At 42.8% G+C, this 56,879-nt stretch carries 64 protein-coding genes and 3 pseudogenes (2 of these 67 cut by a window edge); 15 read left to right on the forward strand and 52 right to left on the reverse strand.

What is annotated here, in order from left to right:
* Positions 1-186, forward strand: the 3' portion of a protein-coding gene (locus KIT90_RS25685) for a leucine-rich repeat protein (protein ID WP_017449650.1). It extends 210 nt beyond the left edge of the window; only the last 186 of its 396 coding nucleotides appear in the window; its start codon lies beyond the left edge, outside the window; it ends in the stop codon at positions 184-186.
* Positions 187-311: 125 nt separating this feature from the next.
* On the opposite strand, the gene KIT90_RS25695 is transcribed toward KIT90_RS25685, so the two are convergent.
* From KIT90_RS25695 to KIT90_RS25720, 4 genes are all read right to left on the reverse strand, one after another.
* A complete protein-coding gene (locus KIT90_RS25695) occupies positions 312-596 on the reverse strand; it encodes a hypothetical protein (RefSeq protein WP_011998809.1) in 285 nt (94 codons plus the stop codon).
* Between the two features lie 188 nt (positions 597-784).
* Positions 785-1,255, reverse strand: coding sequence for a GNAT family N-acetyltransferase (locus KIT90_RS25705; RefSeq protein WP_102778361.1), 471 nt, complete (start codon positions 1,253-1,255; stop codon positions 785-787).
* A 231-nt stretch (positions 1,256-1,486) separates the two neighbouring features.
* Positions 1,487-1,897: a hypothetical protein gene (locus tag KIT90_RS25715; RefSeq protein WP_285379401.1), complete on the reverse strand. Its 411-nt coding sequence runs from the start codon at positions 1,895-1,897 to the stop codon at positions 1,487-1,489.
* A 569-nt stretch (positions 1,898-2,466) separates the two neighbouring features.
* The gene (locus KIT90_RS25720) at positions 2,467-3,189 is read right to left on the reverse strand and encodes a hypothetical protein (protein ID WP_140324647.1); all 723 of its coding nucleotides are present in this window, start codon (positions 3,187-3,189) and stop codon (positions 2,467-2,469) included.
* Positions 3,190-3,520: 331 nt separating this feature from the next.
* Between KIT90_RS25720 and KIT90_RS25730 the strand changes: the two genes are divergently transcribed.
* Complete coding sequence (locus KIT90_RS25730) at positions 3,521-3,823, forward strand: hypothetical protein (RefSeq protein ID WP_285379485.1); 303 nt, start codon at positions 3,521-3,523, stop codon at positions 3,821-3,823.
* A gap of 206 nt (positions 3,824-4,029) precedes the next feature.
* Here the strand turns inward: KIT90_RS25730 and KIT90_RS25740 are convergent, their stop codons facing one another.
* From KIT90_RS25740 to KIT90_RS25945, 24 genes and pseudogenes are all read right to left on the reverse strand, one after another.
* Positions 4,030-4,434, reverse strand: coding sequence for a hypothetical protein (locus tag KIT90_RS25740; protein WP_005494818.1), 405 nt, complete (start codon positions 4,432-4,434; stop codon positions 4,030-4,032).
* Positions 4,435-4,594: 160 nt separating this feature from the next.
* Positions 4,595-4,897 (reverse strand): type II toxin-antitoxin system RelE/ParE family toxin, encoded by a 303-nt coding sequence (locus tag KIT90_RS25750; RefSeq protein ID WP_025796191.1) that lies wholly within the window; start codon positions 4,895-4,897, stop codon positions 4,595-4,597.
* The gene (locus KIT90_RS25755; protein ID WP_005448240.1) at positions 4,885-5,142 is read right to left on the reverse strand and encodes a type II toxin-antitoxin system Phd/YefM family antitoxin; all 258 of its coding nucleotides are present in this window, start codon (positions 5,140-5,142) and stop codon (positions 4,885-4,887) included. The genes KIT90_RS25750 and KIT90_RS25755 overlap by 13 nt, the downstream gene beginning before the upstream one ends.
* A gap of 198 nt (positions 5,143-5,340) precedes the next feature.
* Positions 5,341-6,201 carry a hypothetical protein gene (locus KIT90_RS25765; protein ID WP_187992883.1) on the reverse strand — a complete coding sequence of 287 codons (861 nt, stop codon included), beginning with the start codon at positions 6,199-6,201 and terminating at the stop codon, positions 5,341-5,343.
* Positions 6,202-6,347: 146 nt separating this feature from the next.
* Entirely contained in the window at positions 6,348-6,761 is a 414-nt protein-coding gene (locus KIT90_RS25775) for a hypothetical protein (RefSeq protein ID WP_008081713.1), read from the reverse strand.
* Between the two features lie 134 nt (positions 6,762-6,895).
* On the reverse strand, positions 6,896-7,390 hold the full coding sequence (locus KIT90_RS25785) for a DUF695 domain-containing protein (RefSeq protein WP_285379410.1): 495 nt from the start codon (positions 7,388-7,390) through the stop codon (positions 6,896-6,898).
* A 147-nt stretch (positions 7,391-7,537) separates the two neighbouring features.
* Positions 7,538-7,879, reverse strand: coding sequence for a hypothetical protein (locus tag KIT90_RS25795; protein ID WP_074534684.1), 342 nt, complete (start codon positions 7,877-7,879; stop codon positions 7,538-7,540).
* A gap of 683 nt (positions 7,880-8,562) precedes the next feature.
* The gene (locus KIT90_RS25810; RefSeq protein WP_285379412.1) at positions 8,563-9,042 is read right to left on the reverse strand and encodes a hypothetical protein; all 480 of its coding nucleotides are present in this window, start codon (positions 9,040-9,042) and stop codon (positions 8,563-8,565) included.
* Positions 9,043-9,142: 100 nt separating this feature from the next.
* Positions 9,143-9,421, reverse strand: a complete 279-nt coding sequence (locus KIT90_RS25815; RefSeq protein WP_140366015.1) for a hypothetical protein — start codon at positions 9,419-9,421, stop codon at positions 9,143-9,145.
* A 194-nt stretch (positions 9,422-9,615) separates the two neighbouring features.
* Positions 9,616-9,918: a hypothetical protein gene (locus KIT90_RS25820; RefSeq protein WP_081235098.1), complete on the reverse strand. Its 303-nt coding sequence runs from the start codon at positions 9,916-9,918 to the stop codon at positions 9,616-9,618.
* Between the two features lie 673 nt (positions 9,919-10,591).
* The gene (locus KIT90_RS25835) at positions 10,592-11,002 is read right to left on the reverse strand and encodes a hydrolase (protein WP_031847708.1); all 411 of its coding nucleotides are present in this window, start codon (positions 11,000-11,002) and stop codon (positions 10,592-10,594) included.
* A 145-nt stretch (positions 11,003-11,147) separates the two neighbouring features.
* A complete protein-coding gene (locus tag KIT90_RS25840) occupies positions 11,148-11,582 on the reverse strand; it encodes a GNAT family N-acetyltransferase (protein WP_074050619.1) in 435 nt (144 codons plus the stop codon).
* A 147-nt stretch (positions 11,583-11,729) separates the two neighbouring features.
* Complete coding sequence (locus KIT90_RS25845) at positions 11,730-12,146, reverse strand: GNAT family N-acetyltransferase (RefSeq protein ID WP_029790017.1); 417 nt, start codon at positions 12,144-12,146, stop codon at positions 11,730-11,732.
* A 143-nt stretch (positions 12,147-12,289) separates the two neighbouring features.
* A complete protein-coding gene (locus tag KIT90_RS25855; protein WP_065274605.1) occupies positions 12,290-12,694 on the reverse strand; it encodes a hypothetical protein in 405 nt (134 codons plus the stop codon).
* Between the two features lie 153 nt (positions 12,695-12,847).
* Positions 12,848-13,357 (reverse strand): DUF4303 domain-containing protein, encoded by a 510-nt coding sequence (locus KIT90_RS25865; protein WP_017634602.1) that lies wholly within the window; start codon positions 13,355-13,357, stop codon positions 12,848-12,850.
* A 685-nt stretch (positions 13,358-14,042) separates the two neighbouring features.
* The gene (locus tag KIT90_RS25875) at positions 14,043-14,576 is read right to left on the reverse strand and encodes a cysteine hydrolase family protein (protein ID WP_005535745.1); all 534 of its coding nucleotides are present in this window, start codon (positions 14,574-14,576) and stop codon (positions 14,043-14,045) included.
* A gap of 143 nt (positions 14,577-14,719) precedes the next feature.
* Complete coding sequence (locus KIT90_RS25885; RefSeq protein WP_010648852.1) at positions 14,720-15,055, reverse strand: energy transducer TonB; 336 nt, start codon at positions 15,053-15,055, stop codon at positions 14,720-14,722.
* Positions 15,056-15,198: 143 nt separating this feature from the next.
* Positions 15,199-16,509, reverse strand: coding sequence for a hypothetical protein (locus KIT90_RS25895; protein WP_285379418.1), 1,311 nt, complete (start codon positions 16,507-16,509; stop codon positions 15,199-15,201).
* Positions 16,510-16,692: 183 nt separating this feature from the next.
* Positions 16,693-17,136: pseudogene (locus KIT90_RS25905) on the reverse strand (N-acetyltransferase family protein); the annotation flags it as partial.
* Positions 17,137-17,289: 153 nt separating this feature from the next.
* Positions 17,290-18,180 carry a hypothetical protein gene (locus KIT90_RS25915; protein ID WP_285379421.1) on the reverse strand — a complete coding sequence of 297 codons (891 nt, stop codon included), beginning with the start codon at positions 18,178-18,180 and terminating at the stop codon, positions 17,290-17,292.
* Between the two features lie 98 nt (positions 18,181-18,278).
* A complete protein-coding gene (locus KIT90_RS25920) occupies positions 18,279-18,971 on the reverse strand; it encodes a hypothetical protein (protein WP_285379422.1) in 693 nt (230 codons plus the stop codon).
* Between the two features lie 172 nt (positions 18,972-19,143).
* On the reverse strand, positions 19,144-19,491 hold the full coding sequence (locus KIT90_RS25930; RefSeq protein WP_285379424.1) for a DUF3024 domain-containing protein: 348 nt from the start codon (positions 19,489-19,491) through the stop codon (positions 19,144-19,146).
* 186 nt (positions 19,492-19,677) lie between these two features.
* Positions 19,678-20,105 (reverse strand): annotated as a pseudogene (locus tag KIT90_RS25935) (GNAT family N-acetyltransferase).
* A gap of 142 nt (positions 20,106-20,247) precedes the next feature.
* Positions 20,248-20,775: a hypothetical protein gene (locus tag KIT90_RS25945; protein WP_285379426.1), complete on the reverse strand. Its 528-nt coding sequence runs from the start codon at positions 20,773-20,775 to the stop codon at positions 20,248-20,250.
* 793 nt (positions 20,776-21,568) lie between these two features.
* Here KIT90_RS25945 and KIT90_RS27865 point away from each other — a divergent pair.
* Positions 21,569-21,891: pseudogene (locus KIT90_RS27865) on the forward strand (hypothetical protein).
* Positions 21,892-22,084: 193 nt separating this feature from the next.
* Here the strand turns inward: KIT90_RS27865 and KIT90_RS25965 are convergent.
* The 9 genes from KIT90_RS25965 to KIT90_RS26035 all read right to left on the reverse strand — a co-directional run bounded on the left by KIT90_RS25965 (position 22,085) and on the right by KIT90_RS26035 (position 28,503).
* Positions 22,085-22,666, reverse strand: coding sequence for a DJ-1/PfpI family protein (locus tag KIT90_RS25965; protein ID WP_065765292.1), 582 nt, complete (start codon positions 22,664-22,666; stop codon positions 22,085-22,087).
* A gap of 128 nt (positions 22,667-22,794) precedes the next feature.
* The gene (locus KIT90_RS25970; RefSeq protein WP_285379429.1) at positions 22,795-23,544 is read right to left on the reverse strand and encodes an RES family NAD+ phosphorylase; all 750 of its coding nucleotides are present in this window, start codon (positions 23,542-23,544) and stop codon (positions 22,795-22,797) included.
* Between the two features lie 132 nt (positions 23,545-23,676).
* A complete protein-coding gene (locus tag KIT90_RS25980; protein WP_285379433.1) occupies positions 23,677-24,069 on the reverse strand; it encodes a hypothetical protein in 393 nt (130 codons plus the stop codon).
* A gap of 143 nt (positions 24,070-24,212) precedes the next feature.
* On the reverse strand, positions 24,213-24,692 hold the full coding sequence (locus KIT90_RS25990) for a hypothetical protein (protein WP_228176352.1): 480 nt from the start codon (positions 24,690-24,692) through the stop codon (positions 24,213-24,215).
* 148 nt (positions 24,693-24,840) lie between these two features.
* A complete protein-coding gene (locus KIT90_RS26000) occupies positions 24,841-25,140 on the reverse strand; it encodes a hypothetical protein (protein ID WP_285379436.1) in 300 nt (99 codons plus the stop codon).
* 144 nt (positions 25,141-25,284) lie between these two features.
* Entirely contained in the window at positions 25,285-25,653 is a 369-nt protein-coding gene (locus KIT90_RS26005) for a hypothetical protein (protein WP_285379438.1), read from the reverse strand.
* Positions 25,654-26,216: 563 nt separating this feature from the next.
* Entirely contained in the window at positions 26,217-27,047 is an 831-nt protein-coding gene (locus KIT90_RS26015; RefSeq protein ID WP_285379440.1) for a hypothetical protein, read from the reverse strand.
* 150 nt (positions 27,048-27,197) lie between these two features.
* Positions 27,198-27,815: a LysE family translocator gene (locus tag KIT90_RS26025; RefSeq protein ID WP_285379442.1), complete on the reverse strand. Its 618-nt coding sequence runs from the start codon at positions 27,813-27,815 to the stop codon at positions 27,198-27,200.
* Positions 27,816-27,951: 136 nt separating this feature from the next.
* On the reverse strand, positions 27,952-28,503 hold the full coding sequence (locus tag KIT90_RS26035; RefSeq protein ID WP_285379444.1) for a hypothetical protein: 552 nt from the start codon (positions 28,501-28,503) through the stop codon (positions 27,952-27,954).
* Positions 28,504-29,308: 805 nt separating this feature from the next.
* On the opposite strand from KIT90_RS26035, the gene KIT90_RS26045 reads away from it, so the two are divergent.
* Positions 29,309-30,271 carry an integron integrase gene (locus tag KIT90_RS26045; protein WP_285379447.1) on the forward strand — a complete coding sequence of 321 codons (963 nt, stop codon included), beginning with the start codon at positions 29,309-29,311 and terminating at the stop codon, positions 30,269-30,271.
* Positions 30,272-30,329: 58 nt separating this feature from the next.
* On the opposite strand, the gene KIT90_RS26050 is transcribed toward KIT90_RS26045, so the two are convergent.
* From KIT90_RS26050 to KIT90_RS26085, 8 genes are all read right to left on the reverse strand, one after another.
* Complete coding sequence (locus KIT90_RS26050) at positions 30,330-30,803, reverse strand: DUF2947 domain-containing protein (protein ID WP_038896805.1); 474 nt, start codon at positions 30,801-30,803, stop codon at positions 30,330-30,332.
* A gap of 13 nt (positions 30,804-30,816) precedes the next feature.
* A complete protein-coding gene (locus KIT90_RS26055) occupies positions 30,817-31,404 on the reverse strand; it encodes an HD domain-containing protein (RefSeq protein WP_285379449.1) in 588 nt (195 codons plus the stop codon).
* Positions 31,405-31,989: a ribosomal protein S5-alanine N-acetyltransferase gene (gene rimJ / locus KIT90_RS26060; protein WP_285379451.1), complete on the reverse strand. Its 585-nt coding sequence runs from the start codon at positions 31,987-31,989 to the stop codon at positions 31,405-31,407.
* 65 nt (positions 31,990-32,054) lie between these two features.
* On the reverse strand, positions 32,055-33,599 hold the full coding sequence (gene tyrR / locus KIT90_RS26065) for a transcriptional regulator TyrR (RefSeq protein ID WP_009706853.1): 1,545 nt from the start codon (positions 33,597-33,599) through the stop codon (positions 32,055-32,057).
* A 100-nt stretch (positions 33,600-33,699) separates the two neighbouring features.
* Entirely contained in the window at positions 33,700-34,740 is a 1,041-nt protein-coding gene (locus KIT90_RS26070) for a YcjF family protein (RefSeq protein WP_285379453.1), read from the reverse strand.
* Positions 34,737-36,113, reverse strand: coding sequence for a YcjX family protein (locus KIT90_RS26075; RefSeq protein ID WP_285379455.1), 1,377 nt, complete (start codon positions 36,111-36,113; stop codon positions 34,737-34,739). The genes KIT90_RS26070 and KIT90_RS26075 overlap by 4 nt, the downstream gene beginning before the upstream one ends.
* Positions 36,114-36,269: 156 nt before the next feature.
* A complete protein-coding gene (locus KIT90_RS26080; protein WP_009706856.1) occupies positions 36,270-36,455 on the reverse strand; it encodes a hypothetical protein in 186 nt (61 codons plus the stop codon).
* 174 nt (positions 36,456-36,629) lie between these two features.
* Positions 36,630-38,147: a fumarate hydratase gene (locus KIT90_RS26085; protein WP_285379457.1), complete on the reverse strand. Its 1,518-nt coding sequence runs from the start codon at positions 38,145-38,147 to the stop codon at positions 36,630-36,632.
* Between the two features lie 273 nt (positions 38,148-38,420).
* Here KIT90_RS26085 and pabB point away from each other — a divergent pair, with 273 nt between their 5' ends.
* Complete coding sequence (gene pabB, locus KIT90_RS26090) at positions 38,421-39,791, forward strand: aminodeoxychorismate synthase component I (RefSeq protein ID WP_285379492.1); 1,371 nt, start codon at positions 38,421-38,423, stop codon at positions 39,789-39,791.
* Between the two features lie 115 nt (positions 39,792-39,906).
* Here pabB and KIT90_RS26095 read toward each other — a convergent pair whose 3' ends face one another.
* Positions 39,907-41,607, reverse strand: a complete 1,701-nt coding sequence (locus tag KIT90_RS26095) for an ATP-binding protein (RefSeq protein ID WP_285379458.1) — start codon at positions 41,605-41,607, stop codon at positions 39,907-39,909.
* Positions 41,608-41,613: 6 nt separating this feature from the next.
* Positions 41,614-42,153, reverse strand: a complete 540-nt coding sequence (locus tag KIT90_RS26100; protein WP_009706860.1) for a heme NO-binding domain-containing protein — start codon at positions 42,151-42,153, stop codon at positions 41,614-41,616.
* A gap of 124 nt (positions 42,154-42,277) precedes the next feature.
* Between KIT90_RS26100 and KIT90_RS26105 the strand changes: the two genes are divergently transcribed.
* The 5 genes from KIT90_RS26105 to KIT90_RS26125 all read left to right on the forward strand — a co-directional run bounded on the left by KIT90_RS26105 (position 42,278) and on the right by KIT90_RS26125 (position 48,457).
* Positions 42,278-42,877, forward strand: a complete 600-nt coding sequence (locus KIT90_RS26105; RefSeq protein ID WP_020196933.1) for a CoA pyrophosphatase — start codon at positions 42,278-42,280, stop codon at positions 42,875-42,877.
* Positions 42,878-43,223: 346 nt separating this feature from the next.
* A complete protein-coding gene (locus KIT90_RS26110; protein WP_009706862.1) occupies positions 43,224-44,477 on the forward strand; it encodes an aromatic amino acid transport family protein in 1,254 nt (417 codons plus the stop codon).
* A 97-nt stretch (positions 44,478-44,574) separates the two neighbouring features.
* Positions 44,575-45,936 carry an L-serine ammonia-lyase gene (locus KIT90_RS26115; RefSeq protein ID WP_005438813.1) on the forward strand — a complete coding sequence of 454 codons (1,362 nt, stop codon included), beginning with the start codon at positions 44,575-44,577 and terminating at the stop codon, positions 45,934-45,936.
* Positions 45,937-46,166: 230 nt separating this feature from the next.
* Positions 46,167-47,882: an EAL domain-containing protein gene (locus KIT90_RS26120; RefSeq protein ID WP_285379462.1), complete on the forward strand. Its 1,716-nt coding sequence runs from the start codon at positions 46,167-46,169 to the stop codon at positions 47,880-47,882.
* Between the two features lie 107 nt (positions 47,883-47,989).
* Positions 47,990-48,457 (forward strand): GNAT family N-acetyltransferase, encoded by a 468-nt coding sequence (locus KIT90_RS26125; RefSeq protein WP_009706864.1) that lies wholly within the window; start codon positions 47,990-47,992, stop codon positions 48,455-48,457.
* 55 nt (positions 48,458-48,512) lie between these two features.
* Here the strand turns inward: KIT90_RS26125 and KIT90_RS26130 are convergent, their stop codons facing one another.
* Positions 48,513-48,650: a hypothetical protein gene (locus KIT90_RS26130; protein WP_009706865.1), complete on the reverse strand. Its 138-nt coding sequence runs from the start codon at positions 48,648-48,650 to the stop codon at positions 48,513-48,515.
* A gap of 265 nt (positions 48,651-48,915) precedes the next feature.
* Here KIT90_RS26130 and KIT90_RS26135 point away from each other — a divergent pair, with 265 nt between their 5' ends.
* Entirely contained in the window at positions 48,916-49,701 is a 786-nt protein-coding gene (locus tag KIT90_RS26135; protein WP_009706866.1) for a response regulator transcription factor, read from the forward strand.
* A 131-nt stretch (positions 49,702-49,832) separates the two neighbouring features.
* Here KIT90_RS26135 and queD read toward each other — a convergent pair whose 3' ends face one another.
* Positions 49,833-50,195 (reverse strand): 6-carboxytetrahydropterin synthase QueD, encoded by a 363-nt coding sequence (queD, locus tag KIT90_RS26140; RefSeq protein WP_005376896.1) that lies wholly within the window; start codon positions 50,193-50,195, stop codon positions 49,833-49,835.
* 531 nt (positions 50,196-50,726) lie between these two features.
* On the opposite strand from queD, the gene KIT90_RS26145 reads away from it, so the two are divergent.
* Both KIT90_RS26145 and asnS read left to right on the forward strand, forming a co-directional pair.
* Entirely contained in the window at positions 50,727-52,352 is a 1,626-nt protein-coding gene (locus KIT90_RS26145; protein ID WP_285379464.1) for a methyl-accepting chemotaxis protein, read from the forward strand.
* Between the two features lie 186 nt (positions 52,353-52,538).
* Entirely contained in the window at positions 52,539-53,939 is a 1,401-nt protein-coding gene (asnS, locus tag KIT90_RS26150; RefSeq protein WP_009706868.1) for an asparagine--tRNA ligase, read from the forward strand.
* 117 nt (positions 53,940-54,056) lie between these two features.
* On the opposite strand, the gene KIT90_RS26155 is transcribed toward asnS, so the two are convergent.
* The 3 genes from KIT90_RS26155 to KIT90_RS26165 form a co-directional block, all read right to left on the reverse strand.
* The gene (locus KIT90_RS26155; protein WP_033005870.1) at positions 54,057-54,416 is read right to left on the reverse strand and encodes a hypothetical protein; all 360 of its coding nucleotides are present in this window, start codon (positions 54,414-54,416) and stop codon (positions 54,057-54,059) included.
* A gap of 31 nt (positions 54,417-54,447) precedes the next feature.
* Positions 54,448-54,669: a hypothetical protein gene (locus KIT90_RS26160; protein WP_009706870.1), complete on the reverse strand. Its 222-nt coding sequence runs from the start codon at positions 54,667-54,669 to the stop codon at positions 54,448-54,450.
* 84 nt (positions 54,670-54,753) lie between these two features.
* Complete coding sequence (locus KIT90_RS26165; protein WP_285379465.1) at positions 54,754-56,157, reverse strand: PLP-dependent aminotransferase family protein; 1,404 nt, start codon at positions 56,155-56,157, stop codon at positions 54,754-54,756.
* A gap of 176 nt (positions 56,158-56,333) precedes the next feature.
* On the opposite strand from KIT90_RS26165, the gene KIT90_RS26170 reads away from it, so the two are divergent.
* Together KIT90_RS26170 and KIT90_RS26175 are read left to right on the forward strand one after the other, a co-directional pair.
* The gene (locus tag KIT90_RS26170) at positions 56,334-56,564 is read left to right on the forward strand and encodes a hypothetical protein (protein ID WP_020196940.1); all 231 of its coding nucleotides are present in this window, start codon (positions 56,334-56,336) and stop codon (positions 56,562-56,564) included.
* 200 nt (positions 56,565-56,764) lie between these two features.
* Positions 56,765-56,879, forward strand: the start of a protein-coding gene (locus KIT90_RS26175) for a hypothetical protein (protein WP_005438842.1). Its footprint extends 185 nt past the window's final position; the window shows 115 of its 300 coding nt (coding positions 1-115); its start codon is at positions 56,765-56,767; its stop codon lies off the right edge, out of view.

The following is a 56,879-nucleotide window of genomic DNA, read 5'->3' on the forward strand; positions in this document are numbered from 1 at the left end:
CTTAGTATGAATTTTATAACTCATATCGTTGTTCCTGAATCTGTTGAATTTATTGGCGAATACGCTCTTTACATGGAAGATGCGGAGATAAAAGTCGACATACTAAATGAAAATGCCGATGTTGATTATTGTGCAATTCACTCACCAGAGTATTTAGACGAATTAGAAGAAGAAGACGAATTCTGATGTACAACTAACGCCTTGTTAAGGGGTGAGCAACGCAATACTGAAGCTCCCGCACACCACCTTAATCACTAAAACCAACGCATAGTAAAAATGCTACGCGTTGCGAATCCCTCTTGAACAATTTGTTATGTGTCTGACCAGAGTTCTTCGATGACTTTTTGAGCATCAACTAAAGAAGCGCCAGTTTCCTCTCGATAAAGTCGCAGCGCTTTTAGCTTGTTACCTGATTTGACAGCATCTAACACCTGGGCTGGTACACCGAAGTGTTTATCTAAAGACAAACCCGAACGTTCAAGTAAGAAGTCTATCTTACGTTCCAACAGTTTATGCTTGTATTTCATCGCAGATATTTCTCTGTGACCGATGAATATCAACAACACAACAAATACTATTAAAACTGACCACTCCACAATATCTCTCCTTAGATATTAATCATCCTAATCGGTGAATTTTTCACGTTGACACATAACGCCTTGTTAAGGTGTGAGGCACGCAATAACGAAGCTTCCGCATAACACCTTAACCACTAAAACCAACGCATAGTAAAAATGCCACGCGTGCCGAATCACTCTTGAACAATTTGTTATGTAGCCGACTTTCAGCTTAGTGCTTTCTGCCCAATTAGGATTTTGGGGGCAATACCAGCTTTGCGATACAAACCTAAAGCAGCTTCATTGAAGGAATATACTTCTAAAAACAGCTCTTCTCCGCCGTTAGAAATAGCCCTTTCCTCAAATGCCTCTATTAGCGCCAGCCCAACGCCTTGGCTTCTAACGCATGAATCCACAACTATTTGTTCGATGCTCGCGATTTTTCGCTGCTTGAGCGTCCAAGACTTGCGAACCCATAACTCACCAAAAACAAAACCTACTAAGTGCCCATTGCTTTCGGCTACCAGAAAAATTGAGCTTTCACTTTCGATTATCTTGTGTAGATCTATTTTTTGTTCAATTTCTTCCGGTGATAAAAAGTCATCAGGTAAATTTGCTTTATGATACTCAGTAAGCTGAAACTGTAGCTTCTTAAGAACGCAGATATCTTCAATGCGAGCTTGACGAATATTCAGCATATATAAATCCTTTTAACTTGCCGCCGCTCTCGCGGCTACATAACGCCTTGTTAAGGTGTGAGGCACGCAATACCGAAGCTGCCGCATACCACCTTAACCACTAAAACTAACGCATAGCAAAAATGCCACGCGTGCCGAATCACTCTTGAACAATTTGTTATGTGGCGAACTCAAGATGTGAGCAAATCGAATGATGAACCCCCAACTGTTTGATACGCCGTCACTTGTTTTTTATGCGCCTACTTGGTTGTTGTGTGCGATGAAAATTAAAATTGAAAAGAAAATAGTAAGCCCGAACAGTGATATTTTACCTTTATTTTCTTGTGATTTAGTTTTATCAGGGAACCTACCAAGCGTGAGTAGTAACAAAGTTACTTTACCCAGAAAATAACATACAAACTCAACGAATACGTCGACCACTAGAAAGCCAATAACCTTATTAATCGTCCTAGAAACTGGTGTCAAAATTTCTTCTAAGATATCGGATATCACTCTTTCCTCCATAGACACATAACGCCCAATTAACGTGTGAGCAGCGCATACACTGAACTTGAATACTGCGCCGTAAACACTAAATTCAACTCGAAGTGAGATTGCCAAGCGTTGCGAATCACTGTTGAATTGTTTGTTATGTTTTACCACAAGTTACTGACTTAATTGAGAAAGAACTGCGATTTCATGCCAGCTTTCTGAACCAAACCACAAGGCAAGAACCAACTTGGCCGCCAAAAGCGACTAACCCAAAACCAGTAATTCCACTTCCCTTCCCAATGAGGCAACCCGACAAAGCTCCAACAAGCGCCCTTTCTTTCCAGCCAAAGCGCAAAACAATGTTGAATTGCCGAGGCAACTGCCAAGCCGAAATGCTGATTGGCTAAGAACCCTAAAGCGACTTTGAGCCAGTTAAACAAGAAGCCGACCGCCACGACCTGACAATGAAGCAACTCTCGAACATTGGCATGTTTTACGGGCTGAGAGATGCAAGAACTTAGACCGACAATACTGATTTGCTGAGTCTACTAGGGACGAATTGCCAGAGGGACAAAGGACTAAAACCTAAGAACTTTAAGCTTTTGAATTACAAGTAAACATAACGCCCAATTAAGGGGTGAACAACGCCTCCACCCAAACCTAAATCATTGTGCCATAAACACTAAAATTGAAGTAGAAGCAAAAATGCCAGGCGTTGTGAATCCCTCTTAAATTGCTTGTTAGGAAAACGGTGTCTCACTTAGCTCACTAATAACCTTACCAAACCACATCCCACACACGTTCTCTTCTAATCCTATAAGCTTATCTAAATAGTCAAACTCATCTTCAGAGAACTCAAACAAAGGCCAAATAATTAACCAAAACCCAATCAACACTGCTACTCCATGAATCCCTTCGTGATCACCAATTTCAGTCCATGCAAAAGGCATCTGTGTTTCAGAACCTGAGAGGGTTTTCGCTGCTTGAGGACCAAGATAAAACAATCTAGCGGCTCTATTAGGTCTTTCTCCACCCTTGTGAAATATGAATTTTTTTACTTGTTCATTTAAATCTTCACCACGCACTGTGTCTAGAAATGAACGAGAGAGAGGGTGCCCTTCCTGGGACATTGAATGAAGAGCTCTCCAAGCTACTGAAATTGAGAATTTATCGAGACACTCCGAAATGGTTGCAGGATATCTGTACGTTCCTACATGCATCTTAAAATTAGGTGAATCTATGAGTAAAGATACGTGAATCGGGAGCTTTTCCCACTCACTCCAATCACTCAAATTATTGGGCATGAGATATTGAGCAATATCGCGCTCAATATTACTTCCTAAATAGCTTTCACAGCCCTTACACAATAGTGGTGGCTTAGGCAGATCTTTAGTAGGTAATGAACCAAACCAACTGAAAGCAAAAGACTTACCGCCACCTCCTTTGTGCTCTATACCTGTCATTCGCTTCCTAAAAAAGTTGGGGATTACGTGACTACGCTCTAGCTTTTTTACATCACGATCACAACCAATACAAATCAAACCAGCCTCTCTCAATAAGTTTTCCTAACGCCCTGCTAAGGGGTGAGCAACGCAGTACAAAAGCCGCCGCAAACCACCTTAATCACTAAATTCAACGCATAGTAAAAATGCCACGCGTTGCGAATCCCTCTTGAGCAGTTTGTTAGTCGCGAGGCACCGAGCGACAATTTTAAGCCGAACTAAATTTTGCAAACAACAAATTTTATGTGCTTTGATGCATTTAAGTCAGGCGCAGTCTCAAAGCGGCTACTCAATGAAACCACTTAGAAAAAACAGCGCCGCAGAAAACGGACGGACAACACCAAAAAGCGCTTTTGGAAAGCCAATCTCACAGTGCGAACTTTCAACAAAGTCACTGAAACCACGTGGAACTTACCACACCAGAGAAAACGTCATTTCAGCGAGTAAATCGGCTTTTGTACCAACAAACTCACCGAGCGGAGTTGCAACCAAAAACAAACTCTCGATTGCCCTGCTCTGTCAGCACCAAAGAACAAACCAATCGCTAGGACACTTGCAAAATTTTGGACTCAAAACAGCTAAAACTAAGTTCTAATGATCGACGATGAATCTGTGTTCCAAACAAACTGCTGCTAAATTTTAAGCTCAGAAACATGATTTTGATTGCTAGCTTTTTCTGGCGACTAACGCCTTGTTAAGGTGTGAGGCACGCAATACCGAAGCCTCCGCATACCACCTTAACCACTAAAACCAACGCATAGTAAAAATGCCACGCGTGCCGAATCACTCTTGAACAATTTGTTAGCCCTTTTTCAAAAGGTTAAGACTTGTATACGACAACCAAACCACCAAGATTGCCAGTAAGTTTAGAGAAACTGTTACTTCATTAACATTCACACTTATCGGTACTTCAACTCCAAAAGAAAAGGCTAAGGAAAAGTTAGGTGTTTCTATGCCTATCATCTGAATTAAATAAAGAACGATCATTAACTTAAATACCCAAAGCTTCTTTTTTAACAACCCGTAAAAACTAGACAAGTTCAAGCTTAGCATCACTAAAACAATTGCAAATGTGAGAAAAAGACTCGAAGAGCTCAATTGATTTACTTGGGCAAGCAAGGTAAATAGTAGAAACAGAGTAACTGCAACAGATATACCCTGCAAAAACAGCAAAAACTTTGTTCTTTTTAAATGATTTTCAAACAATTTTATATTTTCTCCTGAGGGCTAACGCCCTGTTAAGGTGTGAGCAACGCAATACCGAAGTCGCCGCATACCACCTTAAACACTAAAACCAACGCATAGCAAAAATGCCACGCGTTGCGAATCACTCTTAAACAGTTTGTTAGCCGCTCATTCCCAAAGGTTACTGCTTACTCAACAAGAACTTACGTAAATCTCTCTCTGCACGCATAACAAACAGAATAAACACTTTGTCACCGTCTTGTTTATAGAAAACGCGACATGGATTAACGACAACTTCACGATAACTTAAATGTTCTAGTTCAGGTGGAATACGACCTGACTCCGGGAAAGTTTGTAGGCGTTCGACTTTGGAGAAGATCGTTTGTACTAACTGCTTTGCAGCTACGATATTTTCAAGTGCGATATATTCAGCGATATCATTGAGGTCAGATAACGCTGGTTCAGTCCAGATTACTTCAGCCATTTTGACATTTTGTCCTTGGCTTCATCGTGACTTACCACTTTACCGTCAGCTAGCGCACGCTCACCTCTTGCAATACCCTCAAGAATAGCTAAACGGTTTTGCATAAATTCATAGTCATCAACATCAACGAGATACGCAGATGGCTTACCATGCTCAGTAATTAACACGGGTTCTTTAGTGTCATGGAGATCGGCGAGGATCTTAGTTGCTTGACGTTTAAGTGATGTAACTAGTTCTACTTTCATGAGAGCTGCCCCAAAGGAATACTAAAGTGATACTATTCTATCACTTTGAGTATAGCAAGCTCCATGACGGCTAACGCCCAATTAAGGTGTGAAGCACGCGACCATTACACTTAGCTAGACCACCGTAAACACTAAACTCAACCCAAACGAAAAATGCCAAGCGTGCTGAATCACTCTTAAATTGTTTGTTAGCACTATTTACTTACGCTCTTTAAATGGCTGACGATCTAACCAACAATTCCAGTTCAGATAACCATCATCAAACTCAATGAACTTGATTAATACCAATGGCAAGAGCCTACACAAAGGCGAAAAATAGTCTGTTAACTTGAAGGTGTCGCCATTTTTAGTAGTTTTTTCAAGCTGTCCATTATGAAACAAGGCGTTTCGTAAATGGACATATGTCATTACTGATTTATGGTGGGAGTCGAGATTTTCCTGCTTTACATCAAAGCCGTAACCAACCAACACTCTAGTTATCGGTGTCGCACAATTTTTAGATTTATAGTCATCTAGAATTGCTCGGCAAAATGATTCAAGTCCCGAAAACAGCAGATAATACGATACATCAATAAAACTGCCACGCCCTCTAAAGACCTCAATACACCTAAAAAAGGCACCTCTGAAAGCTGTGTTTACCGGTGTAGTTTCAGATAACAGAACATCTAAAGATTTGCGTATGAAAACTTCACGTGAATTTTCACTAAATGCATCGTTCATGATTACACAACCACCGCCATTTTGCCTAAAGTGCCCCTGCACTTCTTTGGGGAAGTCATCATCTAAACAGTCATAAGTTTCATTACTTCGTAACTGATTTGTGATTATAACGTCCTTGTGGTCGATAAAAGACAGTACGGCTTCTAAATTAAAGACTAAAGACTTTAATTCATACGGGCACTCGTCAGATATTTCTAAGAATGCCGTTAAATGATAACAATTCTGATCCGATGCTAACTTCTTAACTTGGGTGAACTGACTGTATAACGGGACTATTCTACACCCGTAAAACTCATATATTTTCGTACATTCATAGCCATAAATACCGACTCTGGTCATTAAATTACTCCATAGCTAGAGAATAGTGCTAACGCCTTGTTAAGGTGTGAGCAACGCAATACCGAAGCTTCCGCATGCCACCTTAAACACAAAACACAACGCATAGTAAAAATGCCACGCGTTGCGAATCACTCTTGAACAATTTGTTATGCGTTTTTTAAAAGTTCGACGAACTCTTGTTTGCGAGGCTCACCGCTAGAGATATGAACAACTACAGTATCTCTAAGTTCATAGTAAGGATGTAATGCTAAATGTTTTGCAAACCAAAAGACTTCTGACAGCGGCTCATCATCGTGCCAAGTTGTTACAACCAAATTTGCATCATTCAAATCGCTATCTCCGACGTAAGTGATATTAGCTATATCTATAGATGTATCCCAAGAACTGGCATTAACACCCCAAGCTAAAGCATATAAGCAACCACCCTCGACTAGCCAAGAACTCAATTTCGATTGCCAACTTTCAGCTACTGCTTCCTCAGCCACAATTATGCAGCGAAACTTCCCAACCTGAAGTGCGGGAATATGTGAAGCATCTTTTTTTAAGTGAAGATATTCCATATTACCTCTGAAACGCATAACGCCCTGTTAAGGTGTGAGCAACGCAATACCGATGCTCCCGCATGCCACCTTAATCACTAGACGCAACGCATAGCAAAAATGCCACGCGTTGCGAATCACTCTTAAACAGTTTGTTATGTTCGTAACTGCTTGAAGTACCAATCAGCTTGCTCCCACTCTAGGTCTTGTTCCATGTGCCAATCAAATTGTCGCGGATAACGATAATGGTCAACTATGTACTGAAGATGTTGATGCGCAACTTCAGGGTCATATACTCGCCATACTACGCGACGAGTGTTATTCCATGTTTCTCTCACAAGAAAGAGCGCGTTACCACCCGCTTTAATCTCTTCGTCCAATTGATCACAAAATGGGTCAACGATAGCTTGCTCATCTTCCGAAGGCATTCCATGCTCGGCTAAGTCATCAAAATCAATTATTACAGAAAGATGCCAGCCAAAAATTTCGCGATGCTCAAAACCAATGAGTCCAGAGTTCAACATGCCAACGCATGGTAAATCATCTTTTTTCCACTCAAGTAAAGTATAAGATTCTTCAGGAAGAACTATCCGGACTTCGTTTTCTTTCAGTGCTTTATCTTTAGTACTGCCAAATATTTTCCCGAACATGAAACTCCTCCTAGAACATAACGCTCTGTTAAGGTGTGAGCAACACAATGCCGATGCCGCCGCATACCACCTTAAACACTAAAACTAACGCATAGTAAAAATGCCACGCGTTGCGAATCACTCTTAAACAGTTTGTTATATTTGATATTACACAATCGATAACCATCTCATTATGAGCCCGGCGATATACAAGCCTAAACAAATCGCCCAAAATCGAGCTATTGCATGCCCGATTTTTGCTTTAGGGTTATTCGCAGATCTCCATAAAGATCTAGTGGCAAAAATACCAAATGTTAAGAAGAATATAGACATTGAAATTTTCATGAAAACTATAGAGTAGCTATCAATCCAACCAACTAACTTCATCTGCAGTAAAGCCATATTAATAGCTGTAACCACTGCAAACGTAAGAATATAACCAACAATACTTACCAATACGACGGATTGCCAGACTGCTATTTCGCCGTTCCATGCTCGCTTAATAAACACCAAGTACTCCTTACTTATATTAAATATAACGCCCTGTTAAGGGGTGAGCAACGCAATACAAGAGCCGCCGCATACCGCCTTAAACACTAAAACCAACGCATAGTGAAAATGCCACGCGTTGCGAATCCCTCTTGAACAGTTTGTTAGGCTATTGACCCTCTGAGATTCTCACGTACGTCCCATTGAAGGTGACATTTAGCCCGCCACAACCGTTGTCTTTGCTAACTACGAGGGTATCTTGATCTAACAAAACTTGGAGAGTACAGCCGTCAACGTCATAGTCTATTTGATTACCTTTTAACGTTACAACTCCGTCGATTTCTCCAAAATTTACAAGGCCAGAAGAAGAGTCACCTACCCAAACTGATGTACCAGATAGTTCGTATGTGTTCGAACCCACCTTAGTCAAGTCAATAAAGGCAGTGTCAGTATCCAATTGATCATTGTTATACCGCTCATAATGCCCCTGAAAATCCGGAAAGACTGCTGAATATACAGGCGATGAAACAAGCAACATACTTAGAGCTACGCAAACTGTTTTCAAGCTCAAATTCTCCTCAATAGCCTAACGCCCTGTTAAGGGGTGAGCAACGCCATACTGAAGCCGCCGCACACCACCTTAATCACTTAAACCAACGCATAGTAAAAATGCCACGCGTTGCGAATCCCTCTTGAACAGTTTGTTAGCTTGATGCTTTCCCCAGAAGTTTATTGTTCATTTCAACGACTCCAAAGAATAAGATTACCCCTATAACTCCATTTAACACAGCCAAAGCCGATGGAATAAAGAAGGTTGAAAGATCTTTAGCATTCACCGAAGGCACCAATATGAACTTAACGTTGCATAAGTACCAAAGTAAAACTGGTAGTACCGAATAAGTACACCCTAGAACACGACTAGAAAGGCTTAAACTTGATTCCTTCAAAAACGCAGACACAAATCGAAATACCGTAAAAAGCCCAGCACTACCTAGCAAGAAGGTACCAAGCACACCGGCAGCAAAACCAATAATTAATAGGTTTTCGCTTATATATATTTCCTGTAGTGCGATAATGCCTAACAGCAAAGAAATAATTGATGTTACTCGGTAAGCCTTAATTTGCCTGATCCTCATTATTTTTCCCCAGAAAGCTAACGCCCTGTTAAGGTGTGAGCGACGCAATACCGAAGCTCCCGCATACCACCTAAAACACTAAACGCAACGCATAGCAAAAATGCCAAGCGTTGCGAATCACTCTTAAACAGATTGTTATGTGCCTGATTTAACGAATTTCGTATTGTGCCAAACCATTGTAACCACGCACATGAGAGACCGTTCTATAAATTTGATTTCCTCTGATCTCATACTGAGCTAAACCATTGTAACCCTCGACATGAGATACTGTTCGATAGATTTGGTCTCCCCTAATTTCATATTGAGCAAGACCTGAGTATCCATCAACGTGCGATACCGTTCGATAGATTTGATTACCTCTTATTTCATACTGAGCTAAACCGTTGTAACCGTCTACGTGAGAAACTGTCCTATAAATATTCGCCATAGAGTCACCTATTATGCAACTAAAACCACATTAGATATGGGGATAAACTCGAATACTTCAAGACTTTCGCTGGCACATAACGCTTTGCTAAGGTGTGAGCTACGCAATGCCCAAGCCTCTGCAGACCACCTTAAACACAAAAACCGACGCATGGTAAAAATGCCACGCGTTGCGAATCACTCTTAAGCAATTTGTTATGTTTGTTCTACATTCGCGCGATCACACCAATACTCTGAGTAACTTTCGTTTACCCAACACTCAATTCGTATTGTGCCAAACTCTTTATAAGTACCTAGTTCTTCTGAGATTGTTACACGTTCAGAAGATAATAAGTCACTAACTGAATCAGCCAAATCTTCAAACCCATAGAGTTCAACATTTTCGTTTTGACTTCGAAGATTAAGCTTCAGAACTCCTTGTTCTTCGGTTCGAGTCGCTATGAGACTACAAATAAAGTCTGGTCTCACACACTCAAATAGCTTCTTATAGCTGCTCATATTCCCTCCGAAAACATAACGCCTTGTTAAGGGGTGAGCAACGCAATACCGAAGTTGCCGCATACCCCCTAATCACTAACACCAACGCATAGTAAAAATGCCACGCGTTGCGAATCCCTCTTGAACAATTTGTTATGTGAACATGCAAACTCAGTATCCAATATCTAGGATCAGAAACAACGTTAATAAAAAAGGAGACCAGTACCAGATGCCCCCTTTCCAATGACGAACTACTAAAGTTTGGTATAGCAAAGCGACAATTAATACTAGTTCTAGAAAAAGCTGGAAAGGAAAGATCAACAATGAGTAAACCATCCCATACCCAGGAGCTTGGCCTGCTCCGCTAGGGTTACTCATTACACCGTCGATAAAGTACTCGAAATATAAGTAAATGAAATGGTTCAGTGTTAGTGCAACTAAAACAAACCTCACAATGCTGACGCTCCAAGTTTATGATTTGAAGTAGTATTTGTTCCAGTTCAGAAACTGTCGAGCATCATATTTTCATAAACTCGACATCAATCTCAGTTTTGTTCACATAACGCCCTGTTAAGGGGTGAGCAAAGCAATACCGATGCCACCGCATACCACCTTAAACACTAAAACCAACGCATAGTGAAAATGCCACGCGTTGCGAATCCCTCTTGAACAGTTTGTTATGTGCGTGCTTACGTTATGCACCAAACTGTTTTATGCGCTTAGCGCCAATAAAAAACTGATACTTACTTTGTTGAAGTAAGTCTAAATGGCGCTCAAACATGGGTACGCCATTGGATAAAGAAAGGTGGTAGACAAGTCCATTACCGACATACACCCCAACGTGTGCTCCGTATGAATCAGTAGAGTCGTTGTACATCATGATATCTAGCGGCTTAAACTCAGTGACCACCTCACTAAACTCCGAGTCATCCCACAATTCACTAGAACGGTAGTTAGGTGGATTTAGACCGAAGTCTCTGAGCAGGTTATAAGCAAAGACCTGGCAGTTAGCTCCAAGCGTTAAGTCTGAATCATCTTTGCAACCCGGTATGCGGGATGAAACGTATCTTACATTTTTAAATCTGTCGGGAATATCCATTTCCATTTTCTCCCAAAGCACATAACGCCGCATTAAGGTGTGAGCAACGCTACCACGAACCTAAACCGTTGCGCCGAAAACACGAAACCCAACCTTGAACTAAAAATTCCAAGCGTTGGGAATCACTCTTAAATGCTTTGTTATGTGCGTACTAAACATTACCACTGCAAGACGAGTTAAAAGAAAACATACGTACTTCATCACGTGGAAACCAACCTAGTTTTTCATAGAAATATTGAGCATTCAGGTTTTCATTGGCAACAAATAAGTGAGTTTTAGCTATACCAATGTTCGATAATGCATCGACCGCTGAGGATATGAGTTTGGCACCAATGCCTTTGCCTCGACAATTCGCGTTTACAGCCAAATGTTGTACGTAGCCTCGACGACCATCTGTACCCACTAAAATTGCACCTAGAATAGTGCCACCATCTACAGCGACAAAGCTGAGATTGGGGTTACGTTCTAAGTACTTACCTATGTTTTCTCTAGAGTCTGCATCACGCAGCAACATAGCTTCTGTTTCAGACCAAAGCTCAATAACTTGAGAGTAATCCGAGATATCCATTTCTCTAATCAATGCCATTTTCCCTCTAAGCACATAACGCCGCGTTAAGTGGTGAACAACGACAACCACCAAACCTAAATCATTGTGCCGTAAACACTAAATTCAAAGCAAACCGAAAATGCCAAGCGTTGTGAATCCGTCTTGAACGCTTTGTTAGCCATACTCTCACCGCAATTTTTTGACCAAGTAATGTACGGCTGTAGATACTGGGTAGTTTTCTAACGTCATTTGGCACGAATAGCCATTCTTTTCATAAAATGGACGAGCTTGAAAGCTGAATGTCTCGACCTGTGCATATTGGCAACCTTGTGACGCGGCATGTTCTTCAAGTTGCTTGAGTAGATGTGTTCCCATGTTGCTTCCACGCAACGACTCTGCGACCCACAACAACTTAACATGGAGCCAATTACCCCAAATTTCTGCGGTAATACCTGCTATTTTGTCTTGTTCATCGTTGTAAACATAGATTGCTACTGGTTGCTCAACTACGCCTTCGAGGTGCTCATCATTGTATTTTCTAAGATGTGAGCGGATTTCCTCAATGTCGCTAATTTTCGGGTTCGAATCTAGCTCAATTTTCATAGTTATTCCTTGTATGGCTAACGCCCTGTTAAGGTGTGAGCAACGCAATACCGAAGCTACCGCATACCACCTTAAACACTAAACGCAACGCATAGTAAAAATGCCAAGCGTTGCGAATCACTCTTAAACAGATTGTTAGGTTTTTATAGGACAATATCGTTATTTGTTGACGCCACTTCACTTAAAGTTTTATGTTGTTCTGTCGCTATTTCTAATTGCTTTTGACTTCCTTCCCATACTAATTTTTTCATATTGTACGCATCCCTGTATTGAAGGTACTTCATCAATGAGGCACCTCCTAAAAGTAACCAACCTGTAATCAATGTAAATACAAATTCAATCGGTGTCATACTTGTAAGTTTTAATCCTGCAAACTCAATCTTAAGAGCAAGTGCAAATATAACTATCGTTGAACCTAGAGTCATTAAAAGGTTTGAAGGTCCTTTTTCAGCTATTGATGACATCTTGACCGCCATATCTGTTATAACACCCAAAGAACTTTCGAGTTCCGATATGGATTTGCTATTACCTACATTATTTTCTGACATGTTTTCTCCTTCTAAATGAATAAAAACCTAACGCCTTGTTAAGGTGTGAGGCGCGCAATACCGAAGCTCCCGCATAACACCTTAACCACTAAAACCAACGCATAGTAAAAATGCCACGCGTGCCGAATCACTCTTGAACAATTTGTTATACATTTATTCCGCCGCCTCTCGAAGCCAACTATCTAAGGACTCACGCGGATTTAACCTATATGCTCGTTCAACGTTTGTCTCGTCTGGCGGCATGATTTCTGCGTTGATATAAAGTTTATTTCGACAATTTAAGCTATCTAAGTAACCTTCAATATCCAAGCGCTTAAGAGTCGACTCCATCGCAGATAAAAGAACTGCCGTAGTCTCTTCACTAAAACCACATTCAGCACTCACATTGTCCAAAAGTAGTTCAACATCTGAGAAGTATTCATCGCAGAAACCAAACAACGGTGAGTCTGCATATGACCATTTTATTTCTTCTTGGTCTTCAGAGGATGAAGCTTCGGTTTGCAACAGCTCGTCAGACCAAGCCGAAAATATAGGTCGATGCCCCTCTCCAGTTGTGACCAAAGCTACGTAATAGAAGTGATGCTGCTTAAACTCAGACGACAACCTTACTATTATTGATTTGGTCGCCTTGTAGAGCATATTTTCTAGTTGTATAAGTTTCATATTGCTCCAAATGTATAACGCCTTGCTAAGGTGTGAGTAACGCAATACAAAAGCTACCGCACGGCGCCTTAATCACATAAGCCACCGCAAAGTAAAAATGCCACGCGTTACGAATCACTCTTAAGCAATTTGTTAGTACATGCGCTACTTCTATTTATGCGCCCCAAGATATTGAAAATTGAGATGATATGAAAGACTTTGAACACTGAAGTGAGACGGGCAGCTACAAAACTTAAACTCGGTTAAGAGGAGAAAGTTGGCTAGAAGAAAAACGAACTGAACTGCCCTACTTTTACTGGCTTAAAATTAGGAAAGGATTCATTCCTCGTACTTCAACAGCAACACCAAAAGTCACCAAGGTTCTCTCAAAAGCCACCACAAAAATGAAGAAGCACCAAAGAAATAGGCTAAGAGTTAGAAACCGTAAACGGTGAAATCAAAGCGAACACTCCGCATATAGTGCCACCGGAAAGAGCGTGAAAGGTACAAACGAAAAGGTGTAAAGACGAGCGCCAAAACAGATAAACACCAAAACTTATGACCTTTGATGTAAAACCCGTACTAACGCCCAATTAAGGTGTGAAGCGCGCAACCACGACACTCAATTTAACCACCGTAATCACCAAACTTAAACCAAACTAAAAATGCCAAGCGTGCTGAATCACTCTTAAATTGCTTGTTAGCCCTATGCCCAAAGGTTGCACGCCTCTACCGCTTCGATTTTAACACCGAAACTAGAAATGCTAGGTAACGTGGCATTGTGGTGCTCTCGAATTTGAGCCCCACTGGCGTGCTCCTTATCATGAGTTGTGTGAGCATCCGAAACCAAAGTTACGGGGTAGCCTAAACCTGCAGCTCTGCGAATGGTGGTATCAACGCAAAACTCTGAGGCGTAGCCACACACAATTAAGCTATCTACATCGAGTTCATTCAAAACACTTTGAAGATTAGTATTCAAGAAAGAGTCTGGTGTTGTTTTGCGAACGAAATGGTCACCAGTTTGTGTAATTAAGCTCGACTGCAATGCCCAACCAGCGCTTTCGTATTCAATAACAGATTTAGGTTGCTCGTGCTGAACAAAGATAACTGGGACAGACTTAGCACGCGCCAATTTCGTAACTTCATTAATTTTGGTGAGTACGATTTGTGACTCAAATGGTTGAGGTTCCGGGTCGAACAGAATCGACTGAACATCAATAACTAATACTGCAGATTTCATTGTTTTCCTCTGATAGGGCTAACGCCTTGTTAAGGTGTGAGGCACGCAATACCGTAGCCTCCGCATACCACCTTAAACCCTAAACCTAACGCATGGTAAAAATGCCACGCGTGCCGAATCACTCTTAAACAATTTGTTATGTGTTAGATTTTAAAGACTAATTTTTGTTTTTGAGCAATAAGCTCAACATCTTCAAGTGGCTCATATTTCCATTTGGACAACGCTTGTACAGCTACCTTTTCAAAGATCCCCTTTGGGGTGGAATCGATTACAACAATATCAGCCACATCTCCATTTTTAGTAATGTTAAACGTCATGACCACATACCCTGACAGGTTATTCTCTACTGCAACTTTAGGGTATCTCGGCGATACAAACTCTATTGGCTCCAGATCTAAATATTCCGATGAGTAAGTGTTTTCTACAGAACTTGAACACCCTACTACTAAGATCAAGATAAATAATTGCAAAAATCTCATAATCTCTCTCTGACACATAACGCCCTGTTAAGGTGTGAGCAACGCAATACCGATGCCTCTGCATACCACCATAAACACAAAACGCAACGCATAGCAAAAATGCCACGCGTTGCGAATCACTCTTAAACAGATTGTTAGCTGTGTTAACTCTCGTGGTCTATTTTACGACTGAACCATGTATATTCTGAATAATCGAAAGTGTCACCAAACAGTTCGTCTATACGTTTCTTGATTATTACGTAGTCCCCTCGCGATCTACCACGATCATGGCATTGACTATTAGATTCGATCTTTTGTGCCAAGTAAGTTATTGCATCTTTATTAAACAAATCAATATATGGCGCTATTGATAACTGGAATCGAGAATCCGCTTGATCGTAACTATAACTAGCACCGTAATATGACGCCAAAATATTACAAACCTTTTCCTGCCACTCTTCTGAATCACTGATAACCATTAATAAATCAAATTGCTCTTGTGTGAAGTTTGGGTGCTCTGTACTCAAAATCCATTGCAAAATATCATCAGCATGCTGGCTTAAGCTATCCTTGATAAACCACCCGATGGTTTTACCCATGCTTTCATTTTCAATACAGTGCTTGATTTTAAGCTGCGCGTCTTCACTCAATAATGGATATAAATTCGAATTTTTCGAAAGAAAGTAGACTAAAAATAGTAATGGCTTACCTGAAGAAGCAATATTACTAAAGTAATCTCGGTCACCAGATATACAATCTGATAATGAAGCAACATTTCTACTAGCTAATGTTTCTAGTGCATACAAATTGATCTTTCGGTTTTTATCGCATTCTTCATTTTCTAGCTTAAACACAAGCTTCCAAAACGACCGGAATAGATTTAATTCAACTTTTTCTGTAGTTCGACTCAAGTAACGACTTTCTAGATACTTTTTAACTTTTTTCCTATCAATCAAAACTGAAGACGATTCAGAAATATCAGACAAGATTTCTTTTAATATATGCTGCGTATAAAACGGAGGCTTAATTAATAGATCTTCTAGTGTATTTCTGATCAATGAACGAACTGTTTCTTTGTTTGGAGAGTGTAACTCTCGATTAGCATTTAGGACTGGATGAGCAGACAAGTGACGCTGTTTTTGTAAGTATCTTAAGTTTTCATACTCTGCCGAATCTAATAAATTTGTTTTTGAGAAAACATCGTCTACTAATTTTACTTCCCACGAAGCTGACTTTGGATCAGCTTCTTGAATAGCAGTTAAATCTCTCAGAATCTCTTTAGCTGAACCATCATCGTACAGATCAATAAGACTCTGAAGCTTGTAAACAATATCGCACACCGCAACTGACCAAAGCATTACAACCGAAGAGCGGTAGTTTCCATTGTGATATGAAGACAAAACTTCATTGAAGTATGACTTGCTTTTACCATAATGAATTGATTCTGAGATTTTTTCTAATGAAAATTCTTCCATTTTTACAATTTACCTATTTATTACCAAGCTAATAACACAGCTAACGCCCTGTTAAGGGGTGAGCAACGCAATACCGATGCCTCTGCAAACCACCTTAATCACTAAAACCAACGCATAGTGAAAATGCCACGCGTTGCGAATCCCTCTTGAACAGTTTGTTATGTGCGTGCTAATTGAGGTACTTTGCCAATGTTGCTGCCCTGTCAAAACTACTCTGTAATCTTCGTAGTCTAATGAGCTATAGAGTTTTTTAGCTGCAACATTATCATCACCGACCTCTAATGTGATTTTGAGGTAATCATTATCACGACAATACTGTTCGATACCATTCAGTTGTGCCTTGCCAACACCTTTACCACGAAAGTTGTCCGACACCATAAAATCATGGATATTCATCACTCTTTGCGCACGATAAGTTGAGAACGATTCAAAGCAAACTGCAAAACCAGCAGGCTTATTGTCGACAAAACTGATAAATCCGTGGAAATAAGGCAATGAAAATAGCTGAGCAATTACTGCGAGATCTAGCTCAACTGAAAGTTCAGATAGGTACTCTCTAAACAAAGCCTCGAATATACCTTTGTCCTCAACGCTTTCTGTTTCGATACGCCTGATTGTGATTTCCATATTCTTTTCCACCAAAGCACATAACGCCCTGTTAAGGTGTGAGCAACGCAATACCGAAGCTCCCGCATGCCACCTTAATCACAAAACGCAACGCATAGCAAAAATGCCACGCGTTGCGAATCACTCTTAAACAGTTTGTTATGTGTTTCGAACCTACTCAGTAGGTACTTGTATTTTAAGAATACAATCGATCACACTGTATTTATGAACGTTTTCAGTTTCGGATTTGACTAAAGCCTTTGTGTGTGCCGGATCTAGTACTATAACCCCAGTCACGGACTCATTTACTTGACATGGAGATATAGAATCGAAGTCAAACTTTCCAGCAACAAGCTCAAGAGTTGTTCCCATTCGGCTACCAAAAGCCATAGACAATATTAAGACAACATAACAGGCGGACAACTTGTTTATGGAGTAAAACGTGTCTACGCCAGTTGAACCTTTCTGACTTACTGTAATGCATATAATTGCTAAAAAGGTACCCAAAGCGAGCCAAGGTGATAGAAGTAAGAGCATTGAAACTGGTTTTGTGAAACTAAAATACCCCTCATTTACACCAAATACCTGATTTATCATGATCCCAGAATAACCATCTAATACATAGAGAATTACAGCTCCAAATACAAACGATAGGAACGTAACTTCAAACTTTGACTCATTAAGCCTATCTTTAAACCAGTGAAACACAGGAACACTGGCACAGTAAGCACAAAGCGCACCCGACAAAGCAAAAGACAGAACAAATATCTGTTCTTGATAAAAAGTAATAGCTGATAATGAAAGTGCAGATAAAAATACACCAAGAATACCAGCTAAATCATGCAACTTGAAACTAGAGTATTTTCTATAATTATGAAACGAAATTATCCATACAATTCCAAGTAATCCTACAAGAATAGCGAACTCGTACTTTTGAATAGTTTCTAACAACTCAATATTGTTTTTAATAAATGAAACTTGAACGTAGTCATTTATTAGCATTGCTGTCGATGGGATCAATAATGATAACGCTACCAATGTAGCTAAAATAGTCTTAAAATTCATAAAATTACATTTAAAGTTAAAGTCGGCGATAATACTACGAAAGGAAACCAGTTACCACATAACGCCGCATTAAGGTGTGAGCAACGCTATCATCTAACCTAAACCGTTGCACCGTAGCCACGAAAGCCAACTTTGAACTGAGAATGCCAAGCGTTGGGAATCACTCTTAAATGCTTTGTTATGTGGTCAGACACCCGAAATGTTTCATAGCAGAAATTTATACTTTTGTGCTCTAATTGTTCACCTTTGCAATAGTACCAATTGTCGGCATATTTTTCAGAACGACGCAGATTATTTCCACTAGGATGAAGTGCTAATGCATACTGATAATTCCCTTTAATATTATGTTTCTCATAGGCCTTTTTCCCTACGAAGAGAACATGTATGCAAGCACTATCATTAGACTTTATGAATTTTTCTATATTTGACTTCTGGTCTACACCGTCAACAAATCTGTTCACAAGAAGAACCTTTGCTTTACTCCAAAGTTGTTCGGCAAACTCATTTGCAGGAATTGCATGCATTCTCAGATAAGAAAGTGCCTTGAGTGAATTCTCTCGACCGAACAATAGATTAAAGATCATTTCTAACGAGTCTTGAACCTTTATCCATTCGGTCACCAAAAAAGCAATATTTCCAATATCTTGGTACAAAGATACTTTAGATTTCTTACACTCTACGCTGAAATTAATACCAGCGAGAGCTTGCTTGTATGGCTCTTGCCCTACGATTATTTTGACTGTAGTTAAGCACCCATACTTTAGCGGAAATTCTTTCCAAAATTGATTCATGACTACCATCTAAATTCTCAGTCTTACTTATACCACATAATGCCCTGTTAAGGGGTGAGCAACGCAATACCGATGCCGCCGCATACCGCCTTAAACACTAAAACCAACGCATAGTAAAAATGCCACGCGTTGCGAATCCCTCTTGAACAGTTTGTTATGTACGTGGTTGGTTCTATCCCCAGAAACACCCATAAGTATCGTCTTCCAATATTTCCAAGAAAGCTTCTAGAAGTTGAATCTCTGGAACTGGCTCATACGAATGCCATTTTTGGTCGGATTTCATCCAGTAAATTTTCCACGCATCACGCGACTTATAATATTTGACTTTGGCTACTGGGCACTCCATTTTTTCGGATGGATCATTCCACTTAGGACGTATCTCGAAGATTTCGATGACTTGCCCCTCTAAACGATACCCAATATCAAGTTGGTTGCGGATCTCTTCTGGCGGCCGACAAGAATCAAGGTACTTCTCCACTACCTTTCTATAACGCTGTTGCTCAATTTCTGAAAATGTCATATCTATCACCTAACCCTTTAATTAAGCTAAGTTTACGACCTAATTTCATACGTTGGCTAGGTTAATTTTCGAGAAAGTACATAACGCCGCATTAAGGTGTGAGCGACGTTTGGCTAAACTTGAGCGAAGCGAAAATGCCAAGCGTTGCGAATCACTCTTAAATGCTTTGTTATACGCGTGCTGACACTACAACGGAACTTTCATAACCTTATGATTTGGCTCACTTTCAATATCAACCGCTAACCAACCTAATGACTCGTACAACGATGGTACATTTGTGTAAGCATACAGGTTACTTTGAGTTGCTGCTGATACTTGGCTAACACCTCGGTTAATCAGTTCACTAGCAAGACCTTGACCGCGCCACTCTGGTGAAACATAAACAGCATTAAACCAAATAACTTCTGAGTCACCAGAGGCTCTTTAAAGCGCGAATAAGCAAGACCACCGATAACTTGATTGTCTCTGAGAGCGACAATTACCGGTGGAAGATTAGATTGTGGTTTATAAGTATCTACGAACAGAAAATCAGACCATTCCGTTTGAAACAGCTTCTCTAGAGCAACCCAATACTGACTATTCTCATCGCAATTTCTGAATACTACCTTGTTCATATTGGATTATTTCCTCAAAAGCGTATAACGCCCTGTTAAGGTGTGAGCAACGCAATACAGATGCTGCCGCATACCACCTTAAACACTAAACGCAACGCATGGTAAAAATGCCACGCGTTGCGAATCACTCTTAAACAGTTTGTTATAGCGCATTTGCACCTTCAAGCGCCCATACCATTACACCATCACGCTCAAACTTAGTCTGACGTCCATACTCAAAATTCGGACACATAAAAAATGCATACTTTAGATGCGCATCTGTAGCGGCAACCTTGTCGATATCTTTTTTGAGTTTTTGATTATTGCTTGGAGTGACTGACGCAAAAACTTCAGCCGCTAACGTTCCACAATTTGACTCAATATCTGAGCCAGGTGCTGTACCTAAATTTAGAGTATATGGAGCAAGTTCAGAGTGATGCTCAAACAAGACCTCCATTGCGTTAAATGACGCTAAGTAAGTAAATGATTGATTAATTTGTTCAATTACATTCAACTCACGATCAGAATCCAGCGGATCAAAACCGACACCACCAAACTTCATTTTTGAAAATAACCCGTATGCATCCTGTTCAGTGCGGATTTGTTCAACAGATTTATCGATTGAATCCATGACCAACTGCTTTAGAGCTGCGACCTCTTCTTTGTCAGTAACACTGATAGTCTTACGCATTATTTCCTCCTGCGCTATAACGCCTTGCTAAGGTGTGAGTAACGCAATACAAAAGCTACCGCACGGCGCCTTAATCACATAAGCCACCGCAAAGTAAAAATGCCACGCGTTACGAATCACTCTTAAGCAATTTGTTAGTACATGCACTACTTCTATTTATGCGCTCCAAGATATTGAAAATTGGGATGATATGAAAGGATTTGAACACTGAAGTGAGACGGGCAGCTACAAAACTTAAACTCGGCTGAGAGACGAGAGTTGGTTAGAAGAAAAACGTACTGAACTCCCCTACTTTTATTGAATTCAAATTAGAAAAGGATTCGATCCTCGTACTTTGATAACAGCACCCAACGAATGCCAAGATTAACTTAGGAAGTACAGCAAAAACGAAGAAGTACCAAAGAAATAGGCTAAGAGATAGAAACCGTAAAAGATGAAATCAAAGCAAACACTCCGCATATAGTGCCACCGGAAAGAACGTGAAAGGCACTAACTGAAAGGTATAAATACGAGCGCCAAAACAGATAAACACCAAAACTGATGACCTTTGATGTCAAACCCGTACTAACGCCCTGCTAAGGGGTGAGCAACGCAATACCGAAGCCGCCGCAAACCACCTTAACCACTAAATTCAACGCATAGTAAAAATGCCACGCGTTGCGAATCCCTCTTGAGCAGTTTGTTAGTCGCGAGACACCGAGCGACAATTTTAAGCCGAACTAAACTTTGCGAACAACAAACTTTATGTGCTTTGATGCATTTAAGTCAGGCGCAGTCTCAAAGCGGCAACTCAATGAAACCACTTGGAACAAACAACGACGTAGAAAACGGACTGACAACATCAAAAGCGCTTTTGAAAAGCCAATCTCACAGTGCGGACTTTCAACAAAGTCATTGAAACCACGTGGAACTTACAACGCCAGAGAAAACGTCATTTCAGCGAGTAAATCGGCTTTTGTACCCAACAAACTCACCGAGCGGAGTTGCAACCAAAGACAAACTCTCGATTGCCCCGCTCTGTCAGCACCAATGGACAAAACAACCGCTATGACAGTTACAAAACTTCGGACTTAAAACAGCTAAAATGAGTTTGGACCAACAACGATGAACCTGTGAACCGAACGATCAGCAGCCAAGTTTTAAGCTTAGAAACATGATTTTGATTGCTAGCTTTTTCTGGCGACTAACGCCTTGTTAAGGTGTGAGGCACGCAATACCGAAGCCGCCGCATAACACCTTAACCACTAAAACCGACGCATAGTAAAAATGCCACGCGTGCCGAATCACTCTTGAACAATTTGTTATGTGTTTAATGAGCACCTTGCTTGTGGTAGCTCAGAATAAACTGTTTTTGCTTACTATCTAGCAACTCTAGTGCTTCAGCCACCGCTAACCCAAAATCAACGTACCCATTGGGCATCGCTGTCACTATGCGCTTGTCGACTTGGACTAAAGACTCTTCATAGATAGCTCCCTCCCAATATGGTCGAGTGAGCTGTACCGAAGATTCTGGGGCGTATTTTTCCGTATAATTATGGGTAATTTTGACGCCTTTTAGAATGCCAGCTCTTGCTAAGACTAATACTCCTGCACATATGCCACCAATAACTAATGATGATTCATGAGCTTTCTGGATGAAGCTAGCAATTTGGTCGCTCCCCATTATTGAATCGGGATTTCCTCCAGGTATCAAAAGTGCTTGATAGTCAGTAATACGTATATCTTCAAAGTTAACAGTGGGACAAATTCTTAGACCTGAGGAATCGGTATGATTGTGGTTCTCTGGGGTGGTGATATCAACTTTCCCATACGCTCCTAAACACTCTATCGCGTACATTACTTCATAGGAAATAGCCCCCGGATAGAGTAAAACCAGTGTTCTCTTTGTCATTATTTCCTCTCTCCGTTCGGAACACATAACGCCGCATTAAGGTGTGAGCAACGCTTGGCTATACTTGAGCGAAGCGAAACTGCCAAGCGTTGCGAATCACTCTTAAATGCTTTGTTATGTGTAATCACTCAAGGGTTAAAAGGTGTTGATACACCATTAAATGAGAACTCAATTTCTTTGGTTTGACATAATGAACATGACTGAAATTGCGCGCTCTCTAAGTCAAACAAAGCGATGTTAAGCCCATCACTCAAAGAGCTTTTAAACGCAACACCATCATAACCAAGTGACTTAATTAGCTCCGCAATTATTTGTGTAGGCGCATAATCTGACTTTACATCGCTGTTACTAACTGGCTCTGAAAATGCTTTGTCAATATGTAGCCAGACAGCTTGTTGCTTTTTGTTATCATCCGGCTCTGTCAAATAAATAGGTGAAAGATCTCCATGATATTTTGAACAGTCAATAACTCTTAGTTCTCGAGCATTGGTGAATTTAGCCACCGATATTATAGATCCTAACCACGGTCGGATTTCAGACATAGCGGTTTCCTTAGTTGAAGCTACATATAGACAAGGAATGCCTTTTGGATTAGCCCTTCCTTCTGATGCACTATTAGATAGCGGCTTCATTCTACTCGCTGAGTAAGGGACTGGAAAATCGTCAATATGAATATCATGTTGAAAGTATGCTTCTTCATCATGCCCCAGCTGAGCTCTCCACATTTGAGAGTTAGGTTCAATAATTTCTACTCTACTAGCACATGTATTTTCGATTTCCTTTAGAAAGTCTTTCGATTCTTGGTCGAGTACGTAACGTAATTTGTTCTTTACTGCATAGCTAAAATTCATGTAACTACGCCATGATTTGAAACTCATATTTCTCCTTACACATAACGCCCTGTTAAGGTGTGAGCAACGCAATACCTAAGCCGCCGCATACCACCTTAATCACTAAAATCAACGCATACTGAAAATGGCACGCGTTGCGAATCACTCTTGAACAGTTTGTTAGTAGGTGACTTTCGTATAATCACCCAAACTAAAATATTCAAACTTTAGAACCACCCCACTATCAAAAGTAAGGGATAAAATAATGATATCGCTATCCAAAAACTGTTCAATACGCGTCAAGGCATGCCTACAAATACCTTTAATTTCGCTGAAATTAACTAATGAGCTGTAAGACGAAAAATCACTATTTATTGGCTCTGTTGGCTCACTGCAGACGCGCCAAAAGATAGTGATGCCATCGAAGTACAACTGAAACCACTGGGAGTCGAAACGAAAATACGCGACATTCGCTTGATCATGGATAGTTTGCGAACACTGGATTTGCTCAAGAAAGAACTGCTCACAAACTTTACCCACTTGGGGGACATCACCATATATATAGAGCTCCACCTGAGCCTCCTGTCACCTACTAACGCCCTGTTAAGGTGTGAGCAACGCAATACCGATGCTGCTGCATACCACCTTATACACTAAAACCAACGCATACCAAAAATGCCAAGCGTTGCGAATCACTCTTAAACAGTTTGTTAGCATTACGGTATCTCATAATTAAAGTCTTCACGTTCGACGTGTTGAGGTAAAAGACTTGAGTTGACACCGAGCACGCCATCTTTGAAGTCGGTACAGTCATTATTTACGATTACTTTGTCTCGATTTAAGACGATTAACCCTGCAAAATCTGTTTTATTCCACTGACCGTCACCAATTCTCTCTGCGTTACACAGAACGTCGTAAACAATGTAACTGTAATTACCATTTTGGAACCTTAACCGACTTATCGCGCCGCCTGAACACCCACGAATGCTGAATACAGGAGAGCTTAAGCTAAGTTCAATTTTATCTTCATTCCCATATAAATATTTAACAACTGCGTTAGGAGTCAGGCAAGCCGAAACATTTTTATTATCAATCTCACAAGAGAAGACGACTTTATCTTCAGCATCACACAAAGTACTTCCAAATACAGGGAAGCAAATTGCTAATAAACTTGTTAAACATAATATCGATTTCACTGAACTCTCCCCGTTATGCTAACGCCCTGTTAAGGGGTGAGCAATGCAATACTGAAGCCGCCGCATACCACCTTAAACACTAAAACCAACGCATAGTGAAAATGCCACGCATTGCGAATCCCTCTTGAACAGTTTGTTAGAGCGCAACTCACAGGTTGAGCAGAACTTTCAAAAGAGAATTTACCAAGGAAGATATTCCTAGAAATAGAACTAATGGCAAACCTATCGCTATTATCAGTTTAAACTCGACAAACTGACCTACAACTGCATCACCATATCTACCACCCAGAAACTTTCTCGATTCGTCTCCTACCGTAGATTTGACTTCATCTGTGACCGTCTTGCGATCTTTACCGATGAATTCTTTAAACAACATAAAGCCGAAGGGAGCGATAATAATGCCTGCGATAAGATATGAAATGTATTCAATTATGTCCGTAATATTCATATTTTTCTCCTGCGCTCTAACGCCCAATTAAGTTGTGAGCAACGCTGCTACCTTACTAAAACACTACACAGTAATCACCAAACAAGTTGAAACCGAAAGTGCCGAGCGTTGCGAATCAGCTTGAATTGCTTGTTATGTGTTTGGTTAATGCATACAGATTTTATTAACGATTGCTTTCGTAATATCCGCGAAGAAATACTCTTGAGCTTCCTCTTTGGACAAAGCAATAGAATCATAGATAAAGGCAGAGCCTTGGGCTGTTACCGTTTGTAACTTACAGTCAACCTTGATTATTGCCTCCAACGAACCTGACTTACCTTCACGATAGATTTTAATGTCGTTCAGCTGGCTCATATCTCCAGCGACATACCACTCATCAAAATATGGCCCGCCGACCATATCTTTATAAACAAACTCACCATCTAAGCCAAAAGAACCTTCTTCTGCAAATACTGACGATTGGACGCAACTAAGCATAAATAGTGCTACACCAGACCTGATTACTTTATGCATATTTATCTCAAACTCTGATTACACATAACGCCTTGTTAAGGAGTGAGCAACGCAATGCCGATGCCGCCGCATACCGCCTTAAACACTAAAACCAACGCATAGTAAAAATGCCAAGCGTTGCGAATCCCTCTTGAACAATTTGTTATGTGTTTTCATCCGAAGCTTTTGGAGCAGTGTTCTTGGCTATCTGAATCAGTGTATATGAGATGCCACATATGAAAAATTTGGCTATCCATAACATTATCCCAGATACGAGAGCGCCAATACCTAGTTGAATTCCATGCAAGACAGTGGAAAAGATACCAACTGCCACTGTTAGTACAGCTAGACATGTTACAACCACATCCATGATTCTGATTAGTGACTCAAATCGCTCGACTTTTTTCATTTACACTCCCTGTAATTCATTTAAAAGCGGATATTATCTCATTTTAAGTAGCTGGCTCGACGTAATCCTGACCAAGACACATAACGCCCAATTAAGGTGTGAGTAACGCTACCACGAAACTCAACCATACCACCGTAAACACTGTACTCAGATTTAGAGCCAAAAACCCCAAGCGTTAGGAATCACTCTTAAATTGTTTGTTATATTGAACGAGCTCCCTAAGTGTATCAATGTACTCCAGTACCCTTTTCCGGTTGTCCGCGTTTAGTTCATTGCCACATACTTCTGAGCGATATTTGATAGTCGGACTAGAGTATATTGGCAACTTAATTTTTTCATAGCTCATTACTGTTCCCGCATTTGAGCATTTATACGCTCGTGCATATGGCTTTATTAAATGCCGGTTCTCTGGTCTAGTTGACCTTTCTAGTTCCCCTTGAAGAAGGGAAAAAAGAAAGGTTTCTGAGTGATTAGCCCACATAAGATGCCCGAACTCATGTTCTAATACATCAGTAGAAGCATCGTCAGCAAGCAGAATATAGCTATCACTTAACTCCCAGTCAGTAGCGCCCGTAGTACCGTCCTCGAAAATTAGGTGGCGATTGGGTACAACAAACACATAGAAATCCAAATGACTATCACGTAACGGTTGTATCACATCACGTCCCACAGCCATACTGCCTTGGCTATGAATTTCATCAAAGTACTCCTCGCCCGATAGTGCTAAGTCAACATACCTAAACGAAGCAAGTTCTCTGCTTAAAGGCAAACATGAGTTCGATAATATCTTGTTTGATTGCCTAATTTGCTGTTCAGCTATAGATTTTGTATAAGACTCTTGTATTGATGAGTCAACAAAGTATGAAACCTTTGTGACTAGGGGGGCTTCCATTGAACAGACGGGCAAGAACAGCTCACTCTCATCCAATTCGGTGCGATCTGGCCGATTGAAATAAAACAAAGCTATTGTGACAACGAACGAAATTAAAACCACATACTTTTTCATTAGCTCTCCCATTACTAGTAGTCAATATAACGCCTTGTTAAGGTGTGAGGCACGCAATACCTAAGCCTCCGCATACCACCTTAAACACTAAACCTAACGCATGGTAAAAATGCCACGCGTGCCGAATCACTCTTGAACAGTTTGTTAGTTTTATTGCTGGCGACTAAGTATCAAGCTTGCTCCAGACATAGCCAAAAAAGTTGCACAACCTCTATTGAAGCGCTTTGCCATTTTCGGCTTCTTAAACCACTGTCTTAGGTATATTCCAAATATCGCATAAATCGATATTGCACCCATTTCTAAAATTAGGAACGTAGCCCCTAGTGCGAAGAACTGTTCATTTACACTAGATGAAACATCGACGAACTGTGGTAGAAAAGCAGTAAAGATTAAGATCGCCTTTGGATTACCAGCAGCTAACAAGAATTCTTGTTTGGCTAAGCCTAGTCGGTTGCGAGTGTTCTCTAGCTCAGAAACAGGACTTGCTTCCGAACGCCAAAGATTAAAGGCAATCCACAACAAATAAGCCGCACCCACAATTTTAATCGTTAGAAATAGAGTCTCAGAAGCATAGAGAACCACTGCTAAACCAGAAGCAGCCAAGGCAATCATTACAGCGAATGCGGCAATACGACCAAGTCCAGCAATAAAAGCGGACTTGAAGCCGTAACAACGAGCATTGTTCATGGACAATAGATTGTTTGGACCAGGAGTCATATTGAGCGCAAAACACGCAGGTATAAAGAACAATAACTTCCAGATTTCCACAATATTTCCTCCATAAAACTAACGCCCTGTTAAGGGGTGAGCAACGCAATACAAAAGCCGCAGCATACCACCTTAAACATTAAAACCAACGCATAGTGAAAATGCCACGCGTTGCGAATCCCTCTTGAACAGTTTGTTATAAATTTTTTGCTAACAAAGCTAGAGTAGCTTTAAACTTATTCGCTTCTTTTTCAAAGGCTTTGTGATTTTGAACTAAATTATCGCAAGATTTTTGAGTTTGTTGTTTACCAAAAAAACATTTGGCCAAAGCATCCCGTGATTTAAGAACATCTTTAAAAGCGAGACCTGCTTCAGGAAAGTATATATCACTTAGCGATTGAACTTTTCTAAAGCTATTAGCAACATCTTTTTTATCATATTTTTCTAATGAATCATAAAATTGCTTTTCATTAAACACTCCTGAGTAATATGTAAAATGAGCCATTTTAGTATTTGTTATTGACGCCTCCCATGTATGGAAATGGTCATATATTTCTTCAATCTTGTTTAGTTTGATTTTAATTTTTTCTTGCTCAAGACTTTTTTCTAATGAAACCCTGTTGTTCTTCTGATTAAAGTAACTAGCTATGAACACACCAAATAGAGTCGCTATAGCAGTAATAGTACTCGCTAATATTGGCAATAATTCTTTATATACTGAAATATCTGTAGTTGTTACAGCTTCCATCTAAACCTCGTAAATTTATAACGCCTTGTTAAGGTGTGAGGCACGCAATACCTAAGCTCCCGCACAACACCTTAACCACTAAAATCAACGCATAGTAAAAATGCCACGCGTGCCGAATCACTCTTGAACAATTTGTTATGTTTATTACCACCCACCAGTACGTTACCGTAAATGAGCAGAACAATTTTACCGGCTAAAAATTTAGTTCTTACCTGCTGCTAAAAAAGCAGAAAATCCCATAAATACAAAGGATATGAAGAGTGACACCATAGAATATCGAATGACAGTAAACAACCAAGAGCTACTTTCAGGATACCTCGACATATTTTCGCTACTTCTTACGTAATTAAAGAGAAGCGCACTAGAAAAAGGAATAAACAAAAAGTAGATCGCTTTGTATCTACTCGGGTCTATTCTCTTCATCTGCAATCCGAGGGAAATACTACTCCCAAGGAGCACTATCATTGAAGATATGAGCACTAGAAAAGCCACAAATGCTAGTAACGAATACACATCCATGAATTCTCCTTTTCCACAATAAGCATCTGAATATTAACTATAGTTTCTACACTCGACTAAGAAACATAACGCTTTCTATACGGCCTGCAGCCACCTTTCAGGTACGCTACCGCCTTCTTTCATTCAAAAAGAAAGTATGCATGCTAGCACTTATCTTTATGAAACAAATAGAAAATCAGTATGAATCTGTGTGCTCACACACGCAATTAGACGGTGCATTGGCGCCTAATTGTCCATAAGGGGCTAAGTTAATAAAACTGTATAAACAACCAGTCAAATTATAACTATGAAAAGTCAGTTTTTACTGAGTGTTAAAGAGCATATGCTCTCGCGTCACTACGCGAAGAAAACCATTGAAACCTACCTATTTTGGATAAAGCGTTACATCGTCTTCCATCAGCTTGCCCACCCTTCCAAGCTCTCTGAAGACGATGTCGAACGCTTTCTTAGTCACCTCGCTATTGATGAAAAAGTGGCAGTCAAAACACAGGCACTTGCGTTAAACGCCATCTCATTTTTGTATCGAGAGTATTTCCAGATGCCACTTTCATTGAATATGAGGTTTCAAAAATCACTCACTGAGAAAAAGTTGCCAGTTGTCTTAACAAGAGACGAAGTGCGCCGATTTATTCAACATCTTGACCCGAAATACAAACTTCACATCCAGCTTTTGTATGGTTCAGGTTTGCGAATCATGGAGTGCTTACGATTAAGGATCCAAGATATTGATTACGACTATGGTGCGCTCAGAGTATGGCAAGGAAAAGGTGGTAAGAACCGAACAGTTACACTGACGAAAGAGCTGCATGAACCACTCAAAGCACAAGTCAGTTTAGCGAGAGATTATTATCAGAAAGACCGTCACATGGGCGGTTATGCCGGTGTTTATATCTCTGATGGGTTACGTCGGAAGTACCCCGGTGCAGAATTGGATTTTAATTGGCACTTTCTCTTCCCATCAACCAAATTAAGCGTTGATGACGATACCGGAGAGTTTCGACGACACCATATCAATGAGAGCGCAATACAAAGAGCTGTTAAACGAGCGGCAAAAGATGCAGGAATCGAAAAATCGGTGACTTGCCATACTCTGAGACACAGTTTCGCGACTCATCTTTTAGAATCTGGCGCTGATATTAGAACCGTTCAGGAACAGCTTGGACATACTGATGTGAAAACGACTCAGATCTACACGCACGTCATCGAGCGCGGCGCAGGAGGCGTCTTGAGTCCGTTATCTAGCTTATGAAAAAGAAAAAGCCACCGAGTGACAGTAAGTACTCCGGTGGCTTTCACATTTAATTGGTTTAGTGACGCTCGCCCAATTTGACGTTGCCTTTGGAATCAAACCAAAGCGCTTGAGCGCGACGGCGGCCGAGCAGAATCGGGCCATCATCATAGAACAGGAAGTTCTTCCAATATTTTTTGAACGTCGACCACTTCGTCTCGATAACGTTGTATTTCTCATAACAGAAGTACACCGTGACATCATCTTGCCAATCGATAAACGCCGCAATTTCTTCTGGTAACTCGGGTTCATCGGCTTCCCAAGCAGCCATCCAATCAACTTCTTCTGACCAATTAGACTCTTTCATCGGCCAATCGGACGAGCTCAAACGGTCCATATCAGGACTTTGTGCGCTAATGTTCTCTTTCCAGAATTGCGCGGCGCGAGCTTGACTCATCGGCTTGATAAACTCGAGGTCCTCTTCAGGCACTGGCATTGACTGGTGAGTAAAAATCCATTTTCTTTGGTATTCATCCAAAGGCAAATAAGACATTCAGTCTCCTTTCTTACGACTTCAACCAACCTTTCTCGGTGGCTTCTTCAATCAGTTCTTTGGCCTTGTCCCACAGGGTGACAGAGCCATATTCAATTCTTTTATTGATGGTTAACGCTTGCTCTCGCGTTACACCATTTTCTTTCCAACTTTGACCATCATTGTGGTAGTTGAGTAGCATCGGGATAAGGCGATCTAACGCTTTCGCGTATTTCGCATCATCACTTTGGGCTGCTTCAAATTCTTTCCACAGGGAGAACAACTCATCACCCTGATCGCTTGGCAACATACCAAACAGACGCTCTGCCGCTTTCAGTTCTTTCTCTTCTTGTTCTTTTGAAGCAGCGACATCATAAACAAAGGTATCGCCTGCGTCGATCTCTACGACGTCATGGATAAGCAGCATTTTCATCACTCGAGCAATATCGATTGGCGCATTGGCATGTTCTTGCATTAATACCGCCATCAACGCAACGTGCCAACTGTGCTCACCACTATTCTCTAAGCGTCGGTCGGCACTCTTTACCCGAGTTCGACGAAGCACGCTCTTTAGTTGATCCAGTTCAATGAGAAGTGCTAACTGCTTATCCAATCTTTCCATTTATCGAGCCTCAGCTTTCCAGTTTGGGTTAGTTAACGATGTAAGCACATGATCTTGCCATTCACCGTTAATCAACAAATAATCTTTAGCGTAGCCTTCTCTCTCAAACCCAACATGCTGCAACACCGCTTCACTGCGCTTGTTATGCGGCATGTAACCTGCTTGAATGCGGTGTATCTTTTGAACTTCAAACATGTAATCACAGGCCATTTTTAACGCGCGGCGCATATAGCCATGACCTTGTGCGTCCTCTGCAAGGGAGTAACCCACATTGCAGGCATAGAATGGAAAACGAGTCAGGTTGCTGAAAGAGAGCGTGCCAAGCATTTTACCAGATTCGGCATGAACAAGCAGACAATAGTACCCCAGTCCCATGCGATGTAATTCATTCAGTTTGATCAGCTTTTGAAGCCAACCATTGACTGAGTAGAATGCTTCTTCGCGTTTCGGTTCAAAAGGCTTTAAGTATTCGCGATTGCTTTGAAAATATTCTGCAATCATATCGGCATCGCCAATTTCTGCAGTACGTAGAAGCAAGTCGCCGTCCAACTTGTGAACGGCGATTGAAGAGCTTTTATCTTCCATTATGAATAACAACGTCCATTTAATTTCGGGGTCATTTGACAGATAGCCCAGTATTTACCGCGACTCTAGACTTTACGAATACCATAATCACGCAGCTTGTTCGCGATAGACGTATGTGACACATTCAATCGCTTAGCAAGCTTACGACTCGATGGGAATGATTGATACAAACGCTCTAAAATCTGAGATTCGTAATCACGCATGATCTCATCAAGTGAGCCATCAAGATTCAATGTCGCGCTACCACCCCCCATAGCTTGTGGCTGAGGTAAGTTGAAGTTTTCTGCCTTAAGGATATGTCCATCCATCTCAGTCAGTGCGCGCAAAACCATATTGTCCAATTGACGCATGTTACCCGGCCATTGGTAGTTCGCTAATGCATCCACCAGCTCTTCATCTAGCTCCGGCTTGTCGATGCCAAGTTGCTGAGCGTGTTTCGTTACGAACAAGTCCAGCAGCGGCGCTACGTCGTTCGAGCGCTTACGCAGAGGCGGAATATTCAAGGTCAGAACATTAAGGCGATAATACAAATCTTCACGGAACTTGCCAGCCTCAGCAAGTTCTGCAAGGTTGTGCTTGGTAGAGGCAATAATACGGACATCAACGTGCATTTCATCTTCAGCGCCCACACGACGGAAGTTACCATCCTGTAAGAAGCGCAGCAGCTTGATTTGCAGATGCGAGCTCATCTCACCGATTTCATCCAGGAAGACGGTACCGCCGTTTGCTTGTTCAAAAATACCTTTGTGACCTTGTTCGTGATTAAACGAACCCGGCGCATGACCAAACAATTCGGTTTCAGCCACATCATCTGGCATGGATGCACAGCTTAAAACAAGGAAAGGTTTGCTCGCTCGGCCAGAGCGGCTGTGACATGCTTTCGCCAGCATCTCTTTACCAGTACCCGTTTCACCTTCAATCAATAGAGGCTGATCGAGAACAGATAACTTCTTTGCTTGGTTCATCAGTGCTTTGTGGCGATTTGATAAGCCGACAAAATGCTCAAAGCCAAGTTGATTATGAAGAGGTAGTATTTCTTCGATTTGCGCACCGTGTTGGCTCGAACGAATCGTCATCAGGGTACTAGCAAGTGTCGAGTTTTGCGCTTCATCTTTGATGTAGACCGGCATCAATTCAAGAATGTAATCCAAGCCATCGATCACTAGGCTTTCGCGAGTGCGAGCGTTAACGCCTTCAGACCAGCGGTTAAAACGAACACTCGGCAATAACATACCAATTTGCGTGCCGATGACATCTTGTTTGTGCTGGCCAAGAAGAGAAAGTGCGGACATGTTCGCCATATCGACAGCGCCTTTGAGGTCGATAGCAAACACAGGGTCAGGCAAGTTATCCACCAATGAAAGCAGCTCTGTGTTATGGCGCTCCATTGGCATAAATTGGATTTTACGTACGTCTTTGACCCCCGGAATACGGCGGATCTCGGCCATCAATTCACTAAAGGTATCAAAATCAATATCTGGGCAGTTTAGGTAGATGATGCCGCTGATATCAATTTCGATACCACGTAGGTCGATGCTTTTAGACGCTAAAATATCGAGCAGTTCTCGGGTAAGACCGAGTCTATCTTCACAAAAGACTTCAAGACGCACTGAAAATATCCCAATTCACAACTGTCAGGAAAAGTTGACAGTAGTTTCTACCAAGCTTGGAATGGCGTCAAGCAATCCTCACCGTCAAAGGTGATATTGGTTACGGTTTCATCGTAATTGATGCAACTTTCGCCACTACCTCTTTACGAATGGCACCGAGTTTCACTTGGCGTTCTGGATACCAAGGTAAAGGACGAAGTAGTGCCATGGATTTTAGACCGAGACGCGCTGTCAAAATGCCCACACCTAACCCCTGCCCAGCCCGTGCAGAGATTTTCCCGGCGAGATCCATCGACATCAAATCCATGCTGGCATCAATAGCAAGTTCACTCGCACCCGCAGCCGCCATATTCACAAACACTGCGCGTAGTAGTTTTATGCGGGAAGCGTAACCCAATTCAACGCCATAAACTTTAGAAAGGTTATCGATCATTTTGAAGTTACGCCAAGCCACCAGCAACATATCAGCAGCGGCTAATGGGCTGACTGCCACCAATGCTGCGGACTCAGTAGCGTGCTGAGAAACAATTTTGGTTGCAAGTTTGTCTTGCTGACTGACAACCATAGAATCGTACATCTCAAGGACTTCTGCATCGCTATGAGCAGGATTCACGCTGTTCTTCCAACGATCAAAGCCAGGATTCTCCGCCAGCACTCCACTTTGTTCTGCAACCTTTTCACAGAATGCTTTGCCCTTGCCGACGCTTTGGCTATCGATAAGCGCCTCACTCTCTTCTTGCACACTAAAGTGGTTGCGAAGTTTACGCAGCTTCCATAACTCTTTGCCTAATGCGCCCAAACCGAAAGAGGCAATGGTGGCAATAAAGCCAGCCCAGCCTAGCGCTAACCAATCGGCAGTTTGTACTGCGGTAACGACAGAATCGACCGCCTGCCAACCAACTAAACCGGCAAAGGTTGCAAAGAGCCCCGTTGTCAGCCATTTGCGACCCACTCTCGGGCGAATGACATGTTCAAGCTGTAACTCTTGTTCTGTTTCATCCTGTTGCTCTTCAATCGCCACAGGTACGAAGGTTTCTTTTTCTGAAAACGTCTTTTGAGCCGTCAACTCAGGAGAAACACTCTCTTGATCACTTTGCATCACTTTTTCTGAGAAGACTTGTTTTTGTTTTAGTTCACTCATTTCAATTTGTCTCCCAATAGGTATTCCAATGCTTTGTCTAGGCGAATGTGTTTCATCGGCTCATCCGTTTCTGAAGACATTGGTCGGAAAGAAGTAAAATCAAAGCCACTGTTTTGCCAATAAGCCGCGTTAGGTAACTTCTTCGGTACTTCACCGGGGAACATCGTCATCGACTCCCCATCAAGCGTTGTACCTTGTAGTGCGGGAACGGTTTTATCTCCCGAAGCGATGAAACCTGAAGTCGTCGCTTGAATCGAAGCAATGCTCATACAGCTCATTTCTATATTCTCGTACGCAGCGGTCTGCCACGCAGGATGCACCATCTGTTGAAGCAGAGAGACCAAATGCGGATGTTGATCTGGCGTCACGTGGTCGGCTTTTGTCGCAGCAAATAATACTCTGTCGATCTTTGGTGAGAACAAACGGCGCAAGAAACTGCTTCGGCCATATCGGAAGCTGTGCATGATCTGTTCAAGCGCTTGGCGCATATCGTAAAAGGCTTCATCACCGGCATTTAGCGGTTGTAAGCAATCTACCAACACGATTTGGCGGTCAAACGTAGCAAAGTGATGCTTGTAGAACGCCTTAACCACCTTCTGCTGATACTCGTGATAACGCGCTTCCAACATTGCCAAGTTGCTACCCTTGGCAGGTTTCACATCGGCATCAAATCGACATGGGAAGAACTGTAATACTGGCGCCCCTTCAAGTTCACCCGGCAAGACAAAACGACCCGGCTGAGCCCAATGTAAACCGCTGTCTTTGCAAGCATGCAAATAGTCGGTGTAAGTTTTAGCGACTTTCTCTAGCTGCTTTTCATTCAATTCCGCAGCTAAATCCAACGTTTCTAGCTCTGCTAACCAGTCGGCAGCAAGTTCACTACGCTGCCCTTTTAAGGCTTCAAATTGAGTCTGTGACCACGTCGCGAAATCCATATCAAGCAAAGGCAGATCCAATAGCCACTCACCCGGATAGTCGATGATGTCGACATTCAACACGGCAGTTTTACTCAACAGCTTTTTGGTGGTTTTGTTCGGCTTGTATTTCAGAGCCAATCGTATCTCGCTCACGTCACGGGTCGGTACTGGCCATTGTGGTGGCATGGCATGAATTTGGTTCATCGCGTCATCGTAAGCAAAACGTGGAACCATCATATTAGATTGAGGCTCACGTTTAGCACCAATTAAACGCTTATCGCGCGCGGCATTAAGCAACGGCAAATTGTCGTGAGTAGCGGTATGCAGTAATTGATTAACCAGAGAAGTAATAAACGCGGTTTTACCCGCACGCGACAACCCCGTTACGGCGATACGGACATTAGAGTCCATGCCACGGCTAATAAAGTCATTCACTTCTTGTGTTATTCTTTTCATCGTTTTTATTTATCTCATCAATTCTTGCTACGCAGTGTAATTTTACCAACCTTAATCAAAGATGAACAAAGTATTCACTGCAAAACCTATTTCCAAAAACGAAAAAGCCCCTGATATTTTCAGAGGCTTAGAGATCTTAATGTCTTTACGTGAAGTCTAATCGTCTTCAATTAACTTGTAGATAACGAATAGGCAAACTTCCAGAATCAGCCATAACACACAAGTGATGGTGACGTATTTTTCATCGAAGATACTGATGCCGTGAAGAATCAAGTCATAGCCAACAAAGCTACCGATCACAACAGCAAGAACTATTTGTAGAATTTGAATAAAACGAGGCATGCCGTCTCCTAATCATGTCAGCATAACAGTGAGATTTGCTATGCCTATAAGTTTATATTTGATTATATAGACAAAAAGTGCAGCTTTCGCTGCACTTTTGTCAAATGTTTGCTAGGTAAATCAGCACTTTGTCACATTCTCTCAATTGAGACGTTCGAATGATGACCAAGTCGATTACGCTTCCATCTCTTGGATTTTCACTTTCCAAGTATCAGGACCAATTTGGTGAGCATTCGCGCCATTTGAATCCACAGCCACCGTTACTGGCATATCTTCGACTTCAAACTCGTAAATCGCTTCCATTCCTAGATCTTCGAATGCCACCACGCGAGCTTTCTTAATCGCTTTAGCAACGAGGTACGCCGCGCCGCCAACTGCCATTAAGTAAACCGCTTTGTGGTTCTTGATAGATTCAACCGTTGCTGGACCGCGCTCTGCTTTACCGATCATGCCCATAATGCCAGTTTCTTCTAGCATCATGTCTGTGAACTTATCCATACGTGTTGAAGTTGTTGGACCTGCAGGACCCACCACTTCGTCACCAACCGCATCCACTGGACCAACGTAGTAGATGAACTTACCTTTTAGATCAACACCTTCAGGTAAACCCTCTCCCGCTTCTAGCATGCCTTGGATACGTTTATGCGCCGCATCACGACCAGTTAGAATCTTGCCAGATAGCAGTACCGTTTCACCAGTTTTCCACTCTTGAACTTCTTCTTTGGTCACGGTATCTAGGTTCACACGACGTGTGTTCTCGCCCGCTTCCCAAGTGATGTCTGGCCAATCTTCTAACTTAGGTGGCGTTAGCTCTGCTGGACCATTACCATCAAGTGTGAAGTGAACGTGGCGTGTTGCCGCACAGTTCGGAATCAAACACACTGGCTTAGAAGCGGCATGCGTTGGCGCGGTTTTGATCTTCACATCAACAACCGTTGTTAAACCGCCTAGGCCTTGCGCACCAATACCAAGCTTGTTCACGCGATTGAAGATATCAAGACGAAGCTCTTCTTCTGCGTTTTGAGGGCCACGATCAATCAAGTCTTGAATATCGACGTGCCCCATCAGAGATTCTTTTGCCAATACCGCAGCTTTTTCAGCCGTACCGCCAATACCAATGCCAAGCATGCCCGGTGGACACCAACCTGCGCCCATTGCTGGTAGGGTTTTCTCTACCCACTCTGCAATGTCGTCAGATGGGTTTAGCATCACCATCTTGGTTTTGTTTTCAGAGCCGCCGCCTTTCGCCGCGATTTGGATTTCAACTTTATCGCCTGGCACCATATTGATGTGTACGACCGCTGGCGTGTTGTCTTTAGTATTGATTCGCTTGCCCGCAGGGTCCATCAGGACCGAGGCACGCAATGGGTTATCCGGATTCGTGTAAGCCTGTCGAACGCCTTCATCCACCATTTGCTGAACCGTCATGTCGGTCGAATCCCATTGAACGCCCATCCCGATGTTCACGAAACAAGTCACGATGCCTGTATCCTGACAAATCGGTCGATGTCCTTCTGCCGACATACGGGAGTTAATTAGGATCTGAGCGATAGCGTCTTTCGCTGCTTGGCTCTCTTCACGGTGGTAGGCTTTTTCAAGGGCTTGAACAAAGTCTAGCGGGTGGTAGTAAGAAATATACTGTAGCGCATCAGCAACACTGCTGATGACATCCTGCGTGCGTATTACCGTCATTGCATGCCTCATTATTGTTATGCTTTGCTTCCATTATTGGCTTGGCTTCTGTCGTGTTTGTTGAGCTTATTGCCCTTAAATGAGCTTCGTTTTATGTAAACAATTGTCGAACGGCTGATATCGACACACGAGTTATTGAAGTCGCCTTCTCATATAGTAAAACCACCTCAAAGCCTTTGTATAGAGGTAGTTTGGCTATACAGATGAATATGATACTCTTGCTGCCCATGACATGCCATGCAGTGAACGAACTCTTTGTCACAATTTAAACAAATGAACAACATGGATACGCAATTGCTTGATTTTAAGGCATTGGATTACGCCAACGACCTCGCTATTTCCCTATTTTCTCGTATCGAACAGCAGCCTTGGGCGATGCTTTTACGCTCCGCTTCTGAGACGCATATCGACAGCCGATTTGATGTATTGGTTGCCAATCCAATCGCAACGCTAGAGACCATCGCTGGCGATACGCAAATCAAAGCAGACACGCAAGAATACGTATCTCAAGATGACCCGTTCTCGCTGTTAGACGAGCTCCAACAACAGCTTTTGCCAAACCTTGAGTTGGGCGCAGAGTGGGATCTACCGTTTGTCGGCGGTGCGCTGGGTTATTTCAGTTACGATCTAGGTCGCCGTGTTGAATCTATGCCAGAACTTGCAACCAAAGATCTTCAAACGCCAGACATGGCTGTTGGATTGTATGAATGGGCATTGGTGGTAGATCATAAACTAGAAAAAGCGTGTGTTGTAGGCCAAAACATTGAGCAAGCGTGGCAATGGCTAAATTCACAATCTCCAGCTGATGTTGAAGACTTTAAGCTGATTGGCGATTGGCAATCGAACATGACGCAAACGTCTTACGCTTCACGTTTTGACCGTGTTCAAGAATATTTGTTGAGTGGTGACTGTTACCAAATAAACTTAGCCCAACGTTTTAACGCCCCTTATCAAGGAAGCGAGTGGCAAGCTTACACAAAACTAGAAGCGGCGAACCAAGCCCCTTTCTCTGCGTTTATTCGCATGCCTCATTCGGCAATCGTAAGTGTGTCACCAGAGCGCTTTTTGGAGCTGAAAGACAACGTCATTGAAACCAAACCAATCAAAGGCACACGTCCACGTAGTCAAAATACAGAGCTCGACCAAGCCAACGCCCATGATTTGCAGACGGCAGAAAAAGACCAAGCCGAGAACTTAATGATCGTCGACTTGCTGCGTAATGACATTGGCCGCGTCGCGTCACCGGGCAGCGTTCATGTGCCAAAGCTATTTGATATTGAGAGCTTCCCTGCGGTGCACCACTTAGTCAGCACAATCCGCGCCGATTTGGATACACAATACAGCGCAGCCGATCTGCTTCGAGCTTGCTTCCCTGGTGGTTCAATTACTGGTGCGCCAAAAGTGCGTGCAATGCAAATCATCGAAGAGTTAGAACCGCATCGTCGCAGCGCATATTGTGGCAGTATCGGTTATATCTCGCGTCATGGTCGTATGGATACCAGTATCACGATTCGTACTCTGGTTGCAGAAGATAACAAGCTCTACGCTTGGGCTGGCGGCGGAGTCGTGGCAGACAGTGATTGCGCAGCAGAATATCAAGAAACGCTAGATAAGCTGTCCAAGATCTTACCAGCGCTGAAGTAACTTACAGCGCTTTTAAGTACTCAGAAATACGGCTCTGCAGTAATGACAGAGCCGTTTTTGTTTATTAATGCTTTCTGTTAATAAATGGGTTTTGTTAATCAAGAGGACTTGTGCATCATTCGTCAAGCCACTTACACATGATTTGTTCTATATCAGCAGCGGTATAAGGCTTGGTGAGAATGTCATCCATGCCAGATTCAATGCACTTTTGTCTCTCTTCTAGGGTTGTCCCTGCAGTCAGCGCAATAATTGGCTTGGTGAAGCCGTCTTCGCGCAAATGTACCGTCGCTTCATAACCATCCATTTCTGGCATACGACAATCCATAAATATTAACTCGTAGTCTTTCTCTTTTACCGCCTCGAGCGCCTCTAGGCCGTTGTTTTTTAAATCTGGTTTGATATTGAGCTTTTTGAGCATTTGCGTGACGATTACCTGATTCATACGAATGTCGTCTACCACCAGCACCGAGCGTCCTGCCAGTTCGATATATTTACCGACAGACACGTCACCTGCGGCCCTTCCCTGCGCTTCGCCTTGTTTGAGCGGCACAACGACTTTAAAAGTAGTGCCTTTGCGTGGCTCACTAACGAAACTGATTTCACCATCCATCAAATCGACTAAGTTCTTGCAGATTGCCAAACCTAAACCAGAGCCTTCAAAGCTTCGCTTCGTGGAACGGTCAGCTTGTACAAAAGGGTCAAACAGCGCTTTCTGCGCCTCTAAAGGAATACCAATGCCTGTGTCTTCCACTTCGAAATGCGCATAACCATCGACCCACTCGACGCGTAGAACCACGCCACCGAGGTGAGTGAACTTGATCGCGTTACCGATTAGGTTCACTAAAATCTGGGTGATGCGTTCAAAGTCACCCACAAGAAATTCTGGAATGCCGAGCTTTTTGTCGATCGAAAAATGAATGCGCTTTTCCGCCGCTTTCGCAGCAAACACACCGGTTAGTGCACTCTCTAAGTCCTTCCAAGCAAAAACTTTATCGATGATCTCCATCATACCCGCGTTCATTTTACTGAAATCGAGCAAGTCATTAATGATGACACGAAGTAAATCACCGGATTGGATCAAGTTACCAAGGTATTGTTGCTGTTCATCCCCCAGCTCGGTTTTGCTCAGCAACTCTGCACTGCCCAATACGCCGTTTAACGGAGTACGAAGCTCGTGGTTGATCATCGCGACAAATTCTTTGGTTGCTTTCTCAGACGCTTCTGCCCGTTTACGCAACTCAACCTCTCGCTCTAAACTCAAGTGTCGGCTGATGACGCCGTGCACCAAATCAGAAACCAACACCATTTGTTTGGAAGTGAACTCTTGATCGACTTGATCAAGAGCGACAGAAAAGATCAGCTCACCCAAGATCGCTGAGTCAATAATGATGGGTAAATAGAGGCGATTCTCGATCCAATGAGGCTTGGTTTGTATCGCGTTTTCATGAGCGAGCACGAGATGGCCAAACTGATGGCGACGCAACGACGAGAGATGCTCTTGGTTCAGAAATAAGTAGGCACCGGAAACCACCGAGTTTGATGTCAGTTGCTCCAAGAAACTGGCAATCATGGTCTCGTCAAAGGTGCTAGAAAGGAACGTTCGTCCAAACTTGATCAGCGTTGCATCGATTTGTTCTTCAAACTCGAACTTACGTAAGTCGTTCTCAGACTTCATCTCGAGTTTTTTCAATGCGACACTCAGTTGCTGATTGGACTCATACAGCTCTAAGCTCTTTTGCTCTAACAGTGTTTCTGCCGCTTTTCGTGACGCGACTTCTCGTTTGAGTTTCCTTTCTAGTGAGGAACTTCCCGTCATATTGAGTTATTGAGCCTCCAGCCAAAAACGTACTTGGCTTCCGTCATCCGATTGGTTTTGATGTTTAACAACGACACTCTCATTGAAGTGGTTCGCACAACCTTGTATCAGGCCGACACATACATGCGCCATGCAACGTGCGCTTCGATAGTCAAACACCATTTCTGATTCTGTTTCATTAATAAAATCAAACTGCGGTGGATTGGCGTCTGGGTAAAGCTTTTTCACTTCGACATGAATAAAGTCTTCTACATGGCGCACAAATTGGAACGTGGTGGTGCACTGTTGAAGACTGGCATGGTTTGGAATGGACTTAAGTAGATTTTGAAACACACACTCACCAAACACTTCTTGTAATTTTTCTGGCGGAATGTCAGACACTTTGCTGAGGTTAACGATCAACTTAACAAGGTCTCGATGGTCATAACTGCCTACCGAGGTGTAAATGCCTTCATCGTTAGACAGGTCCAAGACTTGGTCAAGCACTTCCAGACCAAACTTGTCCTCCACTAACTCCATGAACTCTGTGAAAATTATCCCTTTCATCGTCTTCAACTAACCTTATAGTGACGTCATAAAATAAAGAATGGTGTATAACTCTATAAGTTTCAAATTAATATGCGCACAGCACCATCAAAAGCACACTCAATTTGGGGATAAGGATTTCACTTTGGTCATCGATAAATCAACACTGTTACAGAACTTCCAACTGCAACTGCCAACGGGCTATCACAGGGAGTCTCTTGGGCGCTTAGCTCACCTCAAAGAAAATACCTTACGAGATGCCGCTGTCTTGATTGGATTTGTTGAACGTGAAGAAGGTCTTCAAGTCATTTTGACCAAGCGCGCCGAGCATCTGAGACATCATCCGGGGCAGATCAGCTTCCCTGGTGGGAAATATGAGAACGACGATCACACCTTGGTCAATACCGCTCTTAGAGAGGCAGAAGAAGAAATTGGTATTCACCAAACGCATATACAGGTTTTTGGTCAGTTACCTAAGCTACCTACTATTAGCCAGTTTAATGTGACGCCATTTTTGGCCTTCGTTTCTCCAGACTACACAACTCGCATTGACCAAAATGAAGTCGCGGAAGTTTTTGAAGTGCCAGCCAACCATATTTTGAACCCAGAGAAGCTTTACAGTACAAAATTCAACCTAAGAAAAACAAGTCACCGCGTGTTTGCAATCCCCTACCAGCGTCATTTTATCTGGGGAATGACAGCACAAATTATCGAATCGATGCAAAAACACATCATTTCTAACTAACTGTCTTATCAATGGCAACTCCCCCATCAAGCCAAACATTATGTGCATCTATATTAATAAAAAGTTATTTTTCAAACATCAATTCACATTAGTTTAATTTGATTTTTATAAGGCAAACGCTTGCGGTGAGAAAAATTTATACACCAACCGCTTCAGACAAGTTTTTCTAATTCCACTCATTAGCAATAATCACGTGTAGCACGCCATTTTCGTGATAAAAAGCAGGTTTTTGACATATCATTCAATAAGCTCGAGCAATACATGATTTAGATCTAATTTTCCTAGTGCAAAATCTTGCAAAATTGGCCCCGACTTATTTCCTGTTCCCAAAATGAGTAACTCAAAAATGAATACAACTACTTCTGCGGCTTCAACCGCACAATCGTCTAGTAAGTTTTCTTACAAAGACTTCACCTGGTGTTTGTCCCTATTTGGTACAGCAGTAGGTGCAGGTGTACTTTTCCTTCCAATTAAAGCAGGTGCTGGCGGTTTCTGGCCATTAGTTATCCTAGCTCTAATCGCGGCACCAATGACTTGGTTCGCACACAAATCTCTAGCTCGTTTCGTACTTTCTGCGAAAAACCCTGAAGCTGATATCACTGACACAGTAGAAGAGCACTTCGGTAAAACTGGCGCAAACCTTATTACTTTTGCTTACTTCTTCGCTATCTACCCAATCGTACTAATCTACGGTGTTGGTATCACAAACACGGTTGACTCTTTCCTAGTTAACCAAATGGGTATGGAATCTATCCCTCGCTGGCTACTATCTGGCGCGTTAATCGCTGCTATGACTGCGGGTGTAGTATTCGGTAAAGAGCTAATGCTGAAAGCAACATCAGCAATGGTTTACCCTCTAGTATTCATCCTACTAGCGCTTTCTTTCTACCTAATTCCTGACTGGAATACATCAATGATGGAAGTGTCTCCAAACTGGGGCGAAATGCCTTCAATCGTTTGGCTAGCAATTCCAATCATCGTATTCTCATTCAACCACAGCCCAATCATCTCTCAGTTCTCTAAAGAACAACGTCGTGTATACGGTGATGACGCAGTTAAGAAAACTGACGCGATCACTGGCGGTGCAGCGATGATGCTAATGGGTTTTGTAATGTTCTTCGTATTCTCTGTAGTACTTTCTCTATCTCCAGAGCAACTAGCATCTGCGCAAGAACAAAACATCTCAGTACTGTCTTACCTAGCTAACGTTCACGAGTCTCCACTTATCTCTTACATGGGTCCTCTAGTGGCGTTCGCAGCAATCACTTCAAGCTACTTCGGCCACTTCCTAGGCGCACACGAAGGTCTAGTTGGTCTAATCAAATCTCGCTCTGAAACTCCTAAGAGCAAGATCGAAAAAGCATCACTAATCTTCATCGTTGTGACTACTTGGATCGTTGCTATCGTTAACCCAAGCATCCTAGGCATGATTGAAACAATGGGTGCACCGATGATCGCTGCAATCCTATTCTTGATGCCTGTATTCGCTATGAACAAAGTTCCTGCAATGGCGAAGTACAAAACTTCAGCACCTGTACAGATTTTCACAGCAATCTGTGGTCTTGCAGCAATTAGTTCTGTAATCTACGGCGCTCTTTAATCACCGCTCTCTATAAAAGCGTGATTAATTCAAGAATATAACGATAATAAAAAGCCTCCCAACTCCCCTTGGGAGGCTTTGTTCTGAGGTAATCGATATGATTAGTGTTTTTGACATCTATAAGATCGGCGTTGGTCCTTCAAGCTCACACACTGTAGGTCCAATGAAAGCGGGTAAAGAATTTATTGATGATTTACGCTCAATGGGAAAATTGCGCGACATCACTAAAATCACCGTTGACGTTTATGGTTCACTATCACTGACAGGGAAAGGTCACCACACGGATATCGCGATCATCATGGGTCTTGCAGGCAACTCCCCTGAGAAAGTAGATATCGACTCTATTCCGGGCTTTATCGCTCGCGTAGAAGAAACTGAGCGCCTACCTGTTGGCATGCACTGTCATACAGTATCGTTCCCGAAAGATGGTGGTATGAACTTCCATACTACTAACCTTGAGCTTCACGAAAACGGCATGCAGATCCACGCGTGGATCGAAGACGAAAAAGTGTACTCAAAGACTTACTACTCTATCGGCGGTGGTTTCATCGTTGATGAAGAGAACTTCGGTAAAGAAGTAGAGAACCCAATCAAGGTTCCTTACGAATACACAACTGCAGAAGAGCTTGTTCACCAGTGTAAAGAAAGCGGTCTTTCTATTAGCGCACTTGTGATGAAAAACGAACACTCTCTGCACTCTGATGAAGAGACTCGTACATACTTCGCAAACATCTGGCGCACAATGCGCGAGTGTATGGATCGCGGTATGAACGAAGAAGGTATTCTGCCTGGTCCACTACGTGTGCCTCGTCGTGCAGCAGCACTTCGTCAGCAACTGCTTACTTCTGAAAAGACAACAAACGATCCAATGTCGGTTGTTGACTGGGTAAACATGTTTGCTTTCGCAGTAAACGAAGAGAACGCAGCAGGTGGCCGCGTTGTTACAGCACCAACGAACGGTGCGTGTGGCATCATCCCTGCGGTACTGGCTTACTACGATAAGTTCATCCAAACTGTGACTGAAAAAGATTACATCCGTTACTTTGCTGCTTCTGGCGCAATCGGTGGTCTTTACAAGCGCAACGCGTCTATCTCTGGTGCAGAGGTTGGCTGTCAGGGTGAAGTTGGCGTGGCATGTTCTATGGCGGCAGCTGGCCTTGCTGAGCTTATGGGTGGTAGCCCTGAGCAAGTATGTATGGCTGCAGAGATCGCAATGGAGCACAACCTAGGTCTAACGTGTGACCCTGTTGCAGGTCAGGTACAGGTTCCATGTATCGAGCGTAACGGTATCGCGGCAGTAAAAGCGATCAACTCGACTCGTATGGCACTACGTCGTTCTTCAGCTCCAACTGTTTCTCTAGATAAGGTTATCGAAACCATGCTAGAAACCGGTAAAGACATGAACGCGAAATACCGTGAGACTTCTCAAGGCGGTCTAGCAATCAAAGTGATTTGCTAATCCCCTCCTCTCTGAATTGAAAAGCCCGAGCCATGTGCTCGGGCTTTTTTTCATTTGCTTTTTTCCTTTAAAACCTCGCCTAAGAAAAATTCCCTCTAGATTGAGCTTTATAAAAAAATCTAAAATTACGACTATATCCAGAAGTTTAGGATATGCCCGTAGAAGGTCACATACCTGCTAACCCAATATTGATAACGTATTCAAAAAATAATCCTGGAGCGCTTTAACACATGATTAGGTTTGAACTTGGAAACCAAATCTGCGTTTGCTTGTCCGAAAAAGAACTTTCATTACAGCTCAATAACTCCATTCACTCCGCTATCCCCGTCAACAGAATTGAATATTTAATCCTCAGCACCATTGCCGCTTTTGGTAGCTTAAACGCGCCTATCAGTCAGAGGAAAATCGAAAAGAAGTTGTCATCGCAACATCACTTGATGTTGCCGGAAAATGGATTTAAGAACGCTGTAGCGTCGATACGAAAGAAGTTCAGACAACTGACGAAGAACCACGTCGAGACGCAAAAGTCTCTTATCGAAAACATCCACCGAAAGGGATATTTTGTGCCTTACGATAACCAACACGCGCAAAAAGATGGACTACTGCAACAATCAAGAATCCACAAACACGCACTGCACAGCGTTAGAATGGCGATAGGCATTTGTTTGCGAAGCCGAGCGCTTTACTTCAATTTGCTGTTTTTTATCACCTTTACCATGCTGCTTTATGTCGCCGTGTGTTTTTACACCATCAGTACCATCGTCAGACAAAACTATTTCGATGGCGCGATGGACTTTGCCCACGACCTTGCGCAGCGAAGCTGTTTTGAACATGAAGACCAGCTTCGTGGTTTATTCGATAACGTGCAATTGGTTGAGTCCGCTTTAATGACAGACAAGCACAATATTCGCTGCTTAGTCACGCCAGAGGCTGTGGTTCCGGTCAACGAAAGAGATCGTGAGACTTGGTTAAACAACGACAGTTACACCACACACTCTTTTATTTTCGATGGAGCTCAAGTTCTTGTTCGAGTGAAGAACATTAATTTGTCGAATAACATTGAGAGCCACATGTCTCGCATGTTCTTATCCGGGATGAAAGTGTGTACTAACACCGGTACAGCGTTAGAAATCGGTGATACTCGTGGGCAATCCTTCCTCTACAACGTCAACGACAATGGCTATAAAGAGATCTATTACGTCTCTGGCCCTATTACGAGCATCTTGATTTTGAGCTTCATACTAATGTTCGCTATCAGGCATAAAAAGCTGCACTCCTTGCTGACTTACATGTGGGCAATCCGCGAATTTAATCTCAAGCTAGAACCAATCCACAATACGTCTAATCGGCAGAATATCCATTACGAGGTGTTGTCCCGTTTTAAAGTTAAAAACACTCAACGTTTTATAGAAAGTTTGATAGCGAACGGATTGCTGATAAACCACACTCTACTGGTGCTCAAGACCGTCTTCGGAGACTCGAAATCGCTCCTTGCGCCATTGAGCATTAATGTGTGCCCTTCTCTGCTTGAAGGCCATAACTTTACTCGTTTGTATCGACAGCTTAACCAACTCGATTGCTCACTGCTGACAATCGAAATCACAGAGAACGCCTCGATGTATTACACCCGAGAAATCTTCGACAACATCAGCAAGCTCAAAGAGATGGGTTGTAAGATCAGTATCGACGATTTTGGTACTGGGAATAACAACGTTGAGCTTATCAGCCACATCACGCCCAACTACCTTAAGATTGACCGTTTGTTTGTGATGAACCTTAAGCAAGATGACAAGAAGGTAGAGACACTACGCCAGCTAATTGCCATGGGTCATACCTATCACTGCACGGTTATCGTAGAAGGGGTTGAAACTGCAGAGTGTGCGCATCTCCTCACCACATTGGGCGCCCACATCCATCAAGGTTTCTACTATCCACTTTGCCGCTAGTCCCCTCAATTTATTGACAAAATCTGTACATAACCAGATTGCGTACTCTTAATATCCACAACTATAATGGCGGTATTGTGTTTACCGCCTCTGAATAGATTCAGAACATGATCGCCATTAAACCTGCCAAGCTAAAGGATTTTGCTAGCTTGATGCAATTGGAAGTGCATGAAAATCAAAAAGGATTTTTTAAGCCATTTGAACAGGCTTACCAAAATAGGACGAAATCAGAAGTTTTTTATACCATCTTCCACGACTACTTAACTGTCGGGTACTTGGTGATTGATAAAGCGTTTGCTCAACACGCCCCTTTTGCGAAGCGTCATGAGTTGGGCCTGAGTTACATCATGATCGACAAACGATTCCAACAACAAGGCATTGGTACGTCGACACTGCAAAAGTTGATGATGTATGGCTACGCGATTGATGCGGAGAGCAACTCGGTGTGCGCAACGGTCGCAAACCAAAATAAAGTCGGTATTAAACTGTTTGAGTCGGCGGGGTTTGAAAACACCCAGAAAACGATTTACGAAGAGAGTGGAAAAGCGCTGATCTTGCGCCACGCATTAAGCTGATTTGCCCCTAAAATGAAAATAGGCAGGTTCTTTATGAGCCTGCCTATTTACTAAGTCATACTGCCATTACTTCCGCTTGCCAACCGTAACCTGTGTATTCTTTTGCTAATTCTTCAGCAACAAACGTTGATACTACCACTTCAACCCACCTACTGTGTGAGCCTGTACGGTAACGCAGTTTTACCATTTTCATTAAAACCTCTCCGGACTATGATTAAGCGGCGGAGACTTGCTCGCCATTCACCAATAACTATAATTTTAAAAAAAGCCACGATATCCATGCAGTTGGAGCTCTTTGCTCATACGTGCGTGAACTCTCTCCTTGAGATAAAACGGATATAGTGTATGTTATTCGAAAAACTTCGAAATAATGCGGGAGCCATTCTGCAGAATGATATGAACAGGATGTAGAGTAAAATTACTGCATTTATAAAAAACGATAAGATGAGCCAGTTTTTATGGGCAGCGATATAGGTAAAACGACAGGAACCAGTTTTGAAGCACTCATGATGCGTCAAGCGAAGAGTTTGACGACTTCTCATGCAGATGAATGTCAAAGCCAACTCGAACAATTCATGCTTGAAGCAATGGATTGGTTTGAGATCGATCGCATGACGATGTTCCCGAACTCCATGCTTTTCTTCAATCAAGGGAAAACCCTTTCCGTTGCGCGAGCACCTCACAAGATCCTGACTGCTGAGCAGGTCGGCGTGGAAGACGGTGAGCGCTACCTGCGCCTGATTGGCAACTCTGAAGAGATTCAAATCTTCGACAAAGACAAGCTCGCCTCTAGTGATGTTGTCGTTTTGCGTATGCTTTCTGCCCAAGGCGCATGTTGCCACTATACGATTCCATTAACTCAATTTGGTCAACGCTGGGGCGGACTGTCTTTTACGTTGTTTGGTAGCGGCCGCTGTGGATTAACCGAAACGCAGTTGGAGCAAGTGACGTTCATTTCCCATATGTGGTTATCCTTCTGGCAGCACTCAAAGCTTCACCGCAGTTTGCATCGCCCAGATATGAAGACGGATAACGAAAACCATCGAATGCTAAGGTTGAGCCACCGTCAATGTGATGTGCTGGGTTTGTTGGCGAAAGGCTTATCGGCAAAAGAGATTGCCACCGAGTTGAACCTGAGCCCTCGAACCATCGAATCACACAAGTACCGACTGCTGGATATGTTAGAGCTCGATAGCCATGCAGATTTGGTGCAGTTCGCGCTTCGCAATGGCATAGGTTACTAACGCATCTTACTCTGTCGACATTTGGTCTAGGTTAGCCATTTAGCCTTGCTAAAAAAGAGCAAACCCAGGTAAACAGATAAAGAAAAGGCAAGCCGAGTGGCTTGCCTTTCTAATAGGAATGCAAAGGGAACTTACTCACCCTTGTAGATACAACCGGCTGTACAAGTTTCTTTGATCTCTACTTTGCTCAGTAGAGGCAGGCTTGGCTTAAGTTGTTGCCAAATCCACTTCGCTAGTACTTCACTAGTCGGGTTTTCCAGACCTTCAATATCGTTCAAGTAGTAGTGGTCTAGGCGGTTGTAAATTGGCTTGAATGCCGCTTTGATCTCTGCGAAATCAACAACCCAACCTGTATGCGGATCTACTTCACCTTCTACATAAAGACGAACAAGGAAAGAGTGCCCGTGTAAGCGTCCACACTTGTGACCTTCTGGTACGTGTGGCAAGTGGTGTGCCGCTTCGAACATAAACTCTTTGTATAATTCTGTTTTCATCTTGATTCTCAGGCTTTAAAAAGACACGCAATACTAAGGAATTCACCCTTTAATGACAACCTTTATCAATAGCTGCCACAAAGCTTACGAGCGCAATCGTTAAAGTCAGTCAGTGAGGATGTCATCACACAAAATACTCAAAAATAAAAAAGGCAATCACCTATGAGGAGATGATTGCCAAAGTCTGGAAAATGCCAGAAAAGTGATGGTTTAGGAATCTAACGCAGGGCCGGTGGTTAGATTACCCGTGCCTTCACACGCGCGTTTGAAATAAACGTGTGAAAACGGACGCTACCCTAACCTATTTCGGGTTAACGATGGGTTAAAGGCGCAAATTACTGGCTCAATTTAAGCCCCTTTTTTTCACTGTCGCATTTTTGGCACCACGCCAAACAATTGATTACACACTACTTACATCACATTTACATAACCCTACTCTGTTTGGGGTCACATTCATTCGGGCTATTCATCGCTCAAATTTCGCTAACCCCTTAATATTGTGGCGTTCGTTCCAAATAAACTTATAAAAATATGCGCTCAACTATAACCTTCAAGCTCCTTCTCGCTCTTATCGCGGTGTTCACTTGTGTACTCGCGGTATCGACGGGCTACCAGTACTATCAACAAAAAACGCTCATCAATGATGTCCTTAGTGAACAACTCCACGATAAGGCAAGCAACTACTTCGATAGCCTAAATATGATGATGCTAACCGGCACCATGTCGCAGAAAGAAACACTGCGTCAAAAAGCCCTAGCCCAAGAAGGCATAGAGCAGGTACGCGTCTTACGTGCTGATACTGTCTCTAAATTCTATGGTCCGGGTGATGCCAATCAAAAGCCTGTTGATGATATAGACCAACGAGCACTTAGCGGAGAGTTAGTGATCGAGCCAATCAGTGCAGATTGGGGAAAAGGCTTGGTTGTTGCGTTACCGATGAAGTCGAGCGAAAACTACCGCGGTACGAACTGTGTTTCTTGCCATATCGCTCCTGAGGGTGAAGTACTCGGTGCGATTCGTCTTGAGTACAATATGAACCACGTCAACTCGCTGATTAACAAGCAAGCCATGTTTGCAATGGGCATCATGTCGGTGATCGCGTTTGTCGGTTTCTTGATCACCATGGGGCTGATTCGCAAGATCATTGTTCGCCCTATTCAGAGAACCTCGCGATTTATGTCTAACGTGAGTGCTAGCAAAGATCTCTCTAAACGTTTGGAACACAGTCAAAAGGATGAAGTTGGACAACTATCCGATTCTATCAACTCCTTTATGGATACCGTCTGTGAAAGCCTCGAACAGGTTCGTGAGACTTCACATTCCCTGGCAGGTTCAGCAAATAGACTCACCGATGTTGCTCAATCCACTGATGAAGCCGCCGATAATCAACAAGTCGAAACCAACGAAGTCCAGACCAACATTAGTGGTATGCTTGACCAACAAGGGGTTGTCGAGCAAGCGACCATTGACGCCACAGCGTTAGTCAATCACACCGTCGATGTGGCAACAAGCAGCGCTGGCCAAGCGCATCATGTCAGCGAAGACATTAAGAGCTTAGTCACCGACATCGACCAAGTGCGTGAAAAGATAACGACGTTAAATCAGCAAACGGAAGAAGTATCTTCGATTCTTGGCGTAATCAAAGGCATTGCAGAACAAACCAACCTACTGGCTCTTAATGCTGCGATAGAAGCAGCCCGCGCAGGCGACCAAGGCCGAGGTTTTGCTGTCGTCGCTGATGAAGTGCGTAATCTTGCCTCCCGTACAGCGGAAGCCACCAGCAATATCGAAACCATCATTTCGCAATTCCAACAAGGCAGTGAAGAGTCTCTCAGTTCGGTCGATAGTGTGTGTGAATTTGCCCATCAACGCTCTGTCGATGTCGAAGCGTTGTCGGCAACAATGAGAAATGTGGTTGATGAAATGCACCAAGTCTTGAAGCATGCCGAAAACATTCAGCAGCAGACTCAAACCACTTCCGGTGTGAGTAAACACATTCAAGCCAAAGTCGATACGATTACCTTGCACGCAAACGAGACCTCTCAATCCGCATCGCATACTCGCGAGATCAGCGTCGATTTGGAGCACCTTTCTGAACGTTTGGAGTCATTACTTAACCAATTTACCCTGTCGGAGGAACAAAGGAGGAATAAATAGGAAAATTCTCCCCTCCAAAATGAATATAAAGGTTGAAGCTGACGATTTGACAGGTAATATGTTTCGATGAATCTAAAAAATTCTATCCAACTCAACACTTCGCTTGTTTTTTGCACAATTTTGTTTAGAGACAGGCACTTTTAAGTGTTGAGTTGAATTTTTACCTCAATGGAGAATATTGAAAACATGACTTACGCGCCTGTATCAGACGTTTTGAAAGGTCAGCTAGCAGTAGACAGTGAAGTAACTGTTCGTGGCTGGATCCGTTCACGTCGTGATTCCAAAGCTGGAATCTCTTTCCTTGCCATTTATGACGGCTCTTGTTTCGACCCGATTCAGGCCGTGGTCCCTAATAATCTTAATAATTACGACAACGAAGTACTAAAGCTAACTACTGGCTGTTCTGTTGAAGTAACTGGTAAGATTGTTGCCTCTCCTGCGAAAGGTCAAGACTTCGAACTAGCAGCAACAGACGTTAAAGTTGTAGGCTGGGTTGAAGATGCTGACACTTACCCAATGGCAAAAACTCGTCACTCTATCGAGTACCTACGTGAAGTAGCGCACCTACGTCCGCGCACAAACGTAATCGGTGCAGTAGCACGTGTACGTAACTGTCTATCTCAAGCGATCCATCGCTTCTACCACGAGCAAGGTTACTTCTGGGTATCTGCGCCACTAATCACTGCTTCAGATGCTGAAGGTGCTGGTGAAATGTTCCGCGTATCTACGCTAGACATGGAAAACCTACCTCGCACTGAAGAAGGCAAAGTAGATTACAACGAAGATTTCTTCGGTAAAGAAACGTTTCTAACTGTATCTGGTCAGCTAAACGCAGAAGCTTACGCTTGTGCACTAAGCAAAGTTTACACGTTCGGTCCTACTTTCCGTGCTGAAAACTCAAACACGAGCCGCCACCTAGCGGAATTCTGGATGGTTGAGCCTGAAGTTGCGTTCGCAGAACTAGACGACGTGGCTAAACTGGCTGAAGACATGCTGAAGTTCGTGTTCAAAGCAGTGCTTGCAGAGTGTCGTGATGACCTTGAGTTCTTTGCTCAACGCATCGACAAAGAAGCGATCACTCGCCTAGAGCAGTTCGTTTCTTCTGACTTCGCGCAAGTTGACTACACTGACGCAATCCAGATCCTTCTTGATTCAGGTCGTGAGTTCGAATTCCCAGTTGAATGGGGTATCGATATGTCTTCTGAGCACGAGCGTTTCCTTGCTGAAGAACACTTCAAAGCGCCTGTAATCGTTAAGAACTACCCGAAAGACATCAAAGCATTCTACATGCGTGCTAACGATGACGGTAAAACCGTTGCTGCAATGGATGTACTAGCACCGGGCATCGGTGAAATCATCGGTGGTTCTCAACGTGAAGAGCGTCTAGACATCCTAGATGCTCGTATGCGTGAAGTGGGTATCGATCCTGAGCACATGAGCTGGTACCGCGACCTACGTCGTTACGGCACAGTGCCACACGCAGGCTTCGGTCTAGGCTTCGAGCGTCTAGTATCTTACGTAACAGGTATGGGCAACGTTCGTGACGTGATCCCATTCCCACGTACTCCTCGCTCTGCGAACTTCTAATCACCACTGAGTGATACAGAATTAAAAAGACCTCCCATGTGGAGGTCTTTTATTTTGTCTTTAGCAAACGTCAACTGCTGTACTTTTGAATGCTGTTTTCTCAGCTGCGAAAGTAAATCAGTTAAGTGACACACTCACGTTCTTGCCGTTAACACTGCCGATGGTCAAAGGCGATTGTCTTTCACCTTGCTTTATCAGTACTTTCGTATTGACCTGAGCGGTAGAGCGTTGAAGCTTACTTGCTTGTTTTACGGACACTTCCAGCGTGTAATCTGGATGGAGCTTATCGACGGAACCAGAAAAATCGATGCGTTCTTGTTCATTGTCAATTCGTGCTTCAAAGTGATTGTCTGGTTGAATCTCAGCAACAAGCTGGGTTTGGTCGTAGTTCAACGTGACTGACTTGGGCTCACTATTTTGGCTTGCTGAAGCACCAAATGCCGCAAGGCACAGCGCAAGTGATAACACTCTCTTCATTCCGCTCTTCCCTATTGTTTGTAATGAGTCGTTAAGGCTCACTCTCATCATCTTTATCGGCGTTAGCTGCGTACTTCACACCTAACACGCACAAGCCAAACATAATAAAGGGAATAACGGCGGCTGTGTACTCCGTCCACGCCATATGAGAAAAAGATTTCGCTAAAATAAGGTGAGCAAACACCAACAAGAAAGCGCTAAAAACCGCTACTGCGATCAATCGTAACTCATGTTTTACCAACTGCTTTTTCATCATCACTCCTTGTATAGAGGTTTCTAGTGATGATTGAAGCACAGCTGGTTAGAAAAGCGCTGATACAGTTTGACCAAAAAAACACTAAACAGTTGCTTCACGCACAAGACTGCCTAACTTTTTGATCGCACTCTCTAAATGCTCGCTATCAGAAAAAGAAGTATTCAACCTCAAATAGTGCTCAAGCTTCTCGTCGACAGAAAACAATTTTCCATAAGCCACGGTCACCTGCTCTTTCAAGAGTGTTTGATAAAGTTGTTTACTATCCACACCTTGAGGCAGTTCTAGCCACAAGAAATACCCACCCGAAGGTAGGTGATAATTCACTGTATGAGGAAGGTATGTTTTGATGAGGGCAACGAAGCGTTCTTGTCGCTGCTGCAACGTTCTACGTAACTTTCTTAGATGATTATCGTAACTGTCGTTTTGAAGATAATGCGCCACGCCCTGTTGGATAGGCGCGCTGCCAGAGAGCGTCGACATTAACTGCAGTTTTTGAATCGGTTCATTAAAGCGTTTGTTAACCACCCACCCCAATCGATAACCGGGACAAAGGCTTTTTGATAGTGAACCACAGTGGAGCACTCGCTCTTGGGTGTCGAAGCTTTTCAGTGATGCTGGCTTTTTATCCGCAAAATAGAGCTCAGCGTAGACGTCATCCTCGATCAGATACACATCATACTGGTTCGCAAGCTCGACAATACGCTGTTTGTTCTGCTCAGAAAGCGAAGTACCTGTCGGATTATGAAAGTTCGTCATCAACCAGCAAGCGCGTACATCGCTATTGGTAAACGCCCATTCTAGTTGCTCTATTGAATGGCCATGCTGCGCATCAACAGGGATCTCAATTACGTTCAAACCGAGTCGCTCAATCGCTTGCCGTGCCCCATAGAAGGTCGGCGATTCAATCACAACAGTATCTCCAGGGCGAGTCACTGCTTGTAAGCTAAGGTTCAGTGCCTCTAATGCGCCCGAAGTAATCACGATATCGTCATGGGTTAGGTTCAAGCCTTGTTGAATGTAGCGCTGCGCAATCAAGCGGCGTAGCGATTCACTGCCTGGAGGAAGATTATCTAACAGCGTATCTGGCCCCATTTTTCTCCCAGAACTGGCGAGGTTACGGTTTAACGCTTCCAACGGAAACAAGGCTGGATCAGGAAAAGCCGAACCAAGCTTGATAGACTCTGGTGACCCTTGATGTTTCAAAAAATCATAAAGCTCATCATTAACCGAGGCACGATAAACGTTTTTTTCTGCGCTCTTTGGCTCTAGCCTATCCAACTCTGCAGTAACGAAGTAACCAGACTGAGGTTTGGCGACCACCCAACCTTGCGCTTCGAGCAATTGATAGGCTTGCAGTACCGTTCCTGCGCTCACCGAATGGTTGCGACTCGTCATTCGCACCGAGGGCAGTTTTTCTCCTGCTCTCCATGTATTTTGTTGGATCTGAGATTTAAACAACTCAGCCAGTTGGCGATATCGGTTCATGCTTCCCTCATTCCTGACTATCGAGCGCACATTAGCATACTTCGCGCCTTTATAACGACATCACACTTATCAAACTCGAAACGTAATTAATCAATCTTAGTGATATCAATTCCCGTTACGAAATGAGAATTTATGTTCCATACTTTCAAAGGCATGAAATTCTGCGGGAGGAAATGATGAAAATGTTTACGATGGATGACCTCTCTTATCGAGGTGTACATAAAGGCGTTCACAGTTGGGATCACCCAGAAGGCAACAACCCTTACTACTGGCATCCAGACTGGCTTCACATTGCAGAAGACGCACTGGGCGTTCACCCTAAGGCTGAGTTAGAGGTACCTGAGGGTGAAACCGCGACAGAAGAACATGCGAAAGCGGCGATCATCAAGCATCTGAACGGGCAATAGGGTAAATTAAGTACCTATTTTTCAGGTGGTTATTGCCATGAAGAATCAATAAATCTATCTGAATGAGAGCTGTGCAGCGGATTGGATTATTTATCAGCAAGATAAATCGATAGCAGTCACATTAATTCCGATAACATCTGTTACATTTATAGTGTAATGGTGACGCACACCTCAACTCATGACTATGAGAGACGATAATAATGACGAAATACAACGAAAACGATATCCAATACAAAGGCGAATCTAACGGTGTTCACTCTTGGAGCACTTCGTCAGGTCAGCCTTATTACTGGCACCCAGATTGGTTGCACGTAG

It is taken from the genome of Vibrio sp. B172a (assembly GCF_030248355.1).
Lineage (GTDB): Bacteria > Pseudomonadota > Gammaproteobacteria > Enterobacterales > Vibrionaceae > Vibrio > Vibrio owensii.

Bases quoted from the DNA above. Each gene is read 5' to 3' on its own strand.
- KIT90_RS25705 (WP_102778361.1), bottom strand. From the start codon at position 1,255: ATGCTGAATATTCGTCAAGCTCGCATTGAAGATATCTGCGTTCTTAAG.
- KIT90_RS25720 (WP_140324647.1), bottom strand. From the start codon at position 3,189: ATGACAGGTATAGAGCACAAAGGAGGTGGCGGTAAGTCTTTTGCTTTC.
- KIT90_RS25730 (WP_285379485.1), top strand. From the start codon at position 3,521: ATGAAACCACTTAGAAAAAACAGCGCCGCAGAAAACGGACGGACAACA.
- KIT90_RS25750 (WP_025796191.1), bottom strand. From the start codon at position 4,897: ATGGCTGAAGTAATCTGGACTGAACCAGCGTTATCTGACCTCAATGAT.
- KIT90_RS25755 (WP_005448240.1), bottom strand. From the start codon at position 5,142: ATGAAAGTAGAACTAGTTACATCACTTAAACGTCAAGCAACTAAGATC.
- KIT90_RS25765 (WP_187992883.1), bottom strand. From the start codon at position 6,201: ATGACCAGAGTCGGTATTTATGGCTATGAATGTACGAAAATATATGAG.
- KIT90_RS25775 (WP_008081713.1), bottom strand. From the start codon at position 6,761: ATGGAATATCTTCACTTAAAAAAAGATGCTTCACATATTCCCGCACTT.
- KIT90_RS25785 (WP_285379410.1), bottom strand. From the start codon at position 7,390: ATGTTCGGGAAAATATTTGGCAGTACTAAAGATAAAGCACTGAAAGAA.
- KIT90_RS25815 (WP_140366015.1), bottom strand. From the start codon at position 9,421: ATGGCGAATATTTATAGGACAGTTTCTCACGTAGACGGTTACAACGGT.
- KIT90_RS25820 (WP_081235098.1), bottom strand. From the start codon at position 9,918: ATGAGCAGCTATAAGAAGCTATTTGAGTGTGTGAGACCAGACTTTATT.
- KIT90_RS25835 (WP_031847708.1), bottom strand. From the start codon at position 11,002: ATGGAAATGGATATTCCCGACAGATTTAAAAATGTAAGATACGTTTCA.
- KIT90_RS25840 (WP_074050619.1), bottom strand. From the start codon at position 11,582: ATGGCATTGATTAGAGAAATGGATATCTCGGATTACTCTCAAGTTATT.
- KIT90_RS25845 (WP_029790017.1), bottom strand. From the start codon at position 12,146: ATGAAAATTGAGCTAGATTCGAACCCGAAAATTAGCGACATTGAGGAA.
- KIT90_RS25855 (WP_065274605.1), bottom strand. From the start codon at position 12,694: ATGTCAGAAAATAATGTAGGTAATAGCAAATCCATATCGGAACTCGAA.
- KIT90_RS25865 (WP_017634602.1), bottom strand. From the start codon at position 13,357: ATGAAACTTATACAACTAGAAAATATGCTCTACAAGGCGACCAAATCA.
- KIT90_RS25875 (WP_005535745.1), bottom strand. From the start codon at position 14,576: ATGAAATCTGCAGTATTAGTTATTGATGTTCAGTCGATTCTGTTCGAC.
- KIT90_RS25885 (WP_010648852.1), bottom strand. From the start codon at position 15,055: ATGAGATTTTTGCAATTATTTATCTTGATCTTAGTAGTAGGGTGTTCA.
- KIT90_RS25895 (WP_285379418.1), bottom strand. From the start codon at position 16,509: ATGGAAGAATTTTCATTAGAAAAAATCTCAGAATCAATTCATTATGGT.
- KIT90_RS25915 (WP_285379421.1), bottom strand. From the start codon at position 18,180: ATGAATTTTAAGACTATTTTAGCTACATTGGTAGCGTTATCATTATTG.
- KIT90_RS25920 (WP_285379422.1), bottom strand. From the start codon at position 18,971: ATGAATCAATTTTGGAAAGAATTTCCGCTAAAGTATGGGTGCTTAACT.
- KIT90_RS25930 (WP_285379424.1), bottom strand. From the start codon at position 19,491: ATGACATTTTCAGAAATTGAGCAACAGCGTTATAGAAAGGTAGTGGAG.
- KIT90_RS25945 (WP_285379426.1), bottom strand. From the start codon at position 20,775: ATGCGTAAGACTATCAGTGTTACTGACAAAGAAGAGGTCGCAGCTCTA.
- KIT90_RS25965 (WP_065765292.1), bottom strand. From the start codon at position 22,666: ATGACAAAGAGAACACTGGTTTTACTCTATCCGGGGGCTATTTCCTAT.
- KIT90_RS25970 (WP_285379429.1), bottom strand. From the start codon at position 23,544: ATGAGTTTCAAATCATGGCGTAGTTACATGAATTTTAGCTATGCAGTA.
- KIT90_RS26000 (WP_285379436.1), bottom strand. From the start codon at position 25,140: ATGAATATTACGGACATAATTGAATACATTTCATATCTTATCGCAGGC.
- KIT90_RS26005 (WP_285379438.1), bottom strand. From the start codon at position 25,653: ATGCATAAAGTAATCAGGTCTGGTGTAGCACTATTTATGCTTAGTTGC.
- KIT90_RS26015 (WP_285379440.1), bottom strand. From the start codon at position 27,047: ATGAAAAAGTATGTGGTTTTAATTTCGTTCGTTGTCACAATAGCTTTG.
- KIT90_RS26035 (WP_285379444.1), bottom strand. From the start codon at position 28,503: ATGGAAGCTGTAACAACTACAGATATTTCAGTATATAAAGAATTATTG.
- KIT90_RS26045 (WP_285379447.1), top strand. From the start codon at position 29,309: ATGAAAAGTCAGTTTTTACTGAGTGTTAAAGAGCATATGCTCTCGCGT.
- KIT90_RS26050 (WP_038896805.1), bottom strand. From the start codon at position 30,803: ATGTCTTATTTGCCTTTGGATGAATACCAAAGAAAATGGATTTTTACT.
- KIT90_RS26055 (WP_285379449.1), bottom strand. From the start codon at position 31,404: ATGGAAAGATTGGATAAGCAGTTAGCACTTCTCATTGAACTGGATCAA.
- rimJ (WP_285379451.1), bottom strand. From the start codon at position 31,989: ATGGAAGATAAAAGCTCTTCAATCGCCGTTCACAAGTTGGACGGCGAC.
- KIT90_RS26070 (WP_285379453.1), bottom strand. From the start codon at position 34,740: ATGAGTGAACTAAAACAAAAACAAGTCTTCTCAGAAAAAGTGATGCAA.
- KIT90_RS26075 (WP_285379455.1), bottom strand. From the start codon at position 36,113: ATGAAAAGAATAACACAAGAAGTGAATGACTTTATTAGCCGTGGCATG.
- KIT90_RS26080 (WP_009706856.1), bottom strand. From the start codon at position 36,455: ATGCCTCGTTTTATTCAAATTCTACAAATAGTTCTTGCTGTTGTGATC.
- KIT90_RS26085 (WP_285379457.1), bottom strand. From the start codon at position 38,147: ATGACGGTAATACGCACGCAGGATGTCATCAGCAGTGTTGCTGATGCG.
- pabB (WP_285379492.1), top strand. From the start codon at position 38,421: ATGAACAACATGGATACGCAATTGCTTGATTTTAAGGCATTGGATTAC.
- KIT90_RS26095 (WP_285379458.1), bottom strand. From the start codon at position 41,607: ATGACGGGAAGTTCCTCACTAGAAAGGAAACTCAAACGAGAAGTCGCG.
- KIT90_RS26100 (WP_009706860.1), bottom strand. From the start codon at position 42,153: ATGAAAGGGATAATTTTCACAGAGTTCATGGAGTTAGTGGAGGACAAG.
- KIT90_RS26110 (WP_009706862.1), top strand. From the start codon at position 43,224: ATGAATACAACTACTTCTGCGGCTTCAACCGCACAATCGTCTAGTAAG.
- KIT90_RS26115 (WP_005438813.1), top strand. From the start codon at position 44,575: ATGATTAGTGTTTTTGACATCTATAAGATCGGCGTTGGTCCTTCAAGC.
- KIT90_RS26120 (WP_285379462.1), top strand. From the start codon at position 46,167: ATGATTAGGTTTGAACTTGGAAACCAAATCTGCGTTTGCTTGTCCGAA.
- KIT90_RS26125 (WP_009706864.1), top strand. From the start codon at position 47,990: ATGATCGCCATTAAACCTGCCAAGCTAAAGGATTTTGCTAGCTTGATG.
- KIT90_RS26130 (WP_009706865.1), bottom strand. From the start codon at position 48,650: ATGAAAATGGTAAAACTGCGTTACCGTACAGGCTCACACAGTAGGTGG.
- KIT90_RS26135 (WP_009706866.1), top strand. From the start codon at position 48,916: ATGGGCAGCGATATAGGTAAAACGACAGGAACCAGTTTTGAAGCACTC.
- queD (WP_005376896.1), bottom strand. From the start codon at position 50,195: ATGAAAACAGAATTATACAAAGAGTTTATGTTCGAAGCGGCACACCAC.
- KIT90_RS26145 (WP_285379464.1), top strand. From the start codon at position 50,727: ATGCGCTCAACTATAACCTTCAAGCTCCTTCTCGCTCTTATCGCGGTG.
- asnS (WP_009706868.1), top strand. From the start codon at position 52,539: ATGACTTACGCGCCTGTATCAGACGTTTTGAAAGGTCAGCTAGCAGTA.
- KIT90_RS26155 (WP_033005870.1), bottom strand. From the start codon at position 54,416: ATGAAGAGAGTGTTATCACTTGCGCTGTGCCTTGCGGCATTTGGTGCT.
- KIT90_RS26160 (WP_009706870.1), bottom strand. From the start codon at position 54,669: ATGAAAAAGCAGTTGGTAAAACATGAGTTACGATTGATCGCAGTAGCG.
- KIT90_RS26165 (WP_285379465.1), bottom strand. From the start codon at position 56,157: ATGAACCGATATCGCCAACTGGCTGAGTTGTTTAAATCTCAGATCCAA.
- KIT90_RS26170 (WP_020196940.1), top strand. From the start codon at position 56,334: ATGAAAATGTTTACGATGGATGACCTCTCTTATCGAGGTGTACATAAA.